The 57,671-nt window shown below is 70.5% G+C and carries 48 protein-coding genes and 1 pseudogene (2 of these 49 cut by a window edge); 28 read left to right on the top strand and 21 right to left on the bottom strand.

Annotated features, from left to right (window positions below):
* Positions 1-1,309, top strand: the 3' portion of a protein-coding gene (locus tag IW249_RS05220) for a molybdopterin-dependent oxidoreductase (protein WP_196919757.1). The gene continues 374 nt to the left of window position 1, outside the view; only the last 1,309 of its 1,683 coding nucleotides appear in the window; the start codon falls outside the window, past its left edge; the stop codon is at positions 1,307-1,309.
* Between the two features lie 344 nt (positions 1,310-1,653).
* On the opposite strand, the gene IW249_RS05215 is transcribed toward IW249_RS05220, so the two are convergent.
* Positions 1,654-2,211: a hypothetical protein gene (locus tag IW249_RS05215; protein WP_196919756.1), complete on the bottom strand. Its 558-nt coding sequence runs from the start codon at positions 2,209-2,211 to the stop codon at positions 1,654-1,656.
* Between the two features lie 696 nt (positions 2,212-2,907).
* Positions 2,908-3,291 carry a WhiB family transcriptional regulator gene (locus IW249_RS05210; RefSeq protein ID WP_091406539.1) on the bottom strand — a complete coding sequence of 128 codons (384 nt, stop codon included), beginning with the start codon at positions 3,289-3,291 and terminating at the stop codon, positions 2,908-2,910.
* Positions 3,292-3,544: 253 nt separating this feature from the next.
* On the opposite strand from IW249_RS05210, the gene IW249_RS05205 reads away from it, so the two are divergent.
* Positions 3,545-4,360 (top strand): helix-turn-helix transcriptional regulator, encoded by an 816-nt coding sequence (locus tag IW249_RS05205; RefSeq protein WP_196919755.1) that lies wholly within the window; start codon positions 3,545-3,547, stop codon positions 4,358-4,360.
* 103 nt (positions 4,361-4,463) lie between these two features.
* Here the strand turns inward: IW249_RS05205 and IW249_RS05200 are convergent, their stop codons facing one another.
* Positions 4,464-4,883 carry a DUF5319 domain-containing protein gene (locus IW249_RS05200; RefSeq protein ID WP_196919754.1) on the bottom strand — a complete coding sequence of 140 codons (420 nt, stop codon included), beginning with the start codon at positions 4,881-4,883 and terminating at the stop codon, positions 4,464-4,466.
* A gap of 186 nt (positions 4,884-5,069) precedes the next feature.
* Between IW249_RS05200 and guaB the strand changes: the two genes are divergently transcribed.
* Both guaB and IW249_RS05190 read left to right on the top strand, forming a co-directional pair.
* The gene (guaB, locus tag IW249_RS05195) at positions 5,070-6,632 is read left to right on the top strand and encodes an IMP dehydrogenase (RefSeq protein ID WP_196919753.1); all 1,563 of its coding nucleotides are present in this window, start codon (positions 5,070-5,072) and stop codon (positions 6,630-6,632) included.
* 30 nt (positions 6,633-6,662) lie between these two features.
* Positions 6,663-7,781 carry a GuaB3 family IMP dehydrogenase-related protein gene (locus IW249_RS05190; protein WP_196919752.1) on the top strand — a complete coding sequence of 373 codons (1,119 nt, stop codon included), beginning with the start codon at positions 6,663-6,665 and terminating at the stop codon, positions 7,779-7,781.
* An 86-nt stretch (positions 7,782-7,867) separates the two neighbouring features.
* Here the strand turns inward: IW249_RS05190 and IW249_RS05185 are convergent, their stop codons facing one another.
* On the bottom strand, positions 7,868-8,983 hold the full coding sequence (locus IW249_RS05185) for a sugar phosphate isomerase/epimerase family protein (RefSeq protein ID WP_196919751.1): 1,116 nt from the start codon (positions 8,981-8,983) through the stop codon (positions 7,868-7,870).
* A 185-nt stretch (positions 8,984-9,168) separates the two neighbouring features.
* Between IW249_RS05185 and IW249_RS05180 the strand changes: the two genes are divergently transcribed.
* Both IW249_RS05180 and IW249_RS05175 read left to right on the top strand, forming a co-directional pair.
* Complete coding sequence (locus IW249_RS05180; RefSeq protein ID WP_196919750.1) at positions 9,169-10,575, top strand: M1 family metallopeptidase; 1,407 nt, start codon at positions 9,169-9,171, stop codon at positions 10,573-10,575.
* A 98-nt stretch (positions 10,576-10,673) separates the two neighbouring features.
* Positions 10,674-12,131, top strand: a complete 1,458-nt coding sequence (locus IW249_RS05175; RefSeq protein ID WP_196919749.1) for a M1 family metallopeptidase — start codon at positions 10,674-10,676, stop codon at positions 12,129-12,131.
* Between the two features lie 7 nt (positions 12,132-12,138).
* On the opposite strand, the gene IW249_RS05170 is transcribed toward IW249_RS05175, so the two are convergent.
* A complete protein-coding gene (locus IW249_RS05170) occupies positions 12,139-13,257 on the bottom strand; it encodes an LCP family protein (protein WP_196919748.1) in 1,119 nt (372 codons plus the stop codon).
* A 145-nt stretch (positions 13,258-13,402) separates the two neighbouring features.
* Here IW249_RS05170 and IW249_RS05165 point away from each other — a divergent pair, with 145 nt between their 5' ends.
* Both IW249_RS05165 and guaA read left to right on the top strand, forming a co-directional pair.
* Positions 13,403-15,100, top strand: coding sequence for an FAD-dependent oxidoreductase (locus tag IW249_RS05165; RefSeq protein ID WP_196919747.1), 1,698 nt, complete (start codon positions 13,403-13,405; stop codon positions 15,098-15,100).
* 190 nt (positions 15,101-15,290) lie between these two features.
* The gene (gene guaA / locus IW249_RS05160; protein WP_196919746.1) at positions 15,291-16,847 is read left to right on the top strand and encodes a glutamine-hydrolyzing GMP synthase; all 1,557 of its coding nucleotides are present in this window, start codon (positions 15,291-15,293) and stop codon (positions 16,845-16,847) included.
* A 7-nt stretch (positions 16,848-16,854) separates the two neighbouring features.
* Here guaA and IW249_RS05155 read toward each other — a convergent pair whose 3' ends face one another.
* The gene (locus IW249_RS05155; protein ID WP_196919745.1) at positions 16,855-17,223 is read right to left on the bottom strand and encodes a PspC domain-containing protein; all 369 of its coding nucleotides are present in this window, start codon (positions 17,221-17,223) and stop codon (positions 16,855-16,857) included.
* Between the two features lie 143 nt (positions 17,224-17,366).
* Here IW249_RS05155 and IW249_RS05150 point away from each other — a divergent pair, with 143 nt between their 5' ends.
* From IW249_RS05150 to IW249_RS05140, 3 genes are all read left to right on the top strand, one after another.
* Complete coding sequence (locus tag IW249_RS05150; protein ID WP_196919744.1) at positions 17,367-18,317, top strand: NUDIX domain-containing protein; 951 nt, start codon at positions 17,367-17,369, stop codon at positions 18,315-18,317.
* Between the two features lie 668 nt (positions 18,318-18,985).
* Positions 18,986-19,933: an NUDIX hydrolase gene (locus IW249_RS05145; RefSeq protein ID WP_196919743.1), complete on the top strand. Its 948-nt coding sequence runs from the start codon at positions 18,986-18,988 to the stop codon at positions 19,931-19,933.
* A gap of 345 nt (positions 19,934-20,278) precedes the next feature.
* Positions 20,279-21,229, top strand: a complete 951-nt coding sequence (locus IW249_RS05140; protein WP_196919742.1) for a CDP-alcohol phosphatidyltransferase family protein — start codon at positions 20,279-20,281, stop codon at positions 21,227-21,229.
* Positions 21,230-21,285: 56 nt separating this feature from the next.
* On the opposite strand, the gene IW249_RS05135 is transcribed toward IW249_RS05140, so the two are convergent.
* The 3 genes and pseudogenes from IW249_RS05135 to IW249_RS05125 form a co-directional block, all read right to left on the bottom strand.
* Positions 21,286-22,539, bottom strand: coding sequence for a phosphatidylserine decarboxylase (locus IW249_RS05135; RefSeq protein WP_196919741.1), 1,254 nt, complete (start codon positions 22,537-22,539; stop codon positions 21,286-21,288).
* A 619-nt stretch (positions 22,540-23,158) separates the two neighbouring features.
* Positions 23,159-23,389 (bottom strand): annotated as a pseudogene (locus IW249_RS34935) (hypothetical protein); the annotation flags it as partial.
* On the bottom strand, positions 23,386-25,167 hold the full coding sequence (locus IW249_RS05125; RefSeq protein ID WP_231392412.1) for a PspC domain-containing protein: 1,782 nt from the start codon (positions 25,165-25,167) through the stop codon (positions 23,386-23,388). The gene IW249_RS05125 and the pseudogene IW249_RS34935, both read right to left, overlap by 4 nt.
* Positions 25,168-25,323: 156 nt before the next feature.
* On the opposite strand from IW249_RS05125, the gene IW249_RS05120 reads away from it, so the two are divergent.
* From IW249_RS05120 to IW249_RS05090, 7 genes are all read left to right on the top strand, one after another.
* Positions 25,324-26,589 carry an ATP-binding protein gene (locus IW249_RS05120; protein ID WP_112622580.1) on the top strand — a complete coding sequence of 422 codons (1,266 nt, stop codon included), beginning with the start codon at positions 25,324-25,326 and terminating at the stop codon, positions 26,587-26,589.
* Between the two features lie 2 nt (positions 26,590-26,591).
* Entirely contained in the window at positions 26,592-27,278 is a 687-nt protein-coding gene (locus tag IW249_RS05115; RefSeq protein ID WP_088950154.1) for a response regulator, read from the top strand.
* Between the two features lie 580 nt (positions 27,279-27,858).
* Entirely contained in the window at positions 27,859-29,496 is a 1,638-nt protein-coding gene (locus IW249_RS05110) for a peptide ABC transporter substrate-binding protein (RefSeq protein ID WP_196919740.1), read from the top strand.
* A gap of 148 nt (positions 29,497-29,644) precedes the next feature.
* On the top strand, positions 29,645-30,571 hold the full coding sequence (locus IW249_RS05105) for an ABC transporter permease (RefSeq protein ID WP_196919739.1): 927 nt from the start codon (positions 29,645-29,647) through the stop codon (positions 30,569-30,571).
* A complete protein-coding gene (locus IW249_RS05100; RefSeq protein ID WP_196919738.1) occupies positions 30,564-31,532 on the top strand; it encodes an ABC transporter permease in 969 nt (322 codons plus the stop codon). The genes IW249_RS05105 and IW249_RS05100 overlap by 8 nt, the downstream gene beginning before the upstream one ends.
* Positions 31,533-31,557: 25 nt before the next feature.
* A complete protein-coding gene (locus IW249_RS05095) occupies positions 31,558-32,586 on the top strand; it encodes an ABC transporter ATP-binding protein (RefSeq protein ID WP_196924640.1) in 1,029 nt (342 codons plus the stop codon).
* Positions 32,579-33,592, top strand: a complete 1,014-nt coding sequence (locus IW249_RS05090; RefSeq protein ID WP_196919737.1) for an ABC transporter ATP-binding protein — start codon at positions 32,579-32,581, stop codon at positions 33,590-33,592. The genes IW249_RS05095 and IW249_RS05090 overlap by 8 nt, the downstream gene beginning before the upstream one ends.
* A 137-nt stretch (positions 33,593-33,729) precedes the next feature.
* Here the strand turns inward: IW249_RS05090 and IW249_RS05085 are convergent, their stop codons facing one another.
* The gene (locus tag IW249_RS05085; protein WP_196919736.1) at positions 33,730-34,119 is read right to left on the bottom strand and encodes a chorismate mutase; all 390 of its coding nucleotides are present in this window, start codon (positions 34,117-34,119) and stop codon (positions 33,730-33,732) included.
* Between the two features lie 326 nt (positions 34,120-34,445).
* Here IW249_RS05085 and pcrA point away from each other — a divergent pair, with 326 nt between their 5' ends.
* A complete protein-coding gene (gene pcrA / locus IW249_RS05080) occupies positions 34,446-36,851 on the top strand; it encodes a DNA helicase PcrA (protein WP_196919735.1) in 2,406 nt (801 codons plus the stop codon).
* Positions 36,852-36,958: 107 nt separating this feature from the next.
* Here the strand turns inward: pcrA and IW249_RS05075 are convergent, their stop codons facing one another.
* The 3 genes from IW249_RS05075 to IW249_RS05065 all read right to left on the bottom strand — a co-directional run bounded on the left by IW249_RS05075 (position 36,959) and on the right by IW249_RS05065 (position 39,016).
* Entirely contained in the window at positions 36,959-37,729 is a 771-nt protein-coding gene (locus IW249_RS05075; RefSeq protein WP_196919734.1) for a M23 family metallopeptidase, read from the bottom strand.
* Between the two features lie 273 nt (positions 37,730-38,002).
* The gene (locus IW249_RS05070) at positions 38,003-38,710 is read right to left on the bottom strand and encodes a M23 family metallopeptidase (RefSeq protein WP_196919733.1); all 708 of its coding nucleotides are present in this window, start codon (positions 38,708-38,710) and stop codon (positions 38,003-38,005) included.
* Between the two features lie 144 nt (positions 38,711-38,854).
* Complete coding sequence (locus IW249_RS05065) at positions 38,855-39,016, bottom strand: hypothetical protein (protein WP_196919732.1); 162 nt, start codon at positions 39,014-39,016, stop codon at positions 38,855-38,857.
* Positions 39,017-39,195: 179 nt separating this feature from the next.
* Between IW249_RS05065 and icmB the strand changes: the two genes are divergently transcribed.
* From icmB to sucD, 3 genes are all read left to right on the top strand, one after another.
* Positions 39,196-39,600 (top strand): coenzyme B12-dependent isobutyryl CoA mutase small subunit, encoded by a 405-nt coding sequence (gene icmB, locus IW249_RS05060; protein ID WP_030491849.1) that lies wholly within the window; start codon positions 39,196-39,198, stop codon positions 39,598-39,600.
* A 432-nt stretch (positions 39,601-40,032) separates the two neighbouring features.
* Positions 40,033-41,211, top strand: a complete 1,179-nt coding sequence (sucC, locus tag IW249_RS05055) for an ADP-forming succinate--CoA ligase subunit beta (RefSeq protein WP_091406357.1) — start codon at positions 40,033-40,035, stop codon at positions 41,209-41,211.
* Positions 41,212-41,213: 2 nt separating this feature from the next.
* The gene (gene sucD / locus IW249_RS05050; protein WP_196919731.1) at positions 41,214-42,101 is read left to right on the top strand and encodes a succinate--CoA ligase subunit alpha; all 888 of its coding nucleotides are present in this window, start codon (positions 41,214-41,216) and stop codon (positions 42,099-42,101) included.
* Positions 42,102-42,175: 74 nt separating this feature from the next.
* Here sucD and IW249_RS05045 read toward each other — a convergent pair whose 3' ends face one another.
* Entirely contained in the window at positions 42,176-42,442 is a 267-nt protein-coding gene (locus tag IW249_RS05045) for a DUF4190 domain-containing protein (protein WP_196919730.1), read from the bottom strand.
* Positions 42,443-42,643: 201 nt separating this feature from the next.
* On the opposite strand from IW249_RS05045, the gene IW249_RS05040 reads away from it, so the two are divergent.
* Positions 42,644-43,933, top strand: a complete 1,290-nt coding sequence (locus tag IW249_RS05040; RefSeq protein ID WP_196919729.1) for a cell division protein PerM — start codon at positions 42,644-42,646, stop codon at positions 43,931-43,933.
* Between the two features lie 96 nt (positions 43,934-44,029).
* On the opposite strand, the gene IW249_RS05035 is transcribed toward IW249_RS05040, so the two are convergent.
* A complete protein-coding gene (locus tag IW249_RS05035; protein WP_196919728.1) occupies positions 44,030-44,581 on the bottom strand; it encodes a DUF4190 domain-containing protein in 552 nt (183 codons plus the stop codon).
* Between the two features lie 288 nt (positions 44,582-44,869).
* Here IW249_RS05035 and purN point away from each other — a divergent pair, with 288 nt between their 5' ends.
* Together purN and purH are read left to right on the top strand one after the other, a co-directional pair.
* A complete protein-coding gene (gene purN / locus IW249_RS05030; RefSeq protein WP_124854035.1) occupies positions 44,870-45,490 on the top strand; it encodes a phosphoribosylglycinamide formyltransferase in 621 nt (206 codons plus the stop codon).
* A complete protein-coding gene (gene purH / locus IW249_RS05025) occupies positions 45,487-47,058 on the top strand; it encodes a bifunctional phosphoribosylaminoimidazolecarboxamide formyltransferase/IMP cyclohydrolase (RefSeq protein ID WP_196919727.1) in 1,572 nt (523 codons plus the stop codon). Before purN ends, purH begins: the two co-directional genes overlap by 4 nt.
* Before the next feature lie 78 nt (positions 47,059-47,136).
* Here purH and IW249_RS05020 read toward each other — a convergent pair whose 3' ends face one another.
* The 5 genes from IW249_RS05020 to IW249_RS05000 all read right to left on the bottom strand — a co-directional run bounded on the left by IW249_RS05020 (position 47,137) and on the right by IW249_RS05000 (position 53,023).
* On the bottom strand, positions 47,137-48,174 hold the full coding sequence (locus IW249_RS05020; protein ID WP_196919726.1) for an ABC transporter ATP-binding protein: 1,038 nt from the start codon (positions 48,172-48,174) through the stop codon (positions 47,137-47,139).
* A complete protein-coding gene (locus IW249_RS05015; RefSeq protein ID WP_196919725.1) occupies positions 48,155-49,186 on the bottom strand; it encodes an ABC transporter ATP-binding protein in 1,032 nt (343 codons plus the stop codon). Before IW249_RS05015 ends, IW249_RS05020 begins: the two co-directional genes overlap by 20 nt.
* A 70-nt stretch (positions 49,187-49,256) precedes the next feature.
* Positions 49,257-50,213, bottom strand: a complete 957-nt coding sequence (locus IW249_RS05010; RefSeq protein ID WP_196919724.1) for an ABC transporter permease — start codon at positions 50,211-50,213, stop codon at positions 49,257-49,259.
* Positions 50,214-50,285: 72 nt separating this feature from the next.
* A complete protein-coding gene (locus IW249_RS05005; protein ID WP_112583767.1) occupies positions 50,286-51,224 on the bottom strand; it encodes an ABC transporter permease in 939 nt (312 codons plus the stop codon).
* 197 nt (positions 51,225-51,421) lie between these two features.
* Positions 51,422-53,023, bottom strand: a complete 1,602-nt coding sequence (locus IW249_RS05000; protein ID WP_196919723.1) for a peptide ABC transporter substrate-binding protein — start codon at positions 53,021-53,023, stop codon at positions 51,422-51,424.
* A gap of 459 nt (positions 53,024-53,482) precedes the next feature.
* Between IW249_RS05000 and IW249_RS04995 the strand changes: the two genes are divergently transcribed.
* Positions 53,483-54,343 carry a bifunctional methylenetetrahydrofolate dehydrogenase/methenyltetrahydrofolate cyclohydrolase gene (locus IW249_RS04995; RefSeq protein ID WP_196919722.1) on the top strand — a complete coding sequence of 287 codons (861 nt, stop codon included), beginning with the start codon at positions 53,483-53,485 and terminating at the stop codon, positions 54,341-54,343.
* Between the two features lie 160 nt (positions 54,344-54,503).
* Complete coding sequence (locus tag IW249_RS04990) at positions 54,504-55,454, top strand: malate dehydrogenase (protein ID WP_112583765.1); 951 nt, start codon at positions 54,504-54,506, stop codon at positions 55,452-55,454.
* Positions 55,455-55,596: 142 nt separating this feature from the next.
* Here IW249_RS04990 and IW249_RS04985 read toward each other — a convergent pair whose 3' ends face one another.
* Positions 55,597-56,412, bottom strand: coding sequence for an MBL fold metallo-hydrolase (locus IW249_RS04985; protein ID WP_196919721.1), 816 nt, complete (start codon positions 56,410-56,412; stop codon positions 55,597-55,599).
* Between the two features lie 137 nt (positions 56,413-56,549).
* Here IW249_RS04985 and IW249_RS04980 point away from each other — a divergent pair, with 137 nt between their 5' ends.
* Positions 56,550-57,671 carry the 5' portion of an NADP-dependent isocitrate dehydrogenase gene (locus tag IW249_RS04980; protein WP_124773753.1) on the top strand. Its footprint extends 96 nt past the window's final position, so only the first 1,122 of its 1,218 coding nucleotides appear in the window; the start codon lies at positions 56,550-56,552; its stop codon lies off the right edge, out of view.

The raw sequence follows: 57,671 nt of genomic DNA, 5'->3' as shown, positions 1-57,671 counted from the left end.
GGTCGGCGCCGGTCTCGGCGCCCTGGTGCTCTGGCTGTTCATCGCCGGACCGTTCGAGCTGAACCCCTGGTCCTGGTCACCACCCACCCCACCCGCCGGTCCGGCGCCGGCGTCGCCCGGCGACCCGGTGTCTTCGTCCGGGCCGGTGTCACCTGGCGGTCCGGTGCCGGCGGGGTCGGTTCCGGTGACTCCTGCCGGGCCGACGGCGGCGGTCGAGCCGGCCGGGCCTGCCGAAGTGGACCCGGACTCGCGGCGGCGGTTCCTCACCGGCAGCGGGGTGCTGCTCGGCACAGCGGTGGTGGCCGGTCTCGGCGGACGCTGGCTGGCGGGCCGGCGCGGCGTCTCCGCGGCCCGCGACGCGATCCGCCTACCCGCCCCGGTGGCCCCCGCACCGGCCGTGCCGGCCGGCGCGGACCTCTCCCTGACCCAGCTCGCGCCGTACGTCACCCCGAACTTCGGGTTCTACCGGATCGACACCGCGCTGGTGGTGCCCCAGGTCGACCCGGACACCTGGCGGCTGCGGATCCACGGGCGGGTCGGCAAGGAGCGCACCTACAGCTACGCGGACCTGCTGGCCCGACCGCTGGTCGAGCGGTACGTCACGCTGGCCTGCGTCTCCAACGAGGTGGGCGGGGACCTGATCGGCAACGCCCGCTGGCTCGGCGTACCCCTGCGGGAACTGCTGGACGAGGTCGAGCCCGACGACGACGCCGACCAGGTCGTCGGCCGGTCGGTCGACGGCTGGACCTGCGGCACCCCCACCGCCGCGCTACGCGACGGACGAGACGCGCTGTTGGCCGTCGGGATGAACGGCGAGCCGTTGCCGGTCGAGCACGGCTTCCCGGTCCGGATGGTGGTGCCGGGCCTCTACGGCTACGTGTCAGCCTGCAAGTGGGTGACCGAACTGGAGCTGACCCGGTTCGCCGACTTCGACGCGTACTGGGTGCCGCGCGGCTGGTCCGCCCAGGGGCCGATCAAGACCCAGTCGCGGATCGACGCGCCCCGGGGGCGCAACCGGCTGACCACCGGGCCGGTGACCATCGCTGGAGTGGCCTGGGCACAGCACCGAGGCATCCGCCGAGTCGAGGTACGCGTCGACGACGGCCAGTGGCAGGAAGCCGCGCTGGCCCCGACCGTCTCGGTGGACACCTGGGTGCAATGGTCCTGGCGCTGGGACGCCACACCGGGCGAACACCGGCTCCAGGTCCGCGCGACGGACGCGACCGGCGAAACCCAAACCGAGCGTACGCAGGACGTCGTCCCGGACGGCGCCACCGGCTGGCACACGGTCACCGTCACCGTCCGCTGATCCACCGTGTGGCGCCGCCCGCCCGGGCTGCGTCCGGCGCCTGAATCGGCGGGCTGTGTCCGCGATCTGCAGGCGGGCGTCGGTTGTTCGACGCCCTCCGTCTCCGTTGGGCCAGTTCGGCACCCTCCGCCCTGGCGACTGCGGCCTGCGGCCGAGGTTCTCAGCGGCCTGCACCCTGCGACCTGCGCCGGATGGCGGTGGCCGGTGGCCTGCGAATGGCGGTCAGCGGCCGCCGGGTGGCATGGCGGGTGGCGATCGGTGGCAGCAGGAATGCCGCTGGCCGGCACCCCGGGTTGCGGGTGCCGGCCAGCGGTCGGTGTCGTGCTGTTCTGCTGTGGTGTGGGTCAGCTGTTCCAGTGCTGGGCGACCAGGTCGGTGGCCTGCTGCTCCCACTGGGCGTACGCGTCCGGGTAGGCGGAGACCTGGACGGTCTGCGCGGCGTCGGTCAGGGCCATGTCCTGCCACCCGTCGACCTGCTTGAGGCCCTTGAGGAACGCGGTGGTCGAGTACTCGGGGTTGGTGATCTGTTCCGGGGTGCCCCAACCCGAGCTCGGGCGCTGCTGGAACAGGCCCAGCGAGTCGTGGTCATTCATATCGCCGAGGTGGCCGAGGTTCTCCAGCTTCGACTCCTGCAGGCTCGTCGCGATCGAGATGACCGCGGCCCGCTCCGGGAGACCGGCCTTCTTCGTGGCGGCGATGATCGCCTTGACGTTGGCGGTCTGCTCATCATTCAGGCTGATGTGGGACTGCTCGCCCTGCGGCTTCGGCGCCTGCACGGCCACGGCGACGGGCTTGGCGTCGACCGGGGTGGCGGCGTGGGCGGCGATCGGACCGGCGAACACACCACCGGCGAACGCGAGACCAGCAACAGACAACATGCTCTTACGGAAAATCGTGTTCATGAGGGGTAGCTCCTTCGGGGGTAGGAACACCCGAACCACCAACAGGGGGCGGCGGCAGGGTGTGAGCACCTCGTCCGGCGCTGCACGTACAAGGGGAAAGTTTGGGGGTGGCGCCCTGTCGGGCGTCGGGTCGGCGACCTGCGAGCGGGGGCTCGTGGCGCCGGGTCCATGTGTAACGACCGACGGGCCCAGGTCATTCCGGGGTTTGGCCCATCCATCGGCACCCTCATCGTGGCGGTGCCTGCGGTCGTTCGTGGGGACTGCAACGACCGGGCGGAGGCTGGCATTCCAACCCGCCGGACCTGCATCCCAAACCCCATGCGAGGCGGGCGGCGGGTCGTGGTGCTGCGATCGTCAGGGTATGTAACGACCCCGGCTCGGCCAGGATTCCGGCCTACGGGTGTGCCCGGTCACGGGACAGAGATCGCATACCTCGCAGAAGCCTAGGCCTGCACCAAGCCCAAATGCCCCAGACCGGTCAAACGTCCCAGGGTGCCCGTCTCTGCTCGCCCCTCCGGCCCCGAACCTGGCTTGATCCACTCGGCATCATTGAAGTCGCGGTGTCCGGATGGGCGGGATGCCCCGACATCAAGGAACCCGTGTTGATCATGCGGCGTTCGTCGGCGTCGCGTAAACCGCGCGAAACCGCGCCCCCAGGACGGGGGCGCGGCTCGCGGATGTAGATGTCGTGTCGGGTCAGGCGACGTTGCGTTGGGCCGGGACGGTCGACTTGTGCGGCCGACCCAGGCGGGCTTCCAGCCGTGCGACGTCGACGCGGGCGTGTCGGCGGTCTGCCAGGTCCTCCCAGCCGACGGCGAGCAGTCGCAGGCGCTCCGACTCGCTGAAGCCGCCCCACACGCCGTACGGCTCGCGCACGGACAGGGCGTGGGCGGCGCACTCGGCGCGAACCGGGCAGGCGCGACAGACCGACTTGGCGGCGGACTCGCGGCGCAGCCGGGAAGAACCGCGCTCACCGTCGGGGTGGAAGAACTGGGCGCTGTCGCGCCCTCGGCAGGCACCGAGTCGCTGCCAGTCCCAGAGATCGACGATGGGTCCGGGCAGTCTACGTACGTTCGACATCAGCACCCCTCCTCCCGCGCGGCTCCGCGAGAATCCTTATGGCCGGCGTCCGGGCGGCGGGCCGCGCAGGCGCACCGTTCCCGGCCTGGATCTCCCGGTACCCGGGCTGTCGTCAACTCACACGTGTGTGATCGAAAACGTCCGGGAAATTGCGGCTTTTGCCCCATCTGTCGGAAAAGTTCGAAGGATTGCCGGGAACCCCCTCCCCAGCCGACCCCGTCATGGTCTGCTCGTTGGCGGAGAGGAGACCACAGTGCGTACCGTTCTTGTGTGCGTTCGGACACCACTCGCGGCCCAGCACCTTACTTCTGCTGCCGCGCGGCTGGGGTTGTCCGCGATCGTTCGTACCGCCGTCTCTGATCCCGAGGTGATGCTGCGGCTGGCCGAGCGGCCCGCCGACGTGGTCCTGGCGGACACGGCCCTCACCCGGCCGGACAGCGCGGGCTTCGTCCGTCGGGTGTTGGCGCGTGCGCCGCAGGCGGCGGTGCTGCTACTCGGCACCGAGGAGTCCGAGGCAGCGGCGGCCACCATCAGCGCCGGCGCCCGGGGGCTCATCCAGAATGTCGACCATGACCTGACCAGCGCGGTGGCGAAGGCGCTACTGCTGCTCGCCGCGCCCGGCCGAGCCTCTCGGCAGCGGATCACTGATCCGGCCCGCGACGCTGCTGCGGTGGGTGGGTCCGGTCGCTCCGGTCCGTCGCCGCGTGGCTCCGGCGAGCCCGGCTGGGCGGCCACGGCCGCCGACGGGCCGGCCGGTGTGGCGTCGGTGCCGGTGCAGCGGGGCGACGACGAGGCGGAGGCGGGGACCGGCGAGCCGGCGACGCAGACCGACCAGGGTCGTCCCGCCCCGAACGCCCGACCCAGTCGGGCGTCGATCGGCCTCACCGAGCGTGAGCTTCAGGTGCTGCTCGGCATGGCCGAGGGCAAGAGCAACGCGGAGATCGGCCGGGAGTTGTTCGTCTCGGAGGACACCGTCAAGACGCACGCCCGCCGGTTGTTCCGCAAGCTTGGCGCCCGGGACCGGGCGCACGCGGTGGCGGCGGGGTTCCGCGCCGGTCTAGTGGCCTGACATCCGCGCAGCGCCGCCGCAGGGCGCGCCGCGCGGAAGCGGGGCACGCCGCACGGCACGGCACGCGACAGCAGGGGTACGCCGCGCAAGCAGCGCGGCGGTGTCACTTGGTGGCGGTCGGGGCGTCCGGCTCGTCCTCGGTGCCCTCGGACAGGGTGTCGTGCACCCCGTCCGCGTACCCCCGGGCGTAGTCCCAGGTCACGTAGTGGTCCGGGTCGGGGTCGTACGCGGGCTCGTGCACCCGGGGCCGCCCGGAGTTGAGCAGGTGCCGCAGGTTGCCGCGGAGCAGGTCCCAGTCGAAGTAGTGCGGCTCGCGGCAGTCCTCGCATTCGATCACCAGCCCGCGAACGCCGATCGGGGCCAGCAGAGCCTGGTAGATCTCCAGGTCGGCGAGGTCTTCCAGCACATCCTGCCGCTCGACGTCGGTCAGCGGATCCGGCGTCGCGTCATCGCCCGGGTCATCCAGACCCGCTGTCGGATCGGCCGGGTCGCCGTTGAACGGGTCGATGGGCTCGTCGTGCACCCCCTCACCGTAGACCCAACGCGGCGCGAACGTCCGCCCCCCGGCGTCCGCGCCGGGCCGGCCTGCCACGGACGGGTCGCCCAGCTCACTGGGTACGATGAGGCGACGTGCCGGCATCGTGGCGCGCTCCGGTGCCCGCCCGCGCCACCTCGCTGAAGCCCATCCGAGCAGCTCAGGGGAGCAATCGTGGAAAATTCGCCCAGCACCGATCTTCCGGCCGGCGTCGAGCACGCCGACCTGGGCGGCCACCTGCCCGAGCTGCCGGCCGGCTCCGCCCGGGTGGTTCCGCTCGGCCTCACCTTCGACGACGTGCTGCTTCAGCCGGGCGAGTCGGATGTGGTGCCCAGCCGGGTCAATACCCGGACGAAGCTCACTCGCAACATCGAGTTGTCCATTCCGCTGCTGTCCAGCGCGATGGACACGGTGACCGAGGCCCGGATGGCGATCGCCATGGCCCGCCAGGGCGGCATCGGCGTGTTGCACCGCAACCTCTCCCTGGAGGACCAGGCCCTCCAGGTCGACCTGGTCAAGCGCTCCGAGTCCGGCATGATCACCAACCCGGTGACGGCCAGTCCGGACGACACGCTGCGCGAGGTCGACGAGCTGTGCGGGCGTTACCGCATCTCCGGCGTGCCGGTGGTGGATGGCGACGGCCAACTGGTGGGCATCGTCACCAACCGGGACATGCGTTTCGTCTCCGAGCCGAACACGCCGGTCCGCGAGATCATGACCCACACCCCGCTGGTCACCGCGCGGGTCGGGGTGAGCAAGGACGACGCCCTGGCGCTGCTGCGTCAGCACAAGGTCGAGAAGCTGCCGATCGTCGACGACTCGGGCCGGCTGCGTGGCCTGATCACCGTCAAGGACTTCACCAAGAGCGAGCAGTACCCGGACGCCAGCAAGGACGACGCCGGCCGGCTGCGGGTCGCCGCCGCCATCGGCGTGGGCGAGGACGCCTACAAGCGGGCCCGTGCGCTGGTCGACGCGGGCGTCGACGTGCTGATCGTGGACACCGCGCACGGTCACCAGCGGGCCGTGCTGGACATGGTTCGCCGGCTCAAGGCCGACGTGGCGGTCGACATCATGGGCGGCAACGTGGCCACGTACGCCGGCGCGAAGGCGCTTGTCGACGCCGGCGCCGACGGCGTCAAGGTTGGCGTGGGGCCGGGGGCGATCTGCACCACCCGGATCGTCGCCGGGGTCGGCGTGCCGCAGGTCACCGCGATCATGGAGGCGGCCCGGGCCGCCCGCCCAGCCGGCGTGCCGGTGATCGGCGACGGCGGCATCCAGTATTCCGGTGACATCGCCAAGGCCCTGGTGGCCGGCGCCGACACGGTGATGCTCGGGAGCCTGCTGGCCGGTTGCGAGGAGAGCCCCGGTGAGCTGATCTTCGTCAACGGCAAGCAGTTCAAGACGTACCGCGGGATGGGGTCGCTCGGCGCGATGCAGTCCCGGGGTCAGGCCAAGTCGTACAGCAAGGACCGCTACTTCCAGCAGGACGTGCTCAGCGACGACAAGCTGGTCCCCGAGGGCGTGGAGGGTCAGGTGCCCTACCGGGGGCCGCTCTCCCGGGTGGCCCACCAACTGGTCGGCGGTCTGCGACTGGCCATGGGGTACGCCGGTGCGGAGAACATCCCCGATCTGCACCGCCGGGGCCAGCTCATCCGGATCACCGCGGCTGGCCTGAAGGAGAGCCACCCGCACGACATCCAGATGACGGTCGAGGCGCCCAACTACCACACCCGCTGACCCACCACCCCCAACCACCTGGAGTCCCCCATGCGTGACGTGGTCGAGATCGGGCTGGGCAAGACCGCGCAGCGCGGCTACCACCTGGACGACATCGCCATCGTGCCGAGCCGCCGCACCCGGGACGTCGATGACGTCTCGACGTCCTGGCAGCTCGACGCGTACCCGTTCGGCATTCCGTGCGTCGGCCACCCCTCCGACGCCACCATGAGCCCGTCGTCGGCGGTGCGTCTCGGTCAGCTCGGCGGCCTCGGCGTGCTCAACGTCGAGGGGCTCTGGACCCGCTACGAGAACCCGACGAAGGTGCTGGACGAGCTGGCCGGCCTCGACGAGGAGGCCCGCGCCACCAAGCGGCTCCAGGAGGTGTACGCCGAGCCGATCCGCCCGGACCTGATCGCGGAGCGGGTCCGCGAGCTGCGCGCCGGTGGCGGCACGGTGGCGGTGCGGGTCTCCCCGCAGCACACCCTGGCGCTGGCGCCGGTGATCCTGGACGCCGGGGTGGACATCCTTGTCATCCAGGGCACCATCGTCTCGGCCGAGCACGTGTCGACCACCGACGAGCCGCTGAACCTCAAGGAGTTCATCGCCGACCTCGACCTGCCGGTGATCGTCGGTGGCTGCACCGACTACAAGACGGCGCTGCACCTGATGCGTACCGGGGCGGCCGGCGTGATCGTGGGCATCGGTGGTGACGAGTGGTCGACCACCGAGTCGGTGCTGGGCATCCGGGTGCCGATGGCCACCGCGATCGCCGACGCCGCGGCGGCCCGCCGTGACTACCTGGACGAGACGGGTGGCCGGTACGTGCACCTGATCGCCGATGGTGACATCCAGACCTCGGGTGACATCGCCAAGGCGCTCGGCTGCGGCGCGGACGCGGTGATGCTCGGTGAGCCGCTGTCGCTCTGCGAGGAGGCCCCCGCCGGTGGTGCCTGGTGGCACTCGGCGGCGAGCCACCCGTCGCTGCCCCGGGGTGCCTTCGAGGTTTCCGGTGAGCCGCTCGGGTCGATGGAGCAGCTGCTCTTCGGGCCGGCGGACGAGGCCGACGGTCAGCTCAACCTGTTCGGTGGGCTGCGTCGGGCGATGGCCAAGTGCGGTTACCGCGACCTGAAGGAGTTCCAGAAGGTCGGTCTGGTCCTCGACCGCTGACCGATCCGTCAGACGCCGGAAGGCCGGCCCCGCAACACTGCGGGGCCGGCCTTCGTCGCGTTCAACCGGAGTCACTCAGCCGGGAGTCACTTCTCCACGTAGATGGTCAGGTCGGACATGTTGCGGTAGCTGGTCGCCGCGAAGTCCAGCGACTGGCCCCTGTTCTCGGTGCCGCCGGGGGCGGTGTCCATCTCCCAGTTGGCGTGGTGGAAGTTGCGTTCGCCGATGGTCTGGAAGAACTGCTGGAAGTTGAGGTCGCCGTCGCCCAGCGGGGTCATCTGGTAACCGTTGGGGACGCTGGTGTCCCGGTCGCCGTCCTTGGCGTGGAAGAGCGGGAACCGGGTGGTCCGGTCGGCCACGGTGAGGATCGGGTCGAACAGGTCGGTCACTTCCTGGCCGGCCGGGTTCACGTACTTCTGGTGCTTGTAGCGGGCCACGTAGGCCCAGTAGATGTCGAGCTCGAAGAAGACGTACCGCGGGTCGGTGATCTCGAAGAAGTACTCAAGCCGGCGGATGCCGGAGGACCGGGTCTGCCGGCCCTGCGCGTCGCGCGGGCCCCGGTCGATGAGGAAGCTGTACGCGGCGTCGTGGTTGTGCGTGTAGAGCCGCATGCCTCGGGCCTTGGCCTGCCGGCCCAGCTCGTTCCAGATGTCCGCGGCGGCGTCCCACTCGGCCTTGTACGCGCTGCTGGTCGGGTCGCTGCCGGTGCCGATGTTCTTCATGCCGAGTTCTTCGGCGATGTCCAGCTGCTGTTGGAAGGTGGCCGGCTGGATCGAGGCGTGGGTGCCGTTGGCCACCAGGCCGTTGTCGTCGAGGATCTTGCGGATCTCGGCGGGGGTGATCTGGCGGCCCAGGATCTCGGTGCTCTGGGTGTAGCCGGCGAACTCGATCTCCTTGTAGCCGATTTCGGCGAGTCGAGCGAGGACGCGCTCGAAGCCGTACGGCACTCCGCTGTCGTCGGGCGCGGCGGTGATCCGGTCGCGGACGCTGTAGAGGATGATGCCGCGGTTCTTGGCCGGGATCAGCGGCTCGACCCGCAGCTTGCTCGCGTTGCCGGGGTTGGCGAGCGCGGGGGTGCCGGTGGCGAGGACGGGCAGGCCGGCCGCGCCGATCGCGGCGGCGGCCCCGGCGGAGGCGGCGAGTAGGGACCGGCGGCTGAGCCGGCCGGTGGGGGTGGCGTCGGGGGCGGTGTGGTCTGGCATGGTTCCACCTTTCGCGACGGTGGTCGGAGACAGACACTAACGTCGGTCTAAGTCGAAAGAAAGGTTCGATTGACGTCAGCTTTTGTTCGATCCGACGAAAGTCACTGATGATCGTCGATACCGACCGTGCGGCCGCTGATGCTGACTACGCTCGGCCTGAGCAGAGTGCCGCAGGAGGGGTGGGCATGGTCCTGACCGGACGGAGACTGCGCGTCGCCGCCGCGCTGACCTGCGCGATCGGGCTGGCCGCCACCGGTTGTACCGGCGACGACCGCGACGGCTTCCGGCCCGGTGCCGCCGACGCCGGCGACCCGTACGTGCCGGGGCACGGCAACGGCGGTTACGACGTCGGGCACTACGGCCTCGACGTCCGCTACGACCCGTCGACCGACCGGCTGACCGGTCGAGCCGTCATCACGGCCACCGCCACTCAGGACCTGTCCCGCTTCAACCTGGACCTGGTCGGCCTGGAGGTTCGCGCGGTCAGCGTGGGTGACACGACGGCCGAGCACCGGCGCGGCGACGGCGAGTTGGTGGTGACGCCCCGCGACGGCCTGCCGCGCGGCCGGCAGTTCACAGTGACTGTCGAGTACACGGGCGTCCCCACTGCCGTCGAGGACGGGGCGTTGGGCAGCGGCGGTTTCCTGCACACCGCCGACGGCGCTGTGGCGCTCGGCCAGCCCGACTCGGCCGCCACCTGGTTCCCGGTCAACGACCACCCGTCGGACAAGGCCACCTACGACCTGGCGGTGACCGTTCCGGACGGCTTGGCCGCGCTGAGCAACGGCGTACCCGGGCCGAAGAACAGCGCCGACGGCTGGACCACCTGGCGCTGGTCGGAGCGCGCCCCGATGGCAAGCTACCTGAGCACCCTGGTGATCGGTGACTACCGGGTGGTGACCGGCACGCACGCCGGCCGACCGATGGTCACGGCGGTGGCCGCGAGCCTGCCGGCGGCCGGCGGCGCGGCCACCTCGCTGGCCCGCACCGGCGCGATCGTCGACTTCCTGGCCAGCCGCTTCGGCCCGTACCCGTTCGACTCGTACGGGGGCATCGTGATCGCCGACGACCGGGTCGGGTACGCGCTGGAGACCCAGTCCCGGCCGGTCTACGGGCCTGCCTTCTTCTCGGATGACCGGCCGAACCCGAGTGTCGTCGTGCACGAGTTGGCGCACCAGTGGTTCGGCGACAGCGTGTCGCTGACCAGGTGGGGCGACATCTGGCTCAACGAGGGCTTCGCCAGCTACGCCGAGTGGCTGTGGGAGGAGCACGACGGCGGCCGGACCGCCCAGCGCAACTTCGAGATCCAGTACGCAATGACCGACTGGACGCAACCGTCGGTCGAGCCGGGCCGGGAGCAGATGTTCGGCGCGGCCGTCTACAAGCGCGGGGCGCTCGCCGTGCACGCGTTGCGCCGGACCGTCGGTGACGACCTCTTCTTCCGCATCCTGCGCACCTGGACCAGCGAGCGGGCTGCGGGTAACGCGACCACAGCGGACCTCGTCGCGCTGGCCGAGCGGGTCGCGCAGCGGCAACTGCGTCCGCTCTTCGACGCCTGGTTGGTGGGTGGGTCGGCCCCCACACTGCCGTGACCGGCGCCGCCGCCCGGTCGATATGCTGCCGCCTGAGAACGGCGGGTAGGCGCCAGTTCGCGCGGCCGTGACCGGCCACCGTGCGGAAAGGGTGTGGGATGCGGGGGACGCGGCACAGACTGCGAATGGGTGCCGGCCTGCTGGTGACCGGTGCGCTCGCACTGTCCGGATGCGACTCGACGGGCCCGGATACGGCGCTACCACCAAGCGCGTCTCCCACACCGTCGCGGACGTTCAGCGCGGGCGCCGACGGGGTCGGTGACGCCTACTTCCCGACCTACGGCAACGGCGGCTACGACGTCGGTCGGTACACGGTGAAGGTGCGCTACGACCCGGCCAAGGACCAGTTGACGGGTACGACCACAGTGCGGGCCACCGCGACGGCGGACCTGTCGACGTTCAACCTCGACCTGGCCGGCCTGACCGTCAGCGCGGTCACGGTGGACGGCGCACCGGCGACCCACAGCCGCAAGCGGAACGAGCTGGTGATCAAGCCGGCTTCCGGCCTGATCAACGGCAACGGCTTCGTCGCCGAGATCACCTACGCCGGTAAGCCGAAGCCGCTGAAGAACGAGACGCTCGGTGACGGCGGCTTCCTGCACACCGCCGACGGTGCCATCGCGCTGGGTCAGCCCGAGTCGGCCAGTACCTGGTTCCCGGTGAACGACCACCCGTCGGACAAGGCGGCCTACGACTTCGAGGTCACCGTCCCGGACGGCCTGACCGCGATCAGCAACGGCGTTCCCGGCGGCAAGGCCAGCTCGGGCGGTTGGACCACCTGGAAGTGGTCGGAGAAGTCGCCGATGGCCAGCTACCTGAGCACCCTGGTGATCGGCAAGTTCCGGATCACCACCGGCGAGCACAAGGGCCGCCCGGTCTACAACGCGGTCACCACCACCGAGGCCAAGGGGAACGCGGACGCGTCCATCGCGCAGACCGTTGCCGTGGCCGACTATCTGGAGAGTGTGTTCGGGCCGTACCCGTTCGGCGCGTACGGCGGGGTGGTGATCTCCGACAGCCGGATCTCGTACGCCCTGGAGACGCAGAGCCGACCGGTCTACGCGGCGAGCTTCTTCCGGCAGGGCGAGAACACCGAGGTCGTCGCACACGAGTTGGCCCACCAGTGGTTCGGCGACAGCGTCGCGTTGGCCAAGTGGGAGGACATCTGGCTCAACGAGGGCTTCGCCACGTACGCGGAGTGGCTCTGGGCCGAGCACACCAAGGCGTACACCGCCAAGGAGGCGTTCGACAGGCGGTACGCCGAAATGTCCGCGCAGGTGTGGAGGACGCCGCCGGGCAAGCCGGGGGTGGACAAGCTGTTCAGCGAGTCGGTCTACCAGCGCGGCGGGATGACCCTGCACGCCCTGCGGGTGGCCGTCGGCGACAAGGCGTTCTTCGAGATCGTCAAGACGTGGGCGGCGGAGAAGCGCGACGGCACCGCCACCACTGCCGAGTTCGTGGCCCTTGCCGAACGGATCTCCGGCAAGCAGCTCGATGCGATCTTCGACGCCTGGCTCTACGGCACGAAGAAGCCCGACCTGCCCAAGCGGCTCTGAGCGGCGGTCAGTTCTTCACGACCAGTTTGGGGTGGGCGGCAAGGTACGCGTCGGCGCGGCCGGCGCGGAGTTCGGTGAGGAACTTGCGGCCCTCGGCGGTCAGCTGTTCGCCCCGGTAGGCGCTGCCCTTGCCGACACCGGAACCGGGCAGCCCGACCAGCGTGAAACGGTTCTCCGGCAGGCCGCTGAGGGCGTACGCGATGTCGACGATCCGGCGCCCGCCCACGTAGACCAGCGTGTCGCCCAGCGCGGAGACCACCTGGTCGACGCGCTCGGGTTGCTTGGCCAGGCCCTCGTCCAGGATCTTGCGGGTCATCGCCCGGATCAGCTGCTGCTGGTGCCGCTGCCGCGCGTAGTCACCGCCGGTGATGTAGCGCTGCCGCGAGTAGTCCAGCGCCTGCCAGCCGTTGAGGTGCTGCTCGCCCTTCTCGTACACCTGCTGCGGCCCCGTGTAGCCGCCCGGCGCGCTCTCCCGGTACTTGCCGTCCGGTCGGCGGTGCAGCGACTCGACCCGCTGGTCGACGTAGATGTCCACCCCGCCCAGGGCGTTGACCAGCCGGTCGAACCCGTTGAAGGTGAGCACCGCACCGGCGTCGATGCGCAGCCCGGTGTAGCCGCTGACAGTGCTGCGCAGCAGTTCGTACCCCTGGGCCGTGCTGGGTTGTTTGGGTTTGCCCGGCACCCGGCTGCCGAAGCTCATCGCGTGCGTGAGCTTGGTCTTGCCGCCCTTGTATCCGGCCTTCGGGAACGCCGGGATGTCCACCACCAGGTCGCGGGGGAGTGAGAAGAGGTACGCCCGATCCAACCCCTTGGGTACGTGCAGCACCAGCACGGCGTCCGAGTGCGGCTCCCAGCCGGGCACGCTGACCCGGGTGTCCACACCGACCAGCAGCAGGTTGAGCGGGCCGGTGATGTCCGCGCCCGGCGGTGGACCGCTGGGGCTGGGGGTCGGCGTGCCGACCGGTGACGGAGTCGGTGAGCCGGCCACCGGAGGGCCGCCCGGCTTGTCGTTCCCGGTCAGCCGGCTGATCACCACAGTGCCGGCGGCGATCAGCGCGACGACGGCGAGGGCCGCCAACCCCAGCAGCAGCCATCGTCGGCGCGGAGCCATCGACCCGAGAACCATCTTGGATTCCTTCCACCCGTCTGGTGAACAACGCTCCGACGGGTGCTCCGGGTTGCGGCCGGGAGACGCCGGGTCGGTCGGCCGGAGCATGATCGCGCGAAAAGTGCCGCTGGCGCGAGCGCTACTCGCGAGTAATGATGCGTCCATGCGGTACGACGTGGTCGTCATCGGGTCCGGCTTCGGTGGCAGCGTCACCGCGCTCCGACTGGCCGAGAAGGGTTACTCGGTGGCGGTGCTGGAAGCTGGCCGCCGCTTCGCCGACGACGAGTTCCCGCGAACGTCCTGGCGGGTCCGCCGGTTCCTCTGGGCACCGAAGCTGGGCTGCTACGGCATCCAACGGCTCACCCTGCTCCGCCCGGCCGACCGACGATCCGGCGGCGGGGTGCTGGTGCTCTCCGGCGCCGGGGTGGGCGGCGGCTCGCTGGTCTACGCGAACACCCTCTACGAACCGCTTCCGGCCTTCTACAGCGACCCTCAGTGGCGGGACATCACCGACTGGCGCGACGAGTTGGCCCACCACTACGACCAGGCGAAACGGATGCTCGGCGTCACCACGTACCCGGTGCACACCGGCGCGGACCGCGCCATGCGGGCGGTGGCCGAGCGGATGGGGGTGGGGCACACCTTCCACGCCACCCCGGTGGGCGTGCACATCGGCCGGCCCGGCCAGCGGGTCGACGACCCGTACTTCGGCGGTGCCGGCCCGGAACGCACCGGCTGCCTGCACTGCGGTTCGTGCATGACCGGCTGCCGGCACGGGGCGAAGAACACACTGGTCAAGAACTACCTCTGGCTCGCCGAACGGCTCGGGGTCACGGTCCGCCCGTTGACCACTGTGACCGCCGTCCGGCCCGCCGACGGCGGCGGGTACGAGGTGCACACCGAACGCACCGGCGCCTGGCTGCGCAAGAGCAGGCAGGTCATCCACGCCGACCAGGTGGTCTTCGCCGCCGGGGCGCTCGGCACCCAGCGGCTGCTGCACGGGATGCGGGCCGACGGGGCACTACCCGGGCTCTCGCCCCGCCTCGGCGAGCTGACCCGGACCAACTCGGAGGCGATCCTCGGTGCCTCGGTGCCCCGCCAACGGGCCCGGGCCGAGCGGTTGGACTACACCGAGGGGGTGGCCATCACCAGCTCGTTCCACCCCGACCCGCAGACGCACGTCGAGCCGGTCCGCTACGGGCGGGGCTCCAACGCAATGGGTCTGCTCCAGTCGCTGCTTGTCGACGGCGGCCCGCACCGGGTACGCCGCTGGCTGGGCAGCATCGTGCGGCAGCCCCGGTTGGCCGCGCGGATGCTGTCGGTGCGCGGCTGGTCGGAACGGACGGTGATCGCCCTGGTCATGCAGTCAGTGGACAACTCGCTGACCACCCGGTGGCGGCGTGGCCCGCTCGGCCGCAGGTTGGTCACCGGCCCGGGCCATGGCACGCCCAGTCCGACCTGGATCCCGGCCGGCAACACAGCTGCCCGACTGCTCGCCGACGAGATCGGCGGTACCCCCGGCGGATCGCTCACCGAACCCTTCGACATCCCGATGACCGCGCACATCCTGGGCGGGGCGGTCATCGGCGCCACACCGGCCGACGGGGTGATCGACCCCTGGCACCGGGTGTACGGGCACGCCGGCCTGCACGTGGTCGACGGCGCCGCGGTGTCGGCCAACCTGGGCGTGAACCCTTCCCTGACGATCACCGCCCAGGCGGAACGGGCGATGTCCTTCTGGCCCAACAAGGGCGAGCAGGACCCCCGCCCACCGCTCGGCACCCCGTACCGCCGGCTCGCCCCCGTACCCCCACACAACCCGGCGGTGCCGCCAAACGCCCCAGGAGCGCTACGACCCTGACCCCCGCGCCCCGTCCCGCCCCGTCCCGCCCCGTCCCGTCCCGTCCCGTCCCGGCGATCTTGCAGTTTCGGTCGTCGTTCTGCGACTTTTGCGGTTTTTGTCGGGACAGGAAGTGCAAGATCGCGGGGAGAGTGGACTGCTGGCGAGCCGGTGCCGGGAGCGGCCGTGACTGTCGGTAGGCTTCGTGCACATGAGCCTGCCTCGCCCCGTCCTCGTGGTGGACTTCGGAGCCCAGTACGCCCAGCTCATCGCCCGCCGGGTCCGTGAGGCGAAGGTCTACTCCGAGATCGTGCCGCACTCGATGCCGATCGCCGAGATGCTGGCGAAGAACCCCGCCGCGATCATCCTGTCCGGCGGCCCGTCCAGCGTCTACGCCCCGGACGCGCCGCAGATCGACGCTGGCGTGTTCAGCGCCGACGTGCCGGTCTTCGGCATCTGCTACGGCTTCCAGGCGATGGCCCAGGCGCTCGGCGGCACTGTCGCGAAGACCGGCAACCGCGAGTACGGCGGCACCCCGCTGCGCCCCCGCCTGCTCGAACCCGGTGTGCTGCTGCGTGACCTGCCGGCGGACCTGCCGGTCTGGATGAGTCACGGCGACGCCGTCACGGAGGCGCCCGAGGGCTTCACTGTGACCGCCGAGTCGGCGGGCGCCCCTGTCGCCGCCTTCGAGGACCTGGCCGGGCGTCGGGCCGGTGTGCAGTTCCATCCGGAGGTCGGGCACACCGCGCACGGCCAGGAGATGCTGACCCGCTTCCTCTACGACATCGCCGGCATCGAGCCGACCTGGACGCCCGAGAACATCATCGACGAGCAGGTCGCCCGGATCCGCGCCCAGATCGGCGACAAGGAGGTCATCTGCGGCCTCTCCGGCGGGGTGGACTCGGCGGTCGCCGCAGCGCTCGTGCACAAGGCGGTCGGTGACCAGCTCACCTGCGTCTTCGTCGATCACGGCCTGCTGCGGGCCGGCGAGGCCGAGCAGGTGGAGAAGGACTACGTCGCCGCCACCGGCATCAAGCTGAAGGTGGTCGACGCCGCCGACCGGTTCCTCGGCGCGCTCGCCGGGGTCACCGACCCGGAGCAGAAGCGCAAGATCATTGGCCGGGAGTTCATCCGGGTCTTCGAGGCCGCGGCCCGCGAGATCGCCGCACACGGCGACGTCGAGTTCCTCGTCCAGGGCACCCTCTACCCCGACGTGGTGGAGTCCGGCGGCGGCACCGGCACCGCCAACATCAAGAGCCACCACAACGTCGGCGGCCTCCCGGAGGACCTGAAGTTCGCGCTCGTCGAGCCGCTGCGCACCCTGTTCAAGGACGAGGTCCGCGCGCTCGGCCTCCAGCTGGGCCTGCCCGAGGCGATGGTCTGGCGGCACCCGTTCCCCGGCCCCGGCCTGGCCATCCGGATCATCGGCGCGGTCGACCAGGAGCGCCTCGACCTGCTCCGCCAGGCCGACCTGATCGCCCGCGAGGAGCTGACCGCCGCCGGCCTCGACCGGGGCGTCTGGCAGTTCCCGGTGGTGCTCCTCGCCGACGTTCGCAGCGTCGGAGTGCAGGGAGACGGGCGCAGCTACGGGCATCCCGTGGTGCTGCGCCCGGTCTCCAGCGAGGACGCGATGACCGCCGACTGGTCCCGGCTGCCCTACGACGTGGTGGCCCGGATCTCCACCCGGATCACCAACGAGGTCGCCGAGGTCAACCGGGTCGTCCTGGACGTCACCAGCAAGCCGCCGGGCACCATCGAGTGGGAGTGAGCGCCGCTCAGGCGGCCGGCGGCGGGCTGAGCGGGGTCGTCGGCGGGTAGGGCGGCGTCGGGGCGTACCCCTGCGGTGGCCCGCCGGGCGCGGGCCCGGCGGTGGGCGGCGGGCCGTTCTGCGGCGCGACGCCCGCGGCGTGCGGCCAGGCCGGCGCGCCGGTGGGCTCCTCCGGCATCAGGAACCACATGATCGGGTACGCGAACAGCGCGAGCCCGCCGGTGAGCAGGCCGGTGACCGCGAAGATCACCCGGACCAGTGTGGGATCGACGGCGAAGTAGCGGCCGACGCCGCTGGCGACCCCGGCGACCATGCGGTCGGTGGTGGGTCGCCGAAGCTGCTTGTACGGGGCGCGGGGAGCGGTGGTCGATGTCATACCTCTACCGTCCGCGCTGGCGCCCGGCCCGCCCTCGGTGACCGCCCGGATCCTTACCCTGACCAATCCCTGATCGGGGCCAGACAGTCAGGAATCCGACTCTTTTCCGTCCCGGTAACCCGGCCCGGGGAGAATTTGCTTCCGTGACCACCTTGCTCAAGCCGCTCCGCAGGATCGCGGCATACGCAGTTTGTGCTGATTCAATCGGCCGAGTCCTGCTGGTCCGCGCATCGGAGCACTCCGGCACCCCCGGGGCGTGGTCGCTGCCCGGCGGGGCCGTCGACCACGGCGAGGACCCGAACCACACAGTCGTTCGCGAAACCGCCGCCGAAACCGGCCTCTCCGTCGCCGTCTCCGGCCTCGCCGACGTGCTCGCCGACATGCGGGCCCTCCCGGACCGGGGCATCACCATCCACACCGACCGGCTGATCTACCGGGTGGCCGTACGCGGCGGCACCCTCGCCGACCGGGTCGGCGAACGCCCCACCGACCTCGCCCGGTGGTACACCCTCGACGAGGCGCGCGAACTGCCGCTGCGCTCGTTCACCGCACGCGCCCTCGGGCTGCCCGCCTCCTCGGCCGACGTGGTGCCCGACGAGGCCCCCGAGTTCCCCTCCTTCTACGCCGTGCCCGGCCCCGACGGGCTGCACCGCGCCCAGCGCTTCGCCGCGTACGCGGTCTGCACCGACCCCGCCGGCCGGGTGCTGCTCACCCGCATCTCCGACGGCTACCCCGGTGCCGGCTGCTGGCACCTGCCGGGCGGCGGCACCGACTACGGCGAGCAGCCCGGCGCGGCACTCATCCGAGAGTTGATCGAGGAGACCGGCCAGGCCGGCCGCCTCGTCGAACTCCTCGGAGTCGCCAGCCACCGCGACGCCGCCTCGCTCGGCCCCGAGGGCTACCCGATTGACTGGCACGGCGTACGCGCCTTCTACCGCGTCGTCGTCGACCAGCCCAACCCACTGACCATCGCCGACGTGGGCGGCTCCACCTGCGAGGCCCGCTGGTTCGGCCGGGAGGAGTTGGGCGCTCTCCCCACCGACCGCCTCACCGAGGTGACCGCCGAAGCAGTCCAAGCAGCCCAGCTCACCTGACCCCCCGACCGTCCCGTCAGCCGTCCTCGCGTCCTCGCGGCCCGGCGGCCCGGCGGCCCGGCGGCCCGGCGGCCCGGCGGCCCGGCGGCCCGGCGGCCCGGCGGCCCGGCGGCCCGGCGGCCCGGCGGCCCGGCGGCCCGGCGGCCCGGCGGCCCGGCGGCAAGATCGTGCTCGAAGCAGGATGTAGTGGCATCGGCGCGTCGGTGAGGCCACTACATCCTGGATATTGCGCGATCTTGGGCTCGGGGCGCCCCGCAGGGACTGTCTACACGGGCGTTCCGGGGCGGGCGATCCTCGGCCCACCCCAGGCCATGTCATGATCCACTCGGTTTCACGGAAGTCGCGCTATCCGTCTCGCTCGGACACCGCGTTTTCAAGGAAGCCGAGTCGATCACTGCTCGTCTCGGCTGCTGCGGCGCGAATGGACTCCACAATGAGGGCTACTGGAGTGAAGCGGACAGGCGGTCAAACCAGATAAACCGGTCTTATGGGCCTAGACGGTCATGGCCTGTGGGTGCTCGCTCGGTTTCGGCGGCCTCGGCTCCTCAGCTCTACGAGTTTCCCGCGTACCGCCTCGTGTTGATCATGAAGTTATTGTCGCGGCGCGAGATGGATGGCGATAACTTCATGATCAACGGGTCTGGGGTGCGAACACGGGGGTGGCAGGGGTGCAATTGACGCGGCGGGTCGGGGCCTACGGGCTTTTGTGGGATTCGGGCCGGGTGTTGGTGGTTCGGGACGGGGCGGAGGGTGAGTTTCCGGAGCTCTGGCGGTTGCCGGGCGGTGCCGTTGGGCATGCGGAGGACCCGCAGCACGCCGTGGTCCGCGAGGTTGCCGAACAGGCCGGGCTGACGGTGACTGTGACCCGGCTACTCGCTGTGGTTGCCGATGTCGCCACCTTTCCGGAGGACAAGGTCGCGCTGCACACCGACCGGCTGCTGTTCGAGCTCGGCACGCCTCGCGGCGCGCGGTCCGAGGGCACGCCCCACGCCGCGAAGCCTGAGGGCGGGTTGCGGGAGGAAGCGGGTGGGCCGGTCGATCGGGCTTGCTGGCTTTCACTGGCCGAGGTGGCGGAGTTGCCGCTGACCCCGTTCACCGCTGAGGCGCTGGGCCTGCCGGTGACCCCACTGCCGCCCGGGGCGCGCCGGTCGCGAGACCCGTTCCCGCCGGAGCACCCCGACCGTCGGCTGCGCTTCGGGGCGTACGGGCTGGTCACCGATCCTGCTGGGCGGATTCTGCTGACTCAGATCGCGGAGGGCTATCCGGGGGCCGGCCTGTGGCATCTGCCCGGCGGTGGCACCGATCACGGTGAGCAGCCGGCCACCGGGTTGCTCCGGGAGTTGGTCGAGGAGGGTGGCCAGGTGGGTCGGGTCGTGGAGTTGCTGGGCGTCAACAACCTGCACAATCCCGCCGCGCTGGGCCCGGAGGGTCGGCCGCTGGACTGGCACGGCGTACGGGTGATCTATCGGGTGCTGGTGGACGTACCTACTGATGCGGTGGTCACGGAGTCCGCCGGAGGGTCGACGGCGCGGGCCGGGTGGTTCACTCGCGCCGAGGCGGTTGACCTGCCGTTGAGCGACATCGCTGCCGTGGCAATCGGACAGAGCGGCCGATAGCACCCCGCTCGGTGAGCCGAGTTGGTGACCCTCCGGTACAGTCAAAGGCGGGAATGATGGAGGAAACGGGCGATGACGCCCGGGATGGGAACAAGCGAGCGGTTCGAGCGGTTTAAGCCAGATATAAGTACCGCCGGCAGCTATCGCCAAGCCATGTTCCCCTATGCGATGGTGTACTCCGCAAAACGGCTGCCGGGCCATGCAAGGTCCGGCACGAGACAGCCGGACAACCGCCAGTTGGCGGCCAGCAGATCCGGTGATGGAGGAAACGTGCCGAGAGCCCCATGGCGCCGGCGTCGTACTACTGACAGTCCGCGCCCCGCAGGGCGTCGCTGGGCGGGCCGGTTGCGCCGCAGCAGCACGTTCGCCCGCCAGGTGCTGTTGGTCCGGGTGGGTCGCCGCGACGGCGACCTGCACCCGAGTGACCTGTCCCCGACCGAGCACCGGTACGCCGACCGGCAGCGCCGTCGCTACGGCCTGGACCGGCTCAGCCGGCCGACACTGGGCGTGGACCCGACACTGGGCCTGGACCGAGCCGACATCGACGCGGTCGTGCCGGTCAGCCCGGCGATGCCGCCGATGGCGCAGGCCGACGAGGCCCGGTCCATCCCGCTGCTCCCCGGCGAGCGCACCATGGCGCGCCGGATGAAGTTCGGCCTGGTCAACGCCTGCACGCTGGCCAGTCTGATGCTCGGCATGCTGGCCATCTTCCTGGCCATGCAGGGCGAGGTGCGCATGGCGGCGCTGTGCCTGATCGCCTGCGTCGGCTTCGACGGCCTGGACGGCGCGCTGGCCCGACGGCTCGGGGTGGCCAGCCCGTTCGGCGCGCAGATGGACTCACTGGCCGACATGTGCTCGTTCGGCCTCGCCGCGCCGGTAGTGGTCTACGCCTCGCTTGCCGGCTCCGTCTCCACCGCCGCGGCGGCGGTGGCGTGCGCCCTGGTCGCGGCGTGTGCCGCGATTCGGCTGGCCCGCTTCAACGTCTCGCCGAAGGACGGCCGGTTCTTCTGCGGCGTGCCCACCACCATGGCGGCCGCGGTGCTCGCCGTGACCGTGGCGATCGGCCTGCCGGTGCCCGGTGCCGTGCTGGTCGCCGGGGTGGCGCTGCTGGCCTTCGCGATGGTGTCGAGCTTCCCGTACGCCAAGCTCGCCCGCCTGGTGAAGCTGCCGCCGTGGCTCTGGTTGGCCCCGGTGATCGGCGCGCTTGTCGACATCCGGCTCACGTTCGCCCTGATCGTGGTGGGCTACCTGGTCAGCGGGCCGGTTCTCTGGCTGCGGCAGCGTCGTACCGCCTGATCCGAGCAGACAGAACGGGGCGCCGCGAAAGCGGCGCCCCGTTCCTCGTTCTTGGGTCAGCGCCAGCGGGCGATGACCGTCGACCCACCGATCACCTTGTCGCCCGGCCCGACCAGCGGGTCCGCGGCCTCGGCGGGCAGGTAGACGTCGGTGCGGGAGCCGAACCGGATCAGCCCGAACCGCTCGCCCCTGGCCAGGAGCGCGCCGATCGGCGCGCGCTGCACGATCCGGCGGGCGATCAGCCCGGTCCGCTGTGCGACCACCACCGTGCCGCGAGCGGTGTCCAGCACTGTGTACGCGGCGACGTTGTGCTCGGCGTCCGGCTTCATCGCGTTGACGAAGCCGCCGTCGGCGACGAAGTAGTCCACCACCTTGCCGGCGACCGGGGAGCGGTTGACGTGCACGTCCAGCACCGACAGGAACACCGCGATCCGTAGCCACTCGCCGTCGCCGAAGCGCTCGTCGTGCAGCCGCTGCACCGACAGGACCTTCCCGTCCGCGCTGGCGACCACGGCGCTCGGGTCCTCCGGCACGTCCCGCTCGGGATCGCGGAAGAACGCGGCGACCGGCCCGGCGGCCAGGGCCGGCAGCAGCCACAGCTTGGACGACGGGCGCGTCACCCGGGCCAGCGCTGCGAGGCCCAGTGCGATGCCCGCCGCCGCCACGCCGTTGGAGTCGATGTGCATGCCCCGGGTCAGCGGCACGCTCGACGGCCGGTACGCGGGGGCCAGGCTGTCGGCCGTGGCCGGGCTGGCCGGGGTGAACCGCAGTCGGTAGACCCGCACCGGCGGCGAGTTACGCAGCACCAGGTCGGCGCCGACGCCGTAGAGGGCGTCCTGTCGGGCCAGCTCGGCGGCGGCGCCCTCGGTCCGGCCGGGCGCGGCGACGGTCGCCACGCTCAGCACCGCCCCGTCGGTCAGGTACTTGGACAGCCCGTCGATGCCGCTGCGGGTCGCCTCGGCGGTGCCGGCGAACACCTCGCCGGCGATGACCACCCCGGCGGCCTCGGCTTCGGCGAGCGAGTCGACGACGCTCACCCGGTCGGCGACCCAGCGGCCCTGGGCGGTGACGTGCTCGCGGAGCGCCGCGGCGCCGAACGGCTCGGCGGGCACCACGGTGAGCCGGTCACCGGGGAGCAGCGCCTCGACCGCCGCGGCCAGCACCGCGGAGTCCGGGGTCACCCCGACCAGCAGGGCGGCCTTGGCGTCGTTGATCCGGGCCAGCTCGGCGACGAGGGTACGGGCGGCTCGCTCGCCGATGCGGACCGGACCGGACCGGCCGGTGGTACGCACGGCGGGGGACTGGGTCATGTCGGGCGGGCTCCTGACGGGGGTAGAGACGGGAATCGCGGCGGGACCGCCATGGGCGGGACGGGCCGGCCGGCGGAGGCGAGATCTCCACCGGCCAGCATATGCGCCTGTCCGCGCCGGCCGCACCGCCGTGGGGATGCGGTGGGCCGACGCGGGCAGGCGCCCGAGGTCAGGCTTCCCGGCGCGGACCCTCCCGCTCGTCGCCCGGCTGGTCGCCGGTGGCCTCGACCGGTTGGTCGGACCGGGTCGGCTCGTCCGCCTCGGACGAGGTCGGACGGGCGAGGTTTCCGATGGTCGGCTCGTCGTCTCCGCTGTCGGGTCGGCCGGGAATGGGCTCGGTCGGCGGGTCCGACGGCGGATGTGCCAGCCAGGCCGGGTGGATCACGTCGGTGGTCGGCGCGACCTCCGCCCGCGTCTCTGTGGCCGGTATCCCCAACGTCCGGTCCGTGCTGAGCGTCGGGTCGGAGGAGGGGGTGTCCCAGGTGGCCCGCTCGGCTTCCCAGACCGGCAGGGCCGTGCCTGAGGTCGACGTGGCGGCACCGGAGACCGGCACGGGCGCACCGGAGACGGGTGCGCCGGAGACGGGTGCGCCGGAGACGGACGTGCCGGAGACGGGGGCGACGGCGCCTGCGGTGCCGGCCTCGGCGGTCGGCTCCGGCGGGCTCGGCCGACCCGAGCGCAGCGCGCCGACCAACCCGAAGACCCCGATCAGGATGAGTGCGCCGGCCAGGAACCAGCCGACCGGCGGCAGCGCCAGCCCGAGCAGCTGGGCGAGCAGCCACCAGGCGGACAGCGCGAGGAACACGAGCCCGAAGGCGAACGACACCAGATCCGTGCGGTGAGCCTTCACCGGGTCACCTCCAGGTTGCCGGCATTGACGTGGATGTAGAGGCGCAGCGTGCCGCCGCCGGGGCCGTCCGCACCGACGTCGGTAGATTCCCGTAGGCGGCCGTCCAGCCCGCCGGAGCGGTTACCGAAGATGGTGGCGTCACCGGCGTTGACGTCGGCCACTGTGGTGACGTCCACGTTCGGCGGCACGACCACTGTCGCCTGGCCGAAGTTGACGGCCACCGTCACCTGGCTGTCCCGCTTCGCGAAGTCGATCCCGCGCAGGTCGAGCACGGCGTCGCCGAAGCTGTTCTCGTACCGGTCGGCCAGGTCGCGGTAGTCGGTGGGCGCCCAGGTCACCGCGCCGTCGACCCCCCGAATCCGGTCGTAGGACTCGGCGACGGTCGCCGTGCCCAGCGCCGCCGCGGTCACCAGGCCGAGCGCGATGAGCCAGCGGGCCCGCCCGAACCAGGTGCCGACCAGCAGCCCCAGCGCGATGGTGGCCAGCGCGGCCGCGAAGTACGCCGAGGCGCTGATGGCGAAGACGTCCAGCAGGTCGAGCAGGGCGACCAGACCGAGCACCAGGAAGATCAGCGAGAAGGTCACCGCGCCGAGCGGCGACCGCTCCTTGGGGCGCTTCGGCGGCTTCGGTGGCTTGGGCGGAGGAGGTGCGGCCGGGGCCGGCGAAGCGTACGGGCCGTGTGGCGCGAACGGGGGGCGGTAGCCGGAGGGCGGCGGGGCGGTCGGATAGCCGGCCGGGGCAACGGGTGCGCTGCTCACCGGCGCGGACGGCCAGCCGGCGCTGGGCATCGCGGCGCTCGGCCAGCCGGGCTGGGCAGCCGTCGTGCCGGCCGGCTGGCCGGACACCGGGCCGACCCCGGACACCGGGTGTGTCGCGCTGGTCGGCGGCGCGTCGTACCCAGGGATGGTGGCTGTGGGCGTTGCCCCGGTCGTCGCGGTGGCGTATTCCGGACCGGTGCCGAACATCGGCGGGGTCACCGCCGGGCCGGTCGACGGCGCCACGCCGTACGACGGTGCGGGCCAGGTCACCGGTGGGACGACCGTGCCGGACGGTGCGCCGGGCTGCGGACCACCCGGGGTGCCGGGCCGTGGATTGCGGCCGTCCCGGTTGAGCAGGAGCGCGCCGGCGACCAGGATGGCCGCGCCGAGGAGCACCGCGCGGAAGGCGTCGGTGACGATGTACGCGAAGCTGGCCGCGACCAGGATGCCCAGGACGATTACCGTCACCGGCGACATGCTGGAGCGACCACGACCGAGCATGGATTCGACCGGGGAGGCGGTGTCGCCCTCGTTCGGGATGATCAACCAGGCGGCGACGTACACCAGGATGCCGATGCCCCCGAAGAATCCGAGCACCGCGAGCAGCACCCGCCAGAGCACCGGATCGGTGTTGGTGGCGCGCCCGATCGCCGCGCAGACCCCCGCCAGATACCGCCCCTCACGTGGCCGGACCAGGCCGTACCGCGAGGTGAAGCTGGTGCCGCCCGGCGGCGGTGGCGGCGCGGACGGACCGGGACCACCCGGCCCTGGTGGCGTGCCACCCGGGCCGTAGCCGGTGCCCGCCGCGAACCCGGGGCCCGGGCCGTAGCCCGCCGTGGGCGGCGGGTAGCCGTCGGCCGGACCGCCGGGCATGGTGCCGGCGGTCGCGTCGGTGCCGGCGTGCGGCCCGAACGTGCTGGGCTCGGTCCATTCGGTGGGCGTGGTGGTGGGCGGGGGCGGTGCTGAACCGCCCGGCTGTGCCGACCCCGGTCGGGGCGGCGGGGCAGCTTCCTCGGTCATGCTTCGATCCTGCTGCCCGGTCCACCCGAACGACCTCAGGACCCGACCCTGACCCCACCCTGAGATCCGGCGGCCGGAATGTCGGGGGCGTCCCCGTGGTCGCGGAGGCCGCAGCGTGTGACGATCGAGTCACCCGACCTCGACCCGTCCGCCACCGTGACCAGGGAGCCTCCGATCAGCACCGTGACCTCGCCTCCGCGCCTCTATCGCGCCCCGGAGCACCGGATGGCCGCCGGCGTCGCCGCCGGTATCGCCGACCATCTCGGCATCTCGGTGCTGCGGGTGCGCGTCGCGTTCATGGTGCTGCTCGGGCTGAGCGGGCTCGGCCTGCTGCTCTACGCGGCCTTCTGGGCGGTGGTGCCGCTGCGTCCCGGTGACACGGCGGTGCCGCCCCGGCGGGACGTCGCCCAACTCCTGCCGTTCGTGGGGATCGGGCTCGGTGTCCTGTTGATCCAGGTGATGGTCTTCGACTCCGTCGGCGCGGCGGGCACCGCCGGTTGGCTGGTGGCCATCATCGCGGTCGGCGCCGGGGTCATCTGGCACCAGTCCGCGCCCGAGCGGCGGCGGCAGTGGGGCGACGCGATGCCGGTGCCCTGGCTCGGCGCGGTCGTCGAGGAGAGCGACCGGCGGGCCTTCGTACTCCGGTTCATCGGCGGGGGAGTGCTGGTCGCGGTCGGCATCATCGGTGTCGCGGCCGTCTACTCGCCGGCGCAGAACTTCGACGCGGTGATCAATGGCGTGATCTTCGCGCTGGTCGGGCTGGCGGGCGTGGGTGTGGTCGCCGCGCCGGTGCTCTGGCGGACGTACAGCCAGCTCCGCTCGGAGCGCGAGGGGCGCATCCGGGAGCAGGAGCGGGCCGAGCTGGCCGCGATGGTGCACGACCAGGTGCTGCACACGTTGGCCCTGATCCAGCGCAACGCCGGCGACGTCAAGACGGTGCAGCGGCTGGCCCGAGGGCAGGAGCGTTCGCTGCGCAACTGGCTCTACAAGCCGACCGCTTCGCCGAGCGAGCGCTTCGCCGCCGCGCTGGAGCAGGCAGCGGCCGAGGTCGAGGACACCTTCGCGATCAGCGTGGAGACGGTGGTGGTGGGCGACCGGGAGACCGACGAGAAGGTCGGGGCGCTGGTCGCGGCAGCGCGGGAGGCGTTGGTGAACGCCGCCCGGCACGCCGGCGTGCAGACCGTGTCGCTCTACGCCGAGGTGGAGCCGGATCAGGTCAGTGTCTTCGTCCGGGACCGGGGGAAGGGCTTCGATCCGGATACCGTGGAGGACCACCGGCACGGCGTACGCGGCTCGATCATCGGGCGGATGAAGCGGCACGGCGGACGGGCCGAAATCCGGTCCGGCCCGGGGGAGGGGACCGAGGTCCGGTTGATCCTGCCGATCTCCCGGGACTCGTCCGCAGCTGAGAGGAACAGATGACCATGGCCGAGCAGTCGACCGAGCACCTCGACCCGGCGGAAGCCCGCCCCGAGCGGCTGCGGGTGTTCCTGGTGGACGACCACGCCATGTTCCGAGCCGGAGTGCGCGCGGAGTTGGGCGCCCACGTCGAGGTGGTGGGCGAGGCGAGCACTGTGGCGGAGGCGGTCACCCGGATCGCCGCCGTCGGCCCGGACGTGGTGCTGCTGGACGTGCACATGCCCGACGGCGGCGGTCGCGCGGTGCTGGAGGCGATGCGGCGTACACACCCACAGGTCAAGTTCCTCGCGCTGAGCGTCTCCGACGCGGCGGAGGACGTGATCGGGCTGATCCGTGCCGGCGCCCGCGGGTACGTCACCAAGACCATCTCCCCGGACGAGTTGGCCGCCGCCATCCGTCGGGTGGCCGACGGGGACGCGGTGTTCAGCCCCCGGCTGGCCGGGTTCGTGCTGGACGCCTTCGCGGCCCGACCGGACGCGCCGGTGGCCGACCCGGAGCTGGACCAGCTCACCAACCGTGAGCGGGAGGTGCTGCGGCTGCTGGCCCGGGGGTACGCGTACAAGGAGATCGCCAAGGAGCTGTTCATCTCCATCAAGACGGTGGAGACGCACGTGTCGAACGTGTTGCGCAAGCTTCAGATGTCCAACCGCTACGAGCTTTCCCGTTGGGCGGCGGACCGCCGGCTCGTGTGACCGTGTGTCGGCGCCGGCGAGGATCAGAGAAACGTCCGGCGCGCCCTCGTACACCCAGCCGGTGATCGTGCCCGGGTAGCCGTAGGGGCCCTCATCCGGATGGGTCGAAACATGAGTGGTGACGGACGTCCCACCGGGCCCGAGTGACCTTGCGGCTCGCGCACGGGCCGAGGCTCGTTGCGCGGGTGACGCAACGTATTTCCTGGTCAGTGCCGCCCGTGTCGACCGTTTTATGATCATTTTTCAAGTATCGGCAACGTGGCGGGCAACTAACGGCTTGATAACGGCACCTTCACGGAAGCGGCCAGTGGGTGTCACAGTGGCAGCACCTCACCATCGGTGTGTGGCACTCCGTACGCCCCACGACCACGATTCTGCCGATCACGGCGGCCCGTGGCTGTGTCGATTGCGTCGTGTCACGCCTCGTTGGCGAGGGAGCCCGGCGGATCGGAACATCAGGGGTGTCCCCAACTTCCCTGTGGTCCCGGCGACCCGCGCCCCGGGGTGGTCGGGCGGTGTCACCCCCAAACGTGCGTGAAACCCACGACGGAACCTGGTTAGAAAGAGGAGGCCCCTCGGAATGAGAGTCTCGAAGCGGGCGACGAGCGCTATCGCGCTCAGCGCGGCTGCCGCGCTTGTCGCGAGCGGTTGCTCGAGCGGCGGCGACGGCGATACTGCCGCCAGCGCGGACGGCTCGATCGTTGTTCACGGCGTCCAGCCGGAGAACCCGCTGGTCCCGTCGAACACCACGGAGACCGGTGGCGGCAAGATCATCGACTGGATGTGGACCGGCCTGGTCGAGTACCCGAACGACGGTGGGGCCCCGCGTAACGCGCTGGCGGAGTCCATCAACACCACGGACTCCAAGGTCTTCACGATCAAGATCAAGGCCGGTACCAAGTTCCACGACGGTACCGAGGTGAAGGCGAAGAACTTCGTCGACGCCTGGAACTGGGCCGCCTACTCGCCGAACGGCGCGCAGAACGGCACCTTCTTCGCGGACATCGCGGGCTTCGACAAGACCTACACCTCGGACCCGGACGGCGCGGAGGGCCCGAAGAAGGCTCCCGAGCCGACGGCCAAGGAGCTGTCCGGCCTGAAGGTCATCGACGAGCAGACCTTCGAGGTCACCCTGGCAGCGCCGACCGCGGTCTTCCCGACCAAGCTCGGCTACAGCGCCTTCATGCCGCTGCCGGACGCGTTCTTCACCATGAAGCCCGAGGAGTTCGGCCGCAAGCCGATCGGCAACGGCCCGGTGAAGTTCGTGTCGTGGGACGACAACGCCCTCATCAAGCTGACGCGCTTCGACGACTACAACCTTCGCGACAAGATGAAGGTCAAGGACGTCGACGTCAAGCTCTACCAGGACGACAACGCCGCCTACGCCGACCTGCTGGCCAACAACCTCGACTTCATGGAGGTTGTCCCCACCTCGGCGCTCGCCGGTGACAAGTGGAAGACCGACCTCGGTGACCGGGGCCGCTCGACCGTCACGCCGTCGACCGCGTTCATCGCGTTCCCGATCTACGACAAGCGCTTCCAGAACCCGAAGCTGCGTCGTGCGGTGTCGCTGGCGGTCAACCGGCAGGAGATCTCGGACAAGATCTTCTTCGGTACCCGCAAGCCGGCCGACAGCTGGGCGAACCCGCTGACCCCGGGCGCCAAGCCGGGCAACTGCACCGCCTGCAAGTTCGACCCGACCACTGCCAAGCAGCTGCTCGCCGAGGCCGGTGGCTTCAGCGGTGAGATGGTCTTCTACTACAACGCGGACTCCGCCCACAAGGACTGGATGGACGCCGTCGCGCAGCAGGTCAAGACCAACCTCAACATCAACGCTCGGGCCGAGGGTGTGCCGACCTTCGCGGTGTTCCGCCAGAACATCAACGCCCACACGATGAAGGGCCCGTACCGCGCTGCCTGGCAGCAGGACTACCCGGACGTCGAGAACTGGGTCAACCCGCTGTTCGTCACGAACGGCTCCTCGAACGACGGCCTCTACAGCAACACCGAGGTCGACGCCCTTGCCAAGCAGGCCAGCGGCGCTCCGAGCCTGGAGGCCTCGCACGAGGCGTTCGCCAAGGCGGTCGAGAAGGTCGACCAGGACGTCCCGAGCATCCCGGTCTACTTCTACGGTCAGCAGTCCGGCCACTCTGAGAAGATCAAGAAGCTCGAGCTGAACAACGTCGGCGAAGTCGACATCACCTCGGTCGAGCTCTGATCCGAACGGTCTGACCCCGGGTCGGGCTCGCCACATCCGGTGAGCCCGACCCGGGGCCGTTCCGCGATTGGGTGTTACAACACTCCACTCGCACGTTGTCACCACCGTGTCGGCCGTCCGACGCGCCCCCTGTCTGGAGGACCACCCCATGGGCCGTTATCTGTTGAGACGGCTGCTCCAACTCGTGCCGGTCTTCATCGGTACGACGTTCCTGATCTACTGGCTCGTCTGGGCCGTTCCGGGCGATCCGTTCGCCGGCAAGTGCGGCGAGCGTCGCTGCCCGGACCAGTACATCAACTTCATGACCGAGAAGTACCACCTCGACCAGAACGTCTTCGTGCAGTACGGCAACTACATGAAGAACCTGCTCCAGGGCGACTTCGGTCAGACGTTCCAGCAACGCGAGATCAGCGACATCATCCTGACCGCGTACCCGAACACGCTGAAGCTGGCCCTCGTGGCGCTCGCCATCGAGGCGATCATCGGCCTCGGCGCCGGCGTGCTGAGCGGTCTGCGGCGTAACGGCTTCCTGGACAACCTGGTCCTGGTCTCCACGCTCTTCCTGATCGCGCTGCCGGTCTTCGTGGTCGGCTTCGTGCTGCAGTGGCTGCTGGGCGTTCAGTGGGGCATCATCAAGCCGACCGTCTCCTCGGAGATGCGGTGGTCCGAGCTGATCGTGCCGGGCTTCGTGCTGGGCAGCGCGTCGGTGGCGTACATCGCCCGGGTGGCACGAACGAGCATCGCGGAGAACCGCCGCGCGGACTACGTGCGCACGGCCATCGCCAAGGGCCTGCCGATGCGCCGGGTGGTGGGCGTGCACCTGCTGCGCAACTCGCTCATCCCGGTGGTGACCCTGCTCGGCACCGACCTCGGTGCCCTGATGGGTGGCGCGATCGTCACCGAGGGAATCTTCGGCATCAACGGAATCGGCCGCCAGGTCTTCCGGGCGATCATCACCAAGGAAAGCGCCACGGTGGTAGGCATCGTGGTCGTCCTGGTGCTGGTCTATCTCGTGATGAACCTGCTGGTTGACCTGCTCTACGCCGCCCTGGACCCGAGGATCCGTTATGAGTGACCCGAGTACCGCATCGATCGTCAGCACCCCTGGCGCACACCCCACCGACTCCGCCGCCCCCGCCACCGCGGGCCAGCCGCAGAGCAACGAGAAGCCGCGCGGCCTGCTCGGCGACGCCTGGCGGGACCTGCGGCGCAAGCCGCTGTTCTGGATCTCGGCCACGCTGATCGTGATCTTCCTGCTGATGGCGGCCTTCCCGGCGCTGTTCGCCCCGGGCGACGCGGTCAACGGCTCGCTGTCCCGCAGCCTCGACAAGCCGTCCGCAAATGGTTGGTTCGGCTACGACGTGCAGGGCCGCGACGTCTACGCCCGGGTCATCTACGGCGCACGGGCCTCCATCGTGGTCGCCGTGCTCTCCGTGCTGGGCACCCTGCTCATCGGCGGAACCATGGGCATCATCTCCGGTTACCGCGGTGGCTGGGTGGACGCGCTACTCAGCCGGATCGCCGACGTCTTCTTCGGTCTGCCGTTCGTGCTCGGCGCGATCGTCATCCTGACCACGTTCAACGGGTCGGGCTCCGGCAACAGCAAGGCCCAGATCATGGGCCTGGTGACCGCGTCACTGATCGTCCTGAGCTGGCCGGTCGTGATGCGACTGATGCGCTCCTCGGTGCTCGCCACCAAGGAGGCCGACTACATCGTGGCGGCCCGCGCGCTGGGTGCCGGCACCGGCCGGATCATCCTCAAGCACCTGCTGCCGAACTGCCTGGCCCCGCTGTTGGTCTACGGCACGATCATGGTCGGCTCGTTCATCGGCGCCGAGGCCACCCTGTCGTTCCTGGGCGTCGGTCTGAAGTCGCCGGTGGTGTCCTGGGGCATCATGATCAGTGACGGGCAGAATTTCGTCCGGGTCGCGCCAGGGCTGGTGTTCTTCCCCGCCGCGTTCCTCGTCACCGCAGTGCTGAGCTTCGTGATGCTCGGTGAGTCGGTCCGCGAGGCCCTCGATCCGAAACTCCGCTAGGGGAGATCCAGTGTCCGACATTCTCGTGTCCGAGCAGTCCGCGCCGGGACCCGGCGGGTCCGGACGTCCCTCCGGCCGGCTGCTCGAGGTCGAAGACCTGCGGGTGGAGTTCCGTACCCGGGACGGCGTCGCAAAGGTCATCAACGGGGTCACGTACCACGTCGACGCGGGGGAGACCCTCGCCGTGCTCGGTGAGTCCGGCTCCGGTAAGAGCGTCACCGCGCAGACCATCATGGGCATCCTCGACACGCCGCCCGGCTTCGTCACCGGTGGGCAGGTGCGCTTCCACGGCAAGGACATGCTCCGCATGTCCGACGAGGAGCGCCGCCGCATCCGCGGCGAGGGCATCGCGATGATCTTCCAGGACGCGCTCTCCGCGCTGAACCCCGTCTTCACCGTCGGGTTCCAGATCGCCGAGCAGTTCCGGGTCCGGCGGGGCATGGGCCGCGCGGAAGCCAAGAAGCGCGCGATCGACATGCTCGACCAGGTCAAGATCCCGAACGCCAAGGGTCGGTTCAACAACTACCCGCACCAGTTCTCCGGCGGTATGCGGCAGCGCGCGATGATCGCGATGTCGCTGGCGCTCGACCCGGAGGTGCTGATCGCGGACGAGCCGACCACCGCCCTCGACGTGACAGTGCAGGCCCAGATCATGGACCTGCTGGCAGAGCTTCAGCGCGAGCGGCAGATGGGCATGATCCTGATCACCCACGACCTCGGCGTGGTCGCCGACGTCGCGGACCGGATCGCGGTCATGTACGCGGGCCGGATCGTCGAGGAAGCCGACGTGTACGAGCTGTACGCCAAGCCGGCGCACCCGTACACGCTGGGTCTGATCGACTCGATCCCGCGCCTCGACGAGAAGGGGCAGCAGCTCCGGACGATCAAGGGCCTCCCGCCGAACCTGATGAACATCCCGCCGGGCTGCCCGTTCAACCCGCGGTGCCCGATGGCTCAGCCGGTGTGCCGGGAGAAGGTCCCGCCGCTGCTGCAGGTCGGCCCCGCCCGGGCCAGCGCCTGCCACTTCGCCGAGGAGCTGGTGAACCGTGTCTGAGAACATCCTCGAGGTCAATGACCTGGTCAAGCACTACCCCGTCACGCAGGGTGTGGTGTTCAAGAAGACCGTCGGTCAGGTCAAGGCGGTCGACGGGGTCTCGTTCGGTCTGCGCGCCGGCGAGACGCTCGGTGTGGTCGGCGAGTCCGGCTGCGGCAAGTCGACCCTCGCCCGGGTGCTGATGAACCTGGAGAAGCCGACCGCCGGCAACGTGGTCTACAAGGGCCAGGACATCTCCAAGCTGTCCGGTTCGGCGCTGCGGCGTCTGCGCCGGCAGATCCAGCTGGTCATGCAGGACCCGTACACCTCGCTTAACCCGCGAATGACGGTCGGTGACCTGCTCGGTGAGCCGTTCGAGATCCACCCGGAGGTGGCGCCGAAGGGCAGCCGCCGGGCCAAGGTCCGCGAACTGCTCGACCTGGTCGGGCTCAACCCGGAGCACATCAACAGGTACCCACACCAGTTCTCCGGCGGTCAGCGTCAGCGCATCGGCATCGCCCGGGCGCTCGCACTGCGGCCCGAGATCATCGTCTGCGACGAGCCGGTGTCGGCGCTGGACGTCTCCATCCAGGCCCAGGTCATGAACCTGCTGGAGCAGTTGCAGGGCGAGTTCGGCCTCTCGTACGTCTTCATCGCGCACGACCTGTCGGTGGTCCGCCACCTCTCGGACCGGGTCGCGGTGATGTACCTCGGCAAGATCGTCGAGATCGGCACCGAGGACGAGATCTACGAGCGACCGACCCACCCGTACACCCAGGCTCTGCTCTCCGCGGTGCCGGTGCCGGACCCGACGCAGCGGCACAACAAGACGATCATCCGGCTCACGGGTGACGTGCCGTCGCCGATCAGCCCGCCCTCGGGTTGCCGGTTCCGGACCCGCTGCTGGAAGGCGCAGGACGTCTGCGCCGAGCAGGTCCCGCTGTTGGAGATCCGGCGGGAGTCGGACCACCCGAGCGCCTGCCACTTCGCGGAGAAGCGCGAGATCGTCGCCACCCACGAGGTGTGAGTCACCGAAACCGCCTGCCGCCGTCACCACGACGGCGGCAGGCGGTTTCGTCTGTCAGTGACCCGGATCGGCGGCGGGCCGCGCAGCAGCGCACGCCGCGTCGGTGGGCCGGTGATTCGACCGAGGGTCGGTGCGGCTCACAGCGGGCCGCGACCCGCGCGGAGCAGCAGCAGGGCCAACTGGGTGCCGTCGGCACCGAGCGCGACCCGGAACCGCTCCAGGATCTCCCGTTCCCGGGAGAGCACCAGGCGGGTCCCACCGGACGCCATCCGGGTCACCCCGACCTCCTGGGACAACGCGGCCCGCTCCTGCCAGAGCGTGATCAACGCGTGGTCGATCTCGTCGATGCGTTCCCTGATCTGCACGATCCGCGCTGCCGCGGACGGCTCCTGGGTGCCGGTCTGCTGCTCGGTCGGCTCGGCCTCCGCACCCGTCGGTGGGGTGGCCACCGCCGGCTCAGCCTCCTGCGCCGCGGACTGCCCCGGCCGGATCGGGCTGCCGCTCTGCTCCATCACGTCTGTCATCATCGGGTACCTCTCGCACTGTGGTGCCCGGTGCCCGGAACCTGGGACGGAAAGAGCCCCGGGCTCCAGGAGCCCGGGGCTTTAGCAGGTCTGAATCGATCAGGCGCGACCTACGGCAGCCGGACTCCCGGTGCCATAGTAAAAGGAGAAGCGCGCAGCGATCACGCCGTCGAGTATGCCCACGTCGTTGCCGGGTGCGCAAGCATTCCGCGGCGTGGGCGGCACCTTTCTCACCGGTGGCGTACGGGGTGGTGGGTGCGCGCCGTCGGTCACGAGCTGCTGAGCGCCAGACGCGCAGTGTCGGGCCGGCGGCATAGACTTGTCGGGCGATGCATCCTCTCTTCGACATCCCCGCGTCCCCGCCTGCGCCGGAGTCCGCGCCGGCCCGCCCGCACCGACCCGGGGCGGCTGCCGTGCGCCTCGATCCGCAGCAGTTGCTCGCCGGGCTGAACGGGCCTCAGCGCGACGCCGTCAGCCACGCCGGCTCACCGCTGCTGATCGTGGCCGGCGCCGGGTCCGGCAAGACCAGGGTGCTCACGCACCGGATCGCCTACCTGCTCGCCGCGCGGGACGTGCACCCCGGTGAGATCATCGCGATCACCTTCACCAACAAGGCCGCCGGCGAGATGAAGGAGCGCGTCGCCGCGCTGGTGGGCCCCCGGGCACGCCTGATGTGGGTGTCGACGTTCCACTCGGCCTGCGTGCGGATCCTGCGGGCCGAGCACGAGCACGCCGGCCTCAAGTCGACGTTCTCGATCTACGACGCGGACGACTCCCGCCGACTGATGCAGTTGGTCACCCGCGAGCTGGATCTCGACCCGAAGCGCTACCCGGCGCGCGGGCTGGCGGCCCAGGTCTCCAACCTCAAGAACGAGCTGGTCGATCCGGAGCAGTTCGCGGCGCGGGCCACCGGGCCCAACGAACGGGCGCTCGCCGAGGCGTACACGCTCTACCAGCGTCGGTTGCGCGAGGCGCACGCCCTGGACTTCGACGACCTGATCATGACCACGGTGCACCTGCTCCAGTCCCATCCGCACGTCGCGGAGAGCTACCGCCGCCGGTTCCGGCACGTGCTGGTGGACGAGTACCAGGACACCAACCACGCCCAGTACGTCCTGATCAAGGAGCTGGTCTCCGGCACCGACGGGCTGGAGCCCGCCGAGCTGTGCGTGGTCGGCGACGCCGACCAGTCCATCTACGCGTTCCGGGGCGCGACGATCCGCAACATCCTGGAGTTCGAACGGGACTTCACCGACGCGCGGACGATCCTGCTGGAGCAGAACTACCGCTCCACCCAGACCATCCTCAACGCGGCCAACGCGGTGATCGACCGCAACACCTCCCGCAAACCCAAGCGGCTGTGGAGCGAGGCCGGCGCCGGCGAGCAGATCGTCGGCTACGTGGCCGACACCGAGCACGCCGAGGCCGACTGGGTGGCCCGGGAGATCGACCGGCTGGTCGACGCCGACGAGACCCGCCCCGGCGACGTCGCGGTCTTCTACCGCACCAACGCCCAGTCCCGTGTCTTCGAGGAGGTGTTCATCCGGGTCGGCCTGCCCTACAAGGTGGTCGGCGGGGTGCGCTTCTACGAGCGCAAGGAGGTCCGCGACGCGCTGGCGTACCTGCGTTCGGTGGTCAACGACGACGACACGGTGAGCCTGCGGCGAGTGCTCAACACCCCGCGCCGGGGCATCGGCGACCGCGCCGAGGCGTGTGTCGAGGCGCTCTCCAGCCGCGACCGGATCTCCTTCGGCGCGGCCCTGCGCCGGGCCCGTGAGGCGCCAGGCATCTCCAGCCGGGCGGCCAACGGCATCGCCGACTTCGTGGCGTTGCTCGACGGTGCCCGTGAGCTGGCCGAGACCGGCACCCCGGAGGAGGTGCTGGAGGCCCTGCTGACCCGCTCCGGCTACCTCACCGAGCTGGAGGAGAGCCTGGACCCGCAGGACGCCGGCCGGGTGGACAACCTCCAGGAGCTGGTCAGTGTCGCCCGCGAGTACACCGAGCGGATCGAGGCGCTGGGCGAGGAGGGGGAGCGGGCCACCCTGGCCGGCTTCCTGGAGCAGGTGGCGCTTGTCGCCGACGCCGACCAGATCCCCTCCGACGACCCCGACCACCAGGGCGTTGTCACCCTGATGACGCTGCACACCGCCAAGGGGCTGGAATTCCCTGTGGTCTTCCTGACCGGGCTGGAGGACGGCGTCTTCCCGCACCTACGCTCGCTGGGCGACACCCGCGAGTTGGAGGAGGAGCGCCGACTGGCGTACGTCGGCATCACCCGAGCCCGACAGCGGCTCTACATGTCCCGGGCGGTCACCCGCTCGGCCTGGGGGCAGCCGTCCTACAACCCGCCGTCGCGCTTCCTGGAGGAGCTGCCGACCGAGTTGGTGCACTGGGAGCGCACCGAGGGGTCGTACACCTCGTGGGCTGGTGGGGGCGGCGGCGTCGGCGGCCGTGCGGACCGCGCGCCCGGCGGCCGTGGCACCTTCACCGGCGGTACGCCGAAGGCGGCGCAACTGGCGCAGCGGCTCGGCGTGGACGCCAGCCGGCTGACCACGGCCAGCGAGCTGCCGCAGGGGCCGAAGGTGTCAGCGGGCGACCGGGTCAATCATCAGCGGTACGGGTTGGGGCGGGTGCTCGCCGTCGAGGGGCACGGTCCGGGTGCCCGTGCGCAGATCGACTTCGGCGACCAGACCATGTGGCTGGTGCTGCGGCACGCCCCGGTCGACAAGCTCTGAGCCGTCGCGCCCGAAGAGCGTGCCAGATCACGGAAAGAGTGGCCTCGGGGTACCCCTGAGGCCACTCTTTCCGTTGTGGTGCCCGCGAACCGCGCGGGGGTCGTGGATCAGCAGCCCAGGTCGACGCCACGGGTCCGCATGAACGGGGCCGGGTCGATCTGGTTCCACATGCCCTGGTGCACCTCGAAGTGCAGGTGCGGGCCGGTGGCGTCGCCGGTGGCGCCCTCGTAGCCGATGACCTGGCCGGCCTTGACCTTCTGTCCGACAGTGACCGCGATGCGGCTCTGGTGGGCGTAGTGGGTCAGGTATCCGTTGCCGTGGTCGATGAAGACGGAGTTGCCGTACCCGTCGGAGGCGTCGCCGGCCTGGGTCACGGTGCCGGCGGCTGCGGCGTGGATCGGCGTACCGGAGGGCAGGGCCAGGTCGATACCGGCGTGCAGGGTGCCCCAGCGCTGCCCGTAGCAGGACGTGACGGCTGCGCCCGGCATCGGGTCGACCCAGGCGGGTGTGGGCTTGGTGGTCTTCTTCGGTTTGGGCTTGGGCTTCGCGGCGGCCGTCCTGGTGGGGGTCGGGCTGGCGCTGACCGCCGACGGGCTCGCCGTCGGGCTGAGCGAGGGGGTGACCGGTGTGCTCGACTCACGGACCGAGCGGTCGGCCCGGCTCGCGGCTTCGGCCCGGGACTGGGCGTCGAGGGAGACGGCGGCGGGTGTCGGGCGGTCGGTGCCGCTGGTGGCGACGGCGACACCACCGAGGCCGAGGGCTACCAGGGCGGCGGCGCCGAGCACGATGAGGCGGTTCCGCCGGCCGGTGCGCTGCGGCGGCGCGGCCTCGCTGGTGTCGCGGGTGTTCTCGTTCTGGACGGGGCTGTCTTCCTGCACGGCGGACCTTCACAGTCGAGGGGCACTTGACCTCGAAATACTGGTGTCGGGCCGAGGTGGGGTAGGAGCGGGGACCGAACCCTCGGACGGGGAGTGGACGGTCGGGTGCCCGGATATGACCCGCTCTGCGGCGCTACATCCGGAAAAGTGATCATGTAAGCGGGTGTCGTCGGTCACGATCGGCGTTGTGGTCCGGGACACATTCGCCGGGACCGGGCAACGCAAAACCGCCCGGATCGACAGATCCGGGCGGTCAGCGGTCGTTACGCAACGTCAGGAGGCGGCTACCTCGCTGTAGATTGCCTCGACTTGCAGCTTGATGTCCACTCCGCGCTCCTGGAGGAACGGCACCGGGTCGATCGGCTGCCCCTTGACATGGATCTCCAGGTGCAGGTGGGTGCCGTACGCGTGGCCGGTCTGACCCACGAGGCCGAGCTGGTCGCCCGCCTTGATCTGCTGGCCTTCCTTGACGCTCACCGCGGAGGAGTGGCCGTAGATGGCCTCGCTGCCGTCGGCGTGCTGGACGATCACCGCGTTGCCGTACCCGCCGAACCAGCCGGCCTTGGTGACCAACCCGTCGTGGATCGCCACGTAGGGCGTGCCTTCGCCGGCCACCAGGTCGACGCCGGTGTGCAGCTTGCCCCAGCGCATTCCGTACGGGGAGTTGAAGTCGTAACCCTGCAGCGGCAGCAGCCAGACCTCGGGCTCGGCGCTGTCCTCGCTGCGGCTGTCCCGGGAGGCGCGGTCGGCGTTGTCCGCACGGGCCGCAGCGTCCTGACTGGTGACCGACGCCTGCTTGAGCTCGTCGAGGACCGTCGGGCTGACGTCCTTGGCGTCCGGCAGGGCGCTCGCGCCGAGGGCGACGATGCCGGCACCGACGAACGCGGTGGTCACGACAGCGGCGTAACGGCTGCGGGGTGGGGTGGGTACGCGGCGGCGACCGCGATATCGATCGGGCTCAGACGACAGGCGCTGGCGCACGCACACCCTCCGTTGTCGGGGTTCCGAAGCGGCCGGTGGGCGTCCCTGAAGCTCCAGTGAAGCGTCCGCTGACCGCGTCGTCACCCGTCCATGGACCTGATGACAACCGTGGACACGTTAGCCAACCGCCAGGCGAGTCACAAGCTAGACCGAAAAATTGGCGTGTCGATCTGTCCGTTTGCGTCCATGATTGTCATGCATCGCGACGCCGAACGGTGCCCCCGTCGCTGCCCGTTCGTCGCCGAGCGTGACCGTTCCGGCGGAGTCGTCCGGCTTGACTCCGAACAGCGCCGCGATGGTGTCCACGGCCCTGCCAGCGGCGCGGCGGCGGCGAGGCCGGGACGGTACCGGGTCGGACCTCTCCGGGTTGCGCGGTGGACACGCCGGGTAACGGCCGGTGGCAGAGCCCGGATTTCCCGGGCCGGGCCCGCCGGGTTACCGTTCGTTAAGGTGAAGGCGGTCAAGCCGGTGAAAGGTGTGCGCTGATGAGCTCTCGGATTCGGGTCGTCGTCGCGAAGCCTGGCCTGGACGGCCACGACCGGGGCGCGAAGGTCGTCGCGCGCGCCCTGCGGGACGCCGGGATGGAGGTCGTCTACACCGGCCTGCACCAGACCCCGGAGCAGATCGTGGAGACCGCCATCCAGGAGGACGCCGACGCCGTCGGCCTGTCAGTGCTCTCCGGCGCGCACATGACGCTCTTCCGGCGGGTGCTGGAACTGCTCGGTGAACGGGACGCCCGCGACATCGTCGTGTTCGGCGGCGGCATCATTCCGAACGGCGACATTCCCGAGTTGGAGAAGCTGGGCGTCGCGAAGATCTTCACGCCGGGCGCCACCACCCAGGCGATCGTCGAGTGGGTCCGACAGAACGTGGCCCAGCCGGTTTCCTGAGCCGCGCCGATCTGCTGCGCGTACAGATTTTGGGCACGGGGGAGGGGCCGGACGCACCCCTCACACGTCCGGCCCCTCTATGCACGATGCCCCGCCGCCACCCCTCGACCGACAGGGCATCGGCCGTATCCCGTCTTTGCGCTGTTCAGCGCTCCGACATCTGACTCAACGACGCCCCCACGGCAGGGTTACGCAAGCCGGACAACATCGCCCGGATGGTGGATGCCACAGGAGTCCTGGCCGGAAACCGGCCACACCTGATGTCCGGTTGTGCATTACCGCACACCGCGCACCCGCTCGGTTGCCGGTGGTGCCGACCTCGCTAGGCTGCGGCCAATGGCCTGTTTCAACTGATGACAGGCGTCAAACTGTTTTCTGAACGCTGGTGGCGGCGCGACGGCGCGCCGCGGAGACGGGACGGGACGCGCAATCGTGGACCTGTACGAGTACCAGGGGCGGGACCTGTTCGAGCGGCACGGCTTGCCCGTGCTGGCCGGCGGCGTCGCCACTACCCCGGAAGAGGCCCGCGCGATCGCCGAACGTCTTGGCGGCCGTGTGGTCGTCAAGGCGCAGGTAAAGGTCGGCGGCCGAGGTAAGGCCGGCGGCGTCAAGCTGGCCGAGGGCCCGGATGAGGCGGTGGCTCGGGCCACCGACATCCTCGGCATGGACATCAAGGGTCACACCGTCCACAAGGTCATGATCACGGTGACTGCGGACGTGGCCGAGGAGTACTACTTCTCGTACCTGCTCGACCGGGCGAACCGCACCTTCCTCTGCATCGCCAGCGTCGCCGGCGGCATGGACATCGAGCAGGTCGCCGCCGAGACCCCCGACAAGGTCGTGAAGGCCCCGATCGACGCCGTGAAGGGCGTGGACGAGGCCAAGGCCCGCGAGATCGTGACCGCCGCCGGTTTCCCGGCCGAGGTCGCCGACCAGGTGGTCGAGATCGCCGTCGGCCTGTGGCAGGCGTTCGTCGCCGAGGACGCCACACTGGTCGAGGTCAACCCGCTCGCCAAGAACGGCGACGGCCGGATGCTCCTGCTCGACGCCAAGATCAGCCTGGACGAGAACGCCGCGTTCCGGCACCCGGACCACGAGGCGCTTGTCGACCAGGCCGCTGTGGACCCGCTGGAGCAGGCCGCCAAGGCCAAGGACCTCAACTACGTCAAGCTCGACGGCGAGGTCGGCATCATCGGCAACGGCGCGGGTCTGGTCATGTCGACCCTCGACGTGGTCGCGTACGCCGGTGAGCGGCACGGCAACGTCAAGCCGGCCAACTTCCTCGACATCGGCGGCGGCGCGAGCGCCGCGGTGATGGCGAACGGGCTGGAGATCGTGCTCTCCGACCCGGCCGTGAAGAGCGTCTTCGTCAACGTCTTCGGCGGCATCACCGCCTGCGACGAGGTCGCCAACGGCATCATCCAGGCGCTGGCCCTGCTGGAGCAGCGCGGCGAGCAGGTCACCAAGCCGCTCGTCGTCCGTCTCGACGGCAACAACGCCGAGGCTGGCCGGGCGATCCTGGACAGCGCGAACAACCCGCTCGTGCAGCGGGTGGACACCATGGACGGTGCGGCCGAGCGGGCCGCCGAGCTGGCAGCTGCGGGGGTCTGATCATGGCTATCTGGCTGACCAAGGACTCGAAGGTCATCGTCCAGGGGATGACCGGTTCCGAGGGTTCCAAGCACACCCGGCGGATGCTGGCCGCCGGCACCAACGTGGTGGGCGGCGTCAACCCGCGCAAGGCGGGCCAGACTGTCGACTTCGACGGCACCGAGCTGCCGGTCTTCGCGTCCGTCGCGGACGCGATGGCCGAGACCGGTGCCGACGTCACTGTCATCTTCGTGCCGCCGCAGTTCACCAAGGCCGCCGTGGTCGAGGCGATCGACGCCGCGATCCCGCTGGCCGTGGTGATCACCGAGGGCGTGCCGGTGCACGACACCGCGTCGTTCTGGGCGTACAACGTGGCGAAGGGCGAGCAGACCCGGATCATCGGGCCGAACTGCCCCGGCATCGCCTCGCCCGCCGCGTCCAACGCCGGCATCATCCCGGCCGACATCACCGGCTCCGGCCGGATCGGCCTGGTCAGCAAGAGCGGCACGCTGACCTACCAGATGATGTACGAGCTGCGCGACATCGGCTTCTCCACCTGCGTCGGCATCGGCGGTGACCCGATCATCGGGACCACTCACATCGACGCCCTCGCGGCGTTCGAGGCCGACCCGGAGACCGACGCCATCGTCATGATCGGTGAGATCGGTGGCGACGCCGAGGAGCGGGCCGCCGAGTTCATCAAGGCCAACGTCACCAAGCCCGTGGTCGGCTACATCGCCGGCTTCACCGCTCCGCCCGGCAAGACCATGGGTCACGCCGGGGCGATCATCTCCGGCTCGGCCGGCACCGCCGAGGCGAAGCAGGCGGCGCTGGAGGCCGTCGGCGTCAAGGTCGGCAAGACGCCGACCGAGACCGCCAAGCTGATGCGGGAGATCATGTCCGGCAGCTGAGCCGGTCAGGCAACACGAAGGGGGTCGACCGGTCACGGTCGACCCCCTTCGGCGTACGCGGGCTCCGCGCTGGTTCAGTCGTTGTTCCAGAACGGGTAGTTGCCGGTCGAGCGCAGGATCGCGCCGCCGATGATGTTGATCACGCCGAACGCGATGGCGAGGTAACCGAGCAGCGGCGACTGCCCGTACCGCCGGGCGTCGCGGATGGACAGGTAGCCGAAGACGATGCCGAAGATGCCGCAGCAGATCAGCCCCAGCACGATGCCCAGCACGCCCCACAGGGTGGTTCGGTCGCGTCCACGGGCCGGTGGCGGTGGGGGAGGCGGGTATGGCGTCGTCACGGCTTCCTCCGAGCGGTCATGGGCGACGTGCCGGCCCGGACCGCGACCGGTGGGCCCGTCCCTGGGTGGCGGCGACTCGCGCCCCCTCACGGCCGAGGCTAGACCGGCCCGGGTGGGCAGGACGTCGGTTCGGTGAACTCGCCGTCCTTAGGAGGGGTTAACGGACTGCCACCGCCCGCGCGACGTGCCAGAGTAGAGCGGATGTCCCCCGTCACCCCTGACCGTCCCAGCCGTCCCGGCGGTGTGAGCGCCGACGACCGGCCGGTCGACCGTGCCGCATCGGCCCGGCGGGTGCCCGCGCCCCGCGCGGGCGGGTCGCCGCGTGGGCGGGCGCCGTTGCCCGTCGCCGCCGGGGTGGCCGCCTGCGGGGCCGCCCTCACGTCGTACCTGCCGGTCGCCATCGTGCTCGGCCTGGTGCAGCTCGGCGCGGACGGCACCACAGTGACCGGCACCCTGCGCACCGCGCTGGCCGGCTGGCTGCTCGGGCACGGCGTGCCACTGCACACCGAGTCCGGGCCGCTCGGGCTCGCCCCGCTCGCGCTGACAGTGCTCGCGTTGTGGCGGCTGACCCGCGCCGGCGTGCACGTCAGCCGCGCGATCGGCGCTCGCGACACCCGCTCACCGCGCCGGGCACTGCTCGCCGCGGGCGCGGTCGGCATCGGGTACGCGCTGCTCGGCGCACTCGCGGCGGTGCTGGTCGGCACCGGCGGGCCGAATGTCTCCCTGATCCGGGCGGCGGCCACGTTCGCTGTGGTCGGCACACTCGCCGCGCTGGTCGGCGCGGTCCGGATCACGGCGGTGACCCGGCTGCTCGTCACCCGGCTGCCGGGTCCGGTGCGCGACGGCGTCCGCACCGGTCTGGTGGCCGGGCTGCTGCTGCTCGGCGCTGGCGCGGGCGCGGCCGGCCTGGCGGTGGCCACCGGCGGCGGCGACGCGGCCGACATGATCGGGGCGTACCGGACCGGGGTCGCCGGGCAGGCCGGCATCACCCTGGTCAGCGTCGCGTACGCGCCCAACGCGGCGGTCTGGTCGACCAGTTACCTGCTCGGGCCGGGCTTCGCGGTCGGGACCGACACCGCGGTCCGCACCAGCGAGGTGTCGGTCGGCGCGCTGCCGGCCGTGCCGCTGCTCGCCGGCCTGCCGCGCGGCCCGGTGGACGGCTTCGGCGCCCTGCTGCTCGCGGTGCCGGTGCTGGCCGGGATGGTCGCCGGCTGGCTGCTCGCCCGGCGGGTGGCCCGGCTCGCCGGGCCGGAGCGGGCTGCGCAGCGTTGGGCCGAGTTGCTGGCGCCGGCGGTGCTGGCCGGGCCGGTGGCCGGGGTGGTGCTCGGTGCGGCTGCCGCGGTCTCCGGCGGGCCGCTCGGCGCCGGTCGGCTGGCCCAGGTGGGGCCGGTTGGTTGGCAGGTCGGTGCGGTGGCGGCCGGTGTCATCGCGGTCGGCACGCTGCTCGGCGCCGCCGCCACCCGGGCGCTGACCCGCAGGCCCGCCCAGTAGAGCCGCCGCCACCCGGGCGCTGACCCGCGGGCCGTGCGGTAGACGAGCGCGGGGCGCCCCGGGCGAACCCGGAACGCCCCGTCGAATCCGAGCCCGTCAGGGCTGGGTGGGCAGGTTGACCTGCGCCACGACGCTCAGGATGAGCAGCAGGATGCCCAACCCGACGCCGACCGCGCCGCAGATCAGACCGGCCTTGGCCTGGCCGGCGTTGCTGGCCTGGCCCTGGGCCACCTTCTGCTTGGCGAGGTAGCCGGTCACGATGCCCGCGATGCCGACCGGGATGCCCAGGTACAGGCAGCAGATCAGCGGGATCGACGCGATACCGAGGATCATCGACACCAGGCCGAGGGTGTTGTTCTGCCCCTGCGCCTGCGGGTACCCGGCGTTCGGGTACGTCGGGCCGGAGCCGTACGGCTGCTGCTGCGCGTACGGGTCCTGGTACGGCGGCTGCTGGCCGTACGGCTGCCCGGAGGTGGGCTGCTGACCGTACGGGGCCTGCGGCGCGGCGTACGGGTCCTGCGGCTGCTGGCCGTACGGCTGGCCGGAGGTGGGCTGCTGGCCGTACGGGGCGGCCGGCGGCTGGGGAGCGGTCGGGTCCTGGTTGGGCTGCTGGCCGTACGGGTCCTGACCGGGGTTACCGGGCTGCATTCGAGAAGCTCCTTGGACTGGTTCCGTCAGTTGGTGCTCTTGTTTCCATCCATGATCGCGGTCAGTCCTCCCAAAGCCCAGTACAGCAACAGGACGACATGTGTCCCAAAGCAGGCAAACTGGCCCTTGTCGACCGCTTCGTGTGCCGGATCAGGGCGGTGTGTGGGCCGGTGCGGCGTTCGGCCCGAGCGAGCGGCAGCGTACCGGGTCGACGCACGTCGGCACCGTCGAAGATCGGCGCGCCGCCCAGCCGGAGGGCGTCCCTGACCTGCCCGATAGGGTGGCCCGGTGACCGAGCCCGCGCCTGTCGCCCGCATCGTCGTCCTCATCTCCGGCTCCGGGAGCAACCTTCAGTCGCTGCTGGACGCCGCCACCGACCCCGCGTACGGCGCACAGGTCGTCGCGGTCGGCGCGGACCGCGACGGCATCGCGGGCCTGGACCGGGCCGACGCGGCGGGGGTGCCGACCTTCGTCGAGCGGGTCCGCGACCACGACACCCGGGAGGACTGGGACCGCGCGCTCACCGCGCACGTCGCGAAGCACCAACCCGACCTGGTGATCTCCGCCGGTTTCCTGAAGCTGGTCGGTCCGCACTTCCTCGCCGCCTTCGGCGACCGCTACCTGAACACGCACAACACACTGCTGCCGGCGTTTCCCGGCATCCACGGCCCGCGTGACGCCCTCGCCTACGGCGTGAAGCTCACCGGCGCCACCCTCTTCTTCGTCGACGCCGGCATGGACACCGGGCCGATCGTCGCGCAGGTAGCGGTGCCGGTGCTGGACGACGACGACGTCGACACGCTCACCGAGCGCATCAAGGAAGCCGAGCGGCGCCAGCTCGTCGAGCAGGTCGGTCGGCTGGTCCGCGAAGGCTGGACCATCACCGGAAGGAAGGTTACGGTTCCGTGAGTCCCACTCAGGACGGGCGCCGCCCGATCAGGCGGGCGCTGGTCAGCGTCTACGACAAGACGGGGCTGGTCGAGCTGGCTCAGGCCCTGCACGGGGCCGGTGTGGAGATCGTGTCCACCGGCAGCACGGCGGGCACCATCGCCGCCGCCGGGGTGCCGGTGACGCCGGTGGAGACGGTGACCGGGTTCCCCGAGGTGCTCGACGGACGGGTGAAGACCCTGCACCCGAAGGTGCACGCGGGTCTCCTCGCGGACCTGCGCAAGGACACCCACGTCGCGCAGCTCGACGAGCTGGGCGTGGCGGCGTTCGACCTGCTGGTCTCCAACCTCTACCCCTTCCAGGCGACCGTCGCCTCCGGCGCCGGCGTCGAGGAGTGCGTGGAGCAGATCGACATCGGTGGCCCGGCCATGGTGCGGGCCGCTGCCAAGAACCACGCCTCGGTCGCCGTACTCACCGACCCGGCCGGTTACCCGGCGCTGATCGGCGCGCTCAGCGAGGGTGGCTTCACGCTGGCCCAGCGTCGCGCGCTGGCCGCACGGGCGTTCGCCGACATCGCCGAGTACGACGTCGCGGTGGCCCAGTGGTGCGCCCAGGAGCTGGCACCCGCCGACGACTGGTGGCCGCAGTTCGCGGGGCTCGCGCTGCGCAAGTCGACGGCGCTGCGCTACGGCGAGAACCCGCACCAGCCGGCCGCGCTCTACACCGACCCGGACGCCCCGGCGGGGCTGGCCCAGGCCGAGCAGCTGCACGGCAAGGAGATGTCGTACAACAACTACGTCGACGCCGACGCGGCCTGGCGGGCCGCGAACGACTTCGCCGACCAGCCGGCCGTGGCGATCATCAAGCACGCCAACCCGTGCGGCATCGCGGTCGGCGCCGACGTCGCCGAGGCGCACCGCCGGGCGCACGCCTGCGACCCGGTGTCGGCGTACGGCGGCGTCATCGCTGTCAACCGGTCGGTCTCGGTCGAGCTCGCCCAGCAGGTCGCCGAGATCTTCACCGAGGTGGTGGTCGCCCCCGGCTTCGACGAGGGCGCGGTCGAGGTGTTGCAGGGCAAGAAGAACATCCGGCTGCTGCGGGCACCGGCCTGGACGCCGGCGCTGGTGGAGCTGCGGCAGGTGACCGGCGGCGTGCTGGCCCAGGTCGCCGACCGGGTGAACGCCCCCGGCGACGACCCGGCCAACTGGCAGTTGGCGACCGGCGAGGCCGCCGACGAGGAGCTGCTGCGGGACCTCGCGTTCGCCTGGCGGGCGGTCCGCGCGGTGAAGAGCAACGCCATCCTGCTCGCCAAGGACGGCGCCACCGTGGGCGTGGGCATGGGTCAGGTCAACCGGGTCGACTCGGCGCAGCTCGCGGTCAGCCGCGCCGGCGCTGACCGGGCCCGCGGCTCGGTCGCCGCCTCGGACGCGTTCTTCCCGTTCGCCGACGGCCCGCAGATCCTCATCGACGCCGGCGTCCGCGCCATCGTCCAGCCCGGCGGCTCCATCCGCGACGAGGAAGTAATCGAAGCGGCCAAAAAGGCCAACGTAACGATGTACCTAACCGGAACCCGTCACTTCTTCCACTAACCCGGGTTGATCATGGGGTTGACGGGCGACAGACCGGACGAAACGGCCGGTCAACCCCATGATCATCTTGGTTAGGGGTCAGGCTGCGGTGGTTGGGCGGAGTTCGGCGAAGTGGCAGGCGGACGGGTGGGGGTCCGCTGCCCGGGGAACGGTGGCCGGGTCTTCGACGGCGCAGATGTCCTGGGCCTTCCAGCAGCGGGTCCGGAAGTGGCACCCGCTCGGCGGGTCGGCCGGGCTGGGCACGTCGCCGACCAGCCGGATCATGTTGCGCTGGTCGCGGGCCTCCGGGTCCGGCACCGGCACGGCAGAGAGCAGAGCCTGGGTGTACGGGTGGGTGGCCCGCTCGTAGATCTCGTCCTCGGTGCCGATCTCGACGATCCGACCGAGGTACATCACCGCGACGCGGTCGGCGATGTGCCGCACCACCGACAGGTCGTGCGCGATGAAGATGTACGAGAGCCCCAGCTCGCCCTGGAGCTGCTTGAGCAGGTTGATCACCTGGGCCTGGATGGAGACGTCCAGCGCCGACACCGGCTCGTCGCAGACGATCACCTCGGGCTTCAGCGCCAGGGCCCGGGCGATGCCGATGCGCTGACGCTGACCGCCGGAGAACTGGTGCGGGTACCTGTTGATGTGCTCCGGGTTGAGGCCAACCAGGTCCAACAGTTCCTGGACACGCTTGCCCTTGCTGCCCTTCGGCGCGGCATCCGGGTGGATCTCGAACGGCTCGCCGATGATGTCGCCGACGGTCATCCGCGGGTTCAGCGAGGTGTACGGGTCCTGCATCACCATCTGCATGTTGCGGCGCAGCCGGCGCAGCTCGCCGCCGGAGGCCTTGAACAGGTCCTTGCCCTCCAGGGTGGCGCGTCCGGAGGTGGGCGTCTCCAACCGCATCAGCAGCCGGGCGAGGGTGGACTTGCCGCAGCCGGACTCGCCGACCACGCCAAGCGTCTCGCCCCGACGCAGCTCGAAACTCACCCCGTCGACGGCCTTCACCGCCCCGATCTGCCGCTGGAACAGCACGCCCTGAGTGATCGGGAAGTGCTTCACCAGGTTGTCGACGGAGAGGATGGTCTCGCCGCGGACCTTCGTGGAGTTAGCGGGCGACGCTGTCATCACGGACCTCCTGCGCGAAGTGGCAAGCGCTGGTCCGGCCGTCGCCGAGGACCAGGTCGTGCGGCACCACGTCCACGCAGACCTGCTGGACGTACGGGCACCGCGGGTGGAACGGGCAGCCGGACGGGATGCGCATCAGGTTCGGCGGCAACCCCTTGATCGTCGACAGCTCCTGGCCGCGGACGTCCAGGCGCGGGATCGACTCCAACAACCCCTTGGTGTACGGGTGGGCGGGCGCCTTGTAGAGCGAGCGGACGTCGGCGTGCTCGACGATCCGGCCGGCGTACATGACAGCGATCCGGTCCGCGACACCGGCGACCACACCCAGGTCGTGGGTGATCAGGATCATCGCCATGTTGAGGTCCCGGCGCAGGTCGGCCAGCAGGTCCATGATCTGGGCCTGCACTGTCACGTCGAGCGCCGTGGTGGGCTCGTCGGCGATCAGCACCTTCGGGTCCAGCGCCAACGCCATGGCGATCATGACGCGCTGCCGCATCCCGCCGGAGAACTGGTGCGGGTAGTCGCCGATCCGCTTCGCGGCACCCGGGATCTTGACCAGATCCATCAGTTCGACGGCACGACGGCGGGCGTCGGCTCGGGACATGCCGGCCCGCTGGCGCAGCGTCTCACCGATCTGCCAACCGACCGGGAAGACCGGGTTGAGGGCGGAGAGCGCGTCCTGGAAGATCATCGCGATCTCCTTGCCGCGTACCTGCCGGCGCTGCTCCTCGGAGCGGGTGAGCAGGTCCTCGCCCTGGTAGAGGATCTGGCCGGAGCGGACGAACGCGGGCGGAGTGTCCAGGATGCCCATGATCGCCTGCGCGGTGACCGACTTACCCGAGCCGGATTCGCCGAGCACGGCGAGCGTTTCGCCGGCGTCCAGGTGGTACGACACGCCGTTGATCACCCGGGCGACACCCTCGTGGGTGCGGAACTCGACGTGCAGGTCCCGCAACTCCAGCAGGTGACCGCCCTCGGGTGTGGCGGAGGCGGGTGTGGGTTGAACGGTCATGACTGTGCCTGCCTTTCGCTCGCGACTGCGGGGCTCGCTCCGCTCACTCCTCGCGCTCGCACGGAGGTTCTCACCGCAGCTTCGGGTCGAAGGCGTCACGGATCGCGTCGCCGAGCATGATGAACGCCAGCACGGTCAGCGCCAGGAAGGCCGACGGGACGATCAACGGGGTGGCCGCCTCCCGCATGTGGATCCGGCCGGTGTCGATGTCCTGGCCCCACGAGATGGTGGGCGCCTTCAGGCCGATGCCCAGGAAGGACAGCGTCGCCTCGGCCGCGATGAACGAGCCGAGCGCGATTGTCAGCACGACGATGGCCGGGGCCAGCGAGTTCGGCAGGATGTGCCGCCACATGATCCGGCTGTTGCCGGCACCGAGCATCCGGGCCGCCGCGACGTAGTCCTGCTCCTTCGCGGTGATCACCGAGGACCGGACGACGCGGGCGGCGGTGGTCCAGCCGAGCAGGGCCAGCACGAAGACGACGGCGCCGATCCGAGCCCACTGGCTGTCACTGGACACCCGCTTGAGCAGCACGATCGCGGCCAGCAGCAGCGGGATGCCGAGCACCACGTCGATCACCCGGGACAGCACCGCGTCGACCCAGCGGCCGAAGTAACCGGCCAGCATGCCGACCACCAGCGCGATGATCCCGGTGCCGAGCGCGGCGAGCGCGCCGACGAGCAGCGACGCCCGGGTGCCGTGGACCGCCCGGGAGTACGTGTCGCAGCCCTGGAAGTCGTACCCGAAGATGGCCCCGCCGGACGGCCCGGCGTGCTGCCGGGAGAGCAGGCAGTCGTTCGGGCTGTTGGCGGTGAACAGGCCGGGGAACAGCGCCATCAGGGTGAAGATGACGACCAGCGCCAGCGAGATCCAGAAGATCGGGTTGCGGCGCAGGTCGCGCCAGGCGTCCCCGGCCAGGCTGCGAGGCTTCTGCGCGGCGCCGACCTGGTTGGGCGTGCCCGGCTCCCCGGAGGGGCCGCGTCGCGCGGCCTGGTTCTCGGTGGCCGCCACAGTTTCAAAATCACTCATGCCTGCACCTCGCTGCGCTCGGCGCCGGCATGAGAGCCCAAGCACGCTGCGCTGATGATTCGTTCGCTGCGCTCACTCATAGCGGATCCTCGGGTCGAGTACGGCGTACAGGACGTCCACCACCAGGTTCGAGACCAGGTAGACCACGACGAGCACGCTGACGATGCCCACCACCAGGGGGCCGTCCTCGGTGCGGATGCCGCGGAAGAGGTTGAAGCCCACGCCGGGGATGTTGAAGACGCCCTCGGTGATGATCGCGCCGCTCATCAGGTTGCCCAGTTCCACACCGAGGAAGGTGACCACCGGGATCAGCGAGTTGCGCAGCACGTGGACGATGACGATGCGCCGCTTGACCAGGCCCTTGGACCGGGCGGTCCGGACGTAGTCGGCGCGCAGGTTCTCCGCGACCGAGGCCCGGGTGAGTCGTAGGGCGGTGGCCAGCGACAGCGAGCCGAGCACGATGCCCGGCAGCAGGAGCGCGTAGAACGTCGGGTCGGAGCCGGCGGTGGGTGGGAAGAGCTGCCACTTGACGCCCAGGAAGTACTGCGCCAGCGGCGCCAGCACGATGGTCGGGATGCCCAGCACCAGCAGGGTCAGCACCAGCGTCGAGTTGTCGAAGATGCTGGCTCGGCGGATGCCGGCGAGCACCCCGGCGGTGACGCCGAAGATGATCGCCACGGCGAGCGCGATGAGCGCGAGCCGCACGGTGACCGGCCAGGCCTGCTGGAGGATGTCGCCGATGCTTCGACCGGTGAGCGACTCGCCCAGGTTGCCCTGGAGCAGGTCCTTCACGTAGTCGAAGTAGCGGTAGAAGAAGCCGCCGACGCCCGTCTGATCAAGGTTGTACTTCTCGGTCAGGTAGGCCCGTTGGGCTGGCGTCACCGGCCGTTCGCCGGCGAGCGCCTGGATCGGGTCGCCCTGCCCGGCGAATGTCAGCGCGTAGACGATCAGGGTGGTCCCGAAGAACGCGAGGACCATCTGCAGTAGGCGCCGCAGGATGTAGCGGAACATGCTTAGCAGTCTCTCCGGAAATGTGCGAAAGGGTCGCAGGACGGCATCTCTGGTCGTACCCGAAATATCCGAGACGTGCCGTCCGGCCCGGGGGAGCCGGCACCACCGACGCCGGGTCCGCTGCTGCGGCCCGGCCCCGGTGGTGCGGTCCGGGCCACCCGGGCTTCGTCGCCCGGGTGGCCCACACCATGCTCAGCTCAGCTGGCTGCTTCGATCTTGACGAGGTTGACCCGCTGGAACAGGTCCATCTCCACGTTCTTGACCTTGGACGAGTGGCCGAACACGTTCTCGCCGAAGCGGAGCGGGATCACCGGCATGTCCTTGGCCAGGAGGTCCTCCGCCTGCTGGTACTTGGCGATCGCCTCGTCCTGCGTCTTGGCTGCGGAACCCTCCTTGACCAGCTTGTCGAACTCCGGGTTGCTGTAGCCGTAGTAGTTCGACGAGCCGTTCGTGCTGTACAGCGGGCCGAGGTAGTCCTCCATGGTCGGGTAGTCCATGACCCAACCCATCCGGAACGCACCCACCGGCGTCTTCTTCTCGACCTTGGTCAGCAGGTCGGCGAACTTCGGCTCGGCCGAGCCGACCGCGTCCACGCCCAGGTTGGCCTTGAGCTGGTTGACAGTGGCGTCGACCCAGTCCTTGTGCCCGCCATCGCCGTTGTACGAGATGACGATCTTCGACGGGCCACCGGCGGCCTGGTAGAGCTTCTTGGCCTCGGTCGGGTTGAACTCGCCGGCCTTGCCAGCGGTGTTCTCCCGGTAGCCCGGCAGGACCGGCGAGACGAAGGAACGCGCCGACGTCTGCGAGCCCTTGAAGACCGACTTGGTGATCTCGTCACGGTCGATCGCCATCGAGATGGCCTTGCGCACGTCCGGGTTGCTGTAGTCCTTGTCGAACGTCGGGAACGCCAGGAACTGGAACGACGACATCGGGCTGGTCCTGTACCGGTCACCCAGGTCGGTCGGCGCGGTGCTCAGGCTCTCGGTCGGGATCGTGGGCAGCACGTCCAGGTTGTCCGCCAGGACGTCCGCGTAGGCCGCGGTGAGCTGCTGGTAGATCCGGAACTCGATGTTCTTGACCTTGGGCTTCTCGCCCGGGTACGCGTCGTAGCGCTCGACGTCGATCTTGCTGTCGTGCTGCCAGGTGCCCTTCATCTTGAAGGGGCCCTGCCCGATCGGCGCCTGCTCGTAGGAGTCCTTGAGCACGCCCGGAGCCGAGAACGCGGCATCCGGCATCGGGTAGAACGCGGTGTAGCCCAGCGTCGTCTTGAAGTCGATGTACGGCTCGGACAGCGTCGCGGTGAAGGTGAGGTCGTCGACCTTCTTCAGGCCGGACATCTCCTTGGCCTTCGGCGCCTTGCCCTGCAGGTCGGCGTAGCCAGCGATCTTCTCGAAGAAGAAGTTGCTGTCCTGGCCGTTCGGGGCGTACGCGCCGTAGTTCCACGCGTTGATGTAGTCCTCGGACGTGACCTTCTCACCGTTGTGGAAGGTGAAGCCGTCCTTGAGCTTGATCGTCCAGACCTTGTTGTCGGACGAGGTGATCGACTGCGCGGCGACCTCGTACGGCTTGTTCTGGGCGTCGTAGTCGACGAGCGGGCTGAACAGGCCGGTGAGCACCTGCGCACCGGACGTCTCGGTGGTGTTTGTGGGAACCAGGTGCTTCGGCTCGGCGATCTGGATGCTGACCGCCGAACTGTCGCTGCCGCCGGATCCACCGTCTCCGCCGCTGCCGCAGGCCGCGAGGCCCAGCGTCACCGCGAGCGGGAGGGCGGTCCAGGCGGCGAGTCTACGAACTCGCATTGAGCCTCCTCATCTCCTCACGCTGCGCAGTCAGGCCCGACGCTGGGTTACGCTGCGCAACAAGCGGTAACGGTAGGTCGGCGGCGGGCCTTCGACAACGACGCGGTTGCGGGTGGGTAACGGTCCGGGGTTGCCTCCCTTGTCAGGGGCCGAAAAAGCTGCTAGCCGAAAACGGGTTTATCGGCGATGGCCTGCGAAAAGTCGGAGAGTTGACGAGTTGGTTGGGCCCGCCTGGGTTGACTCGACGCCAGTTAGGGTGAAGATCCGGTCTTCGCCGGGGACTACCGTTCCGTCTGGTTCGACAGTGATCGAATCCACAGATTGTGACCGAGAGTGACGAGCGACACGTCACACACGGTCACTCGCCCGGCGGCCCGGTGGCCGGCGCATCCCGGATGTGGCGGACGGCCCGAGCGAGGTCGTCTGAACCGCGGGTACTGGCCGTGAGACGATCTGGTCGTGACGGCGACGCTTCTGGACGGCAAGGCAACCGCAGCGGAGATCAAGGACGAGCTGCGCATCCGGGTCAAGGCACTCGCGGAACGCGGCATCATCCCGGGGCTCGGCACGGTCCTCGTCGGGGCGGACCCGGGCAGCCAGGCGTACGTCAACGGCAAGCACCGCGACTGCGCCGAGGTGGGCATCGCCTCGATCCGCCGCGAACTGCCGGCCGACGCCACCCAGCAGCAGGTCGACGACGTGCTGGCCGAGCTGAACGCCGACCCGGCGTGCCACGGCTACATCGTCCAGCTGCCACTGCCGGCCCACCTCGACACCCAGCGGGTGCTGGAGCTGATCGACCCGGACAAGGACGCCGACGGCCTGCACCCGGTCAACCTGGGTCGGCTCGTGCTCGGCTACGACGGTCCGCTGCCGTGCACCCCACGCGGCATCGTCGAGCTGCTCCGCCGGCACGACGTGGCGTTGCGCGGCGCCACCGTCGCCGTGGTCGGCCGCGGCAACACCGTCGGTCGACCGCTCGGCCTGCTGCTCACCAGGCGCAGCGAGAACGCCACTGTCACCCTGTGCCACACCGGCACCCTCGACCTCGCCTCGCACACCCGCGCCGCCGACATCGTCATCGTCGCGGCGGGCGTACCCGGGCTGCTCACCGCCGACATGATCAACTCGGGCGCGGTGGTGGTGGACGTCGGCATCACCCGCGTGATCGGCGCGGACGGCAAGGGCCGCTACACCGGCGATGTGGACCCGCAGGCGGCCGAGACGGCCGGCGCGCTGGTCCCCATGCCCGGCGGCGTGGGCCCGATGACCCGGGCCATGCTGCTCACCAACGTCGTGGAGCGCGCCGAGCGCGGCTGACCCGCGCGTCGGCGGTGCCGAACCGGCGTCGGGCGGTGCCGAACCAGGACGGCGGTGACGTTCGCCCCATCCCGGCGATGGCCGCCGCCCCTGGCCCGATCGGTGCCAGGATGACTGATACGGTCCGGAAAACCGACTGGTATCAGGGAGTGGGACGACCATGGGTAAGAAGGTCACTGTCGTCGGGGCTGGCTTCTACGGCTCCACCACCGCACAGCGCCTGGCCGAGTACGACGTCTTCGACACCGTAGTGATCACCGACATCGTGGAGGGCAAGCCCGCGGGCCTCGCGCTCGACCTCAACCAGTCCCGGGCCATCGAGGGCTTCGAGACCAAGGTCGTCGGCGTGACCACCGGCCCCAACGGTGAGGGCTACGAGAGCATCGAGGGCTCCGACGTCGTCGTGATCACCGCTGGTCTGCCGCGCAAGCCCGGCATGAGCCGGATGGACCTGCTGGAGACCAACGCCAAGATCGTCCGCCAGGTCGCCGAGAACGTCGCCAAGTACGCCCCGAACGCCGTCGTCATCGTGGTCTCCAACCCGCTGGACGAGATGACCGCGCTGGCCCAGCTCGCCACCCAGTTCCCGAAGAACCGGGTGCTCGGCCAGGCCGGCATGCTGGACACCGCCCGGTTCAGCAACTTCGTCGCCGAGGCGCTGAACGTGCCCGTCGCGTCGGTACGCACGCTGACCCTGGGTTCGCACGGCGACACCATGGTCCCGGTGCCGTCGAAGAGCACCGTCAACGGCAAGCCGCTGCGCGACGCGATGCCGGCCGAGCAGATCGAGGAGTTGGTCGTCAAGACCCGCAACGGTGGCGCCGAGGTGGTCGCGCTGCTCAAGACCGGTTCGGCCTACTACGCCCCGTCCGCCGCCGCTGCGCGGATGGCGAAGGCCGTCGCGGAGGACTCCGGCGAGGTCATGCCGGTCTGCGCCTGGGTCGACGGCGAGTACGGCATCTCCGGCGTCTACCTGGGCGTCGAGGCCGAGATCGGCGCCGAGGGCGTCAAGCGGGTCGTCGAGACCGACCTGGACGCCGACGAGCGCGCCAGCCTCCTGGAGGCCGCCGAGGCCGTCCGCGCGAAGCAGGGCGACATCTCCAGCATGTAGTCCCCCCGAACCAGAACGACCCGAAGGGCCCGCCGGCAAACCGGCGGGCCCTTCCCCGTCCCCCGGGACCCCACCCCCAATCCGCGGTTGATCATGAGGTTGGCGGCAGTGATGGAGATCGAAAACCCCGTCAACCTCATGATCAACCGACTCGGGGGTGGGGAGGCGGGGTGAAGGGGGTGCCCAGGTGGGGGGTGGCCAGGATGGTGGGGGAGTGGGTGTGCAGGGCGGTTCGCCGGGAGGTGCGGGCGAGTTCCGGGTCCTCCTCGTGGGCGTACGCCAGGTCGGGGTCGACGAGCTGCACCATGTGCACCAGCAGGTCGCCGGTGAGCAGCATCCGTTCGTCGGCCGAGGTCAGGAGAACCGACTGGTGACCGGGGGTGTGGCCGGGGGTGGGCAGCAGCCGTACCGCCGGGGTCAGGGCGGTTTCGCCGTCGACCACCCGGAGCTGGCCGGCGGCGCGCAAGGGTGCGACGAGGCCGGCCGGTAACCCGGGGTTGAGCGTCTCGGCCGCGTCGAGTTCGGCGCGCTGCACCAGGTAGGTCGCGTTCGGGAAGTACGGCCGCCCGGGTGTGCCGGTGACCGCCCAGCCGATGTGGTCGCTGTGCAGGTGGGTCAGCACTACCGTGTCGACATCGGCCGGGTCGATGCCCGCGGCGGCCAACTCGGCGGGCATCCGGCCGGGCACGGGTGCCCAGCTCGCTGCGGGCGCGTCGGCGGGGCCGATCCCGGTGTCGACAAGCGTGACCGGCCCGTCGCCGGCGCGGATCGCGAAGCTGCGAAACGGCAGCCACCACTGCCCGTCGGCGGTCACCGAGCCGGGGTCGCGCCGGTCGGCCTCCGCCCATTGCGTCGCTGTGGCCTGCGGAAACGCTTCCGCGCGGGGCTGGAAGAAGGCACCTTCACCGTCGGTGAGTGCGGTGACCGTGATAGACCCGAGGGTGCGGTTCAGTGGCATCGGACGATGATTCCAGGGCATTCCTGTTCCGCGCAGCCCGGTTCCGCCGGCCGGTCGAGGCCGGCTGGGGGCTGCCGGCCCAATTGCAGTACGCTCGTACTGCTTGAGCACGTGTCCCCCGAGAGGAGCGCCGGCCGATGGCGAAGATCAAGGTAAACAACCCGGTCGTAGAACTCGACGGCGACGAGATGACCCGGATCATCTGGAAGCAGATCCGGGAGCAGCTGATCCTGCCCTACCTCGACGTCGACCTGCACTACTACGACCTGTCGATCCAGCACCGCGACGAGACCGACGACCAGGTCACGATCGACGCCGCCAACGCCATCAAGGAGCACGGCGTCGGCGTCAAGTGCGCGACCATCACCCCGGACGAGGCCCGGGTCGAGGAGTTCGGCCTGAAGAAGATGTGGCGGTCGCCCAACGGCACCATCCGCAACATCCTCGGCGGCGTCGTCTTCCGTGAGCCGATCATCATGTCCAACGTGCCGCGGCTGGTCCCCGGCTGGACCAAGCCGATCATCATCGGCCGGCACGCCCACGGTGACCAGTACAAGGCCACCGACTTCGTCGTCCCCGGCCCGGGCACGGTGACCATCACCTACACCCCGGCCGACGGCGGCGCGCCGATGGAGATGGAGGTCGCCAACTTCCCCGGCGGCGGCATCGCCATGGGCATGTACAACTACGACGAGTCGATCCGGGACTTCGCCCGGGCGTCGTTCCGGTACGGGCTCGACCGCAACTACCCGGTCTACCTGTCCACCAAGAACACCATCCTCAAGGCGTACGACGGCCGGTTCAAGGACATCTTCGCCGAGGTGTTCGAGACCGAGTTCAAGGCCGAGTTCGCCGCTGCCGGCATCACCTACGAGCACCGGCTCATCGACGACATGGTCGCCGCCGCGCTCAAGTGGGAGGGCGGCTACGTCTGGGCCTGCAAGAACTACGACGGTGACGTGCAGTCCGACACCGTCGCGCAGGGCTTCGGCTCGCTGGGTCTGATGACCTCCGTCCTGCTCTCCCCGGACGGCCGGACCGTCGAGGCCGAGGCCGCCCACGGCACTGTCACCCGGCACTACCGGCAGTACCAGAAGGGCGAGAAGACCTCGACCAACCCGATCGCGTCGATCTACGCCTGGACCCGGGGCCTGGCCCACCGGGGCAAGCTGGACGGCACCCCGGCGGTCACCGAGTTCGCCAACACCCTGGAGCAGGTCATCGTCGACACCGTCGAGGGCGGCCAGATGACCAAGGAC

The organism is Micromonospora vinacea, assembly GCF_015751785.1.
Lineage (GTDB): Bacteria > Actinomycetota > Actinomycetes > Mycobacteriales > Micromonosporaceae > Micromonospora > Micromonospora vinacea.
This window is presented reverse-complemented; position numbering and strand designations above follow the sequence as displayed.

Coding starts and splice junctions, on each gene's coding strand:
- IW249_RS05215 (WP_196919756.1), bottom strand. CDS start 2,211: ATGAACACGATTTTCCGTAAGAGCATGTTGTCTGTTGCTGGTCTCGCG.
- IW249_RS05210 (WP_091406539.1), bottom strand. CDS start 3,291: ATGTCGAACGTACGTAGACTGCCCGGACCCATCGTCGATCTCTGGGAC.
- IW249_RS05190 (WP_196919752.1), top strand. CDS start 6,663: ATGCGTGACGTGGTCGAGATCGGGCTGGGCAAGACCGCGCAGCGCGGC.
- IW249_RS05185 (WP_196919751.1), bottom strand. CDS start 8,983: ATGCCAGACCACACCGCCCCCGACGCCACCCCCACCGGCCGGCTCAGC.
- IW249_RS05180 (WP_196919750.1), top strand. CDS start 9,169: ATGGTCCTGACCGGACGGAGACTGCGCGTCGCCGCCGCGCTGACCTGC.
- IW249_RS05175 (WP_196919749.1), top strand. CDS start 10,674: ATGCGGGGGACGCGGCACAGACTGCGAATGGGTGCCGGCCTGCTGGTG.
- IW249_RS05170 (WP_196919748.1), bottom strand. CDS start 13,257: ATGGTTCTCGGGTCGATGGCTCCGCGCCGACGATGGCTGCTGCTGGGG.
- IW249_RS05165 (WP_196919747.1), top strand. CDS start 13,403: ATGCGGTACGACGTGGTCGTCATCGGGTCCGGCTTCGGTGGCAGCGTC.
- guaA (WP_196919746.1), top strand. CDS start 15,291: ATGAGCCTGCCTCGCCCCGTCCTCGTGGTGGACTTCGGAGCCCAGTAC.
- IW249_RS05155 (WP_196919745.1), bottom strand. CDS start 17,223: ATGACATCGACCACCGCTCCCCGCGCCCCGTACAAGCAGCTTCGGCGA.
- IW249_RS05135 (WP_196919741.1), bottom strand. CDS start 22,539: ATGACCCAGTCCCCCGCCGTGCGTACCACCGGCCGGTCCGGTCCGGTC.
- IW249_RS05125 (WP_231392412.1), bottom strand. CDS start 25,167: ATGACCGAGGAAGCTGCCCCGCCGCCCCGACCGGGGTCGGCACAGCCG.
- IW249_RS05115 (WP_088950154.1), top strand. CDS start 26,592: ATGGCCGAGCAGTCGACCGAGCACCTCGACCCGGCGGAAGCCCGCCCC.
- IW249_RS05110 (WP_196919740.1), top strand. CDS start 27,859: ATGAGAGTCTCGAAGCGGGCGACGAGCGCTATCGCGCTCAGCGCGGCT.
- IW249_RS05105 (WP_196919739.1), top strand. CDS start 29,645: ATGGGCCGTTATCTGTTGAGACGGCTGCTCCAACTCGTGCCGGTCTTC.
- IW249_RS05100 (WP_196919738.1), top strand. CDS start 30,564: ATGAGTGACCCGAGTACCGCATCGATCGTCAGCACCCCTGGCGCACAC.
- IW249_RS05085 (WP_196919736.1), bottom strand. CDS start 34,119: ATGATGACAGACGTGATGGAGCAGAGCGGCAGCCCGATCCGGCCGGGG.
- pcrA (WP_196919735.1), top strand. CDS start 34,446: ATGCATCCTCTCTTCGACATCCCCGCGTCCCCGCCTGCGCCGGAGTCC.
- icmB (WP_030491849.1), top strand. CDS start 39,196: ATGAGCTCTCGGATTCGGGTCGTCGTCGCGAAGCCTGGCCTGGACGGC.
- sucD (WP_196919731.1), top strand. CDS start 41,214: ATGGCTATCTGGCTGACCAAGGACTCGAAGGTCATCGTCCAGGGGATG.
- IW249_RS05040 (WP_196919729.1), top strand. CDS start 42,644: ATGTCCCCCGTCACCCCTGACCGTCCCAGCCGTCCCGGCGGTGTGAGC.
- IW249_RS05035 (WP_196919728.1), bottom strand. CDS start 44,581: ATGCAGCCCGGTAACCCCGGTCAGGACCCGTACGGCCAGCAGCCCAAC.
- IW249_RS05020 (WP_196919726.1), bottom strand. CDS start 48,174: ATGACAGCGTCGCCCGCTAACTCCACGAAGGTCCGCGGCGAGACCATC.
- IW249_RS05015 (WP_196919725.1), bottom strand. CDS start 49,186: ATGACCGTTCAACCCACACCCGCCTCCGCCACACCCGAGGGCGGTCAC.
- IW249_RS05010 (WP_196919724.1), bottom strand. CDS start 50,213: ATGAGTGATTTTGAAACTGTGGCGGCCACCGAGAACCAGGCCGCGCGA.
- IW249_RS05005 (WP_112583767.1), bottom strand. CDS start 51,224: ATGTTCCGCTACATCCTGCGGCGCCTACTGCAGATGGTCCTCGCGTTC.
- IW249_RS05000 (WP_196919723.1), bottom strand. CDS start 53,023: ATGCGAGTTCGTAGACTCGCCGCCTGGACCGCCCTCCCGCTCGCGGTG.
- IW249_RS04990 (WP_112583765.1), top strand. CDS start 54,504: ATGGGTAAGAAGGTCACTGTCGTCGGGGCTGGCTTCTACGGCTCCACC.
- IW249_RS04985 (WP_196919721.1), bottom strand. CDS start 56,412: ATGCCACTGAACCGCACCCTCGGGTCTATCACGGTCACCGCACTCACC.